The sequence below is a fragment of the Clostridium sp. Cult3 genome, from assembly GCF_021655115.1.
Classification (GTDB): domain Bacteria; phylum Bacillota; class Clostridia; order Tissierellales; family Tepidimicrobiaceae; genus PPXY01.
On sequence record NZ_PPXY01000024.1, the window covers coordinates 1 to 55,301 of the forward strand.

At 33.6% G+C, this 55,301-nt stretch carries 55 protein-coding genes and 2 tRNA genes; 52 read left to right on the forward strand and 5 right to left on the reverse strand.

Annotation, left to right across the window (positions count from 1 at the left end; genetic code table 11):
- The first annotated feature begins 64 nt into the window (after positions 1-64).
- A tRNA-Leu gene (locus C3E88_RS05935) sits at positions 65-150 on the forward strand.
- Between the two features lie 155 nt (positions 151-305).
- Here C3E88_RS05935 and C3E88_RS05940 read toward each other — a convergent pair.
- On the reverse strand, positions 306-1,589 hold the full coding sequence (locus C3E88_RS05940) for an aromatic amino acid transport family protein (RefSeq protein WP_236909251.1): 1,284 nt from the start codon (positions 1,587-1,589) through the stop codon (positions 306-308).
- A 52-nt stretch (positions 1,590-1,641) separates the two neighbouring features.
- Positions 1,642-3,099, reverse strand: coding sequence for an MFS transporter (locus C3E88_RS05945; protein WP_236909252.1), 1,458 nt, complete (start codon positions 3,097-3,099; stop codon positions 1,642-1,644).
- Between the two features lie 597 nt (positions 3,100-3,696).
- On the opposite strand from C3E88_RS05945, the gene C3E88_RS05950 reads away from it, so the two are divergent.
- From C3E88_RS05950 to C3E88_RS06150, 40 genes are all read left to right on the forward strand, one after another.
- The gene (locus C3E88_RS05950) at positions 3,697-5,478 is read left to right on the forward strand and encodes a sigma-54-dependent Fis family transcriptional regulator (protein ID WP_236909253.1); all 1,782 of its coding nucleotides are present in this window, start codon (positions 3,697-3,699) and stop codon (positions 5,476-5,478) included.
- 377 nt (positions 5,479-5,855) lie between these two features.
- On the forward strand, positions 5,856-6,632 hold the full coding sequence (locus tag C3E88_RS05955) for an SDR family NAD(P)-dependent oxidoreductase (protein ID WP_236909254.1): 777 nt from the start codon (positions 5,856-5,858) through the stop codon (positions 6,630-6,632).
- A 36-nt stretch (positions 6,633-6,668) separates the two neighbouring features.
- Positions 6,669-8,072: an aminomethyl-transferring glycine dehydrogenase subunit GcvPA gene (gcvPA, locus tag C3E88_RS05960; RefSeq protein ID WP_236909255.1), complete on the forward strand. Its 1,404-nt coding sequence runs from the start codon at positions 6,669-6,671 to the stop codon at positions 8,070-8,072.
- Positions 8,072-9,619, forward strand: a complete 1,548-nt coding sequence (gcvPB, locus tag C3E88_RS05965) for an aminomethyl-transferring glycine dehydrogenase subunit GcvPB (protein ID WP_236909256.1) — start codon at positions 8,072-8,074, stop codon at positions 9,617-9,619. Before gcvPA ends, gcvPB begins: the two co-directional genes overlap by 1 nt.
- Before the next feature lie 202 nt (positions 9,620-9,821).
- Positions 9,822-10,940: an ATP-NAD kinase family protein gene (locus C3E88_RS05970; protein WP_236909257.1), complete on the forward strand. Its 1,119-nt coding sequence runs from the start codon at positions 9,822-9,824 to the stop codon at positions 10,938-10,940.
- 115 nt (positions 10,941-11,055) lie between these two features.
- The gene (locus tag C3E88_RS05975) at positions 11,056-12,105 is read left to right on the forward strand and encodes a DNA polymerase IV (protein WP_236909258.1); all 1,050 of its coding nucleotides are present in this window, start codon (positions 11,056-11,058) and stop codon (positions 12,103-12,105) included.
- Positions 12,106-12,454: 349 nt separating this feature from the next.
- Positions 12,455-13,783, forward strand: a complete 1,329-nt coding sequence (gene rsxC / locus C3E88_RS05980) for an electron transport complex subunit RsxC (RefSeq protein WP_236909302.1) — start codon at positions 12,455-12,457, stop codon at positions 13,781-13,783.
- A 15-nt stretch (positions 13,784-13,798) separates the two neighbouring features.
- Positions 13,799-14,836, forward strand: coding sequence for an RnfABCDGE type electron transport complex subunit D (locus C3E88_RS05985; RefSeq protein WP_236909259.1), 1,038 nt, complete (start codon positions 13,799-13,801; stop codon positions 14,834-14,836).
- Positions 14,837-15,412, forward strand: coding sequence for an RnfABCDGE type electron transport complex subunit G (locus C3E88_RS05990; RefSeq protein WP_236909260.1), 576 nt, complete (start codon positions 14,837-14,839; stop codon positions 15,410-15,412).
- 22 nt (positions 15,413-15,434) lie between these two features.
- Positions 15,435-16,043, forward strand: a complete 609-nt coding sequence (gene rsxE, locus C3E88_RS05995; protein WP_236909261.1) for an electron transport complex subunit RsxE — start codon at positions 15,435-15,437, stop codon at positions 16,041-16,043.
- Positions 16,044-16,057: 14 nt separating this feature from the next.
- Positions 16,058-16,630, forward strand: coding sequence for an electron transport complex subunit RsxA (gene rsxA, locus C3E88_RS06000; RefSeq protein ID WP_236909262.1), 573 nt, complete (start codon positions 16,058-16,060; stop codon positions 16,628-16,630).
- Positions 16,631-16,641: 11 nt separating this feature from the next.
- Entirely contained in the window at positions 16,642-17,454 is an 813-nt protein-coding gene (locus C3E88_RS06005) for an RnfABCDGE type electron transport complex subunit B (RefSeq protein ID WP_236909263.1), read from the forward strand.
- 242 nt (positions 17,455-17,696) lie between these two features.
- Positions 17,697-18,077 carry a NusG domain II-containing protein gene (locus C3E88_RS06010; RefSeq protein ID WP_272878458.1) on the forward strand — a complete coding sequence of 127 codons (381 nt, stop codon included), beginning with the start codon at positions 17,697-17,699 and terminating at the stop codon, positions 18,075-18,077.
- A gap of 15 nt (positions 18,078-18,092) precedes the next feature.
- Positions 18,093-18,608, forward strand: coding sequence for a Gx transporter family protein (locus tag C3E88_RS06015; protein WP_236909264.1), 516 nt, complete (start codon positions 18,093-18,095; stop codon positions 18,606-18,608).
- A gap of 16 nt (positions 18,609-18,624) precedes the next feature.
- The gene (locus C3E88_RS06020) at positions 18,625-19,206 is read left to right on the forward strand and encodes a Maf family protein (RefSeq protein ID WP_236909265.1); all 582 of its coding nucleotides are present in this window, start codon (positions 18,625-18,627) and stop codon (positions 19,204-19,206) included.
- 19 nt (positions 19,207-19,225) lie between these two features.
- On the forward strand, positions 19,226-19,933 hold the full coding sequence (gene radC / locus C3E88_RS06025; RefSeq protein ID WP_236909266.1) for a RadC family protein: 708 nt from the start codon (positions 19,226-19,228) through the stop codon (positions 19,931-19,933).
- Positions 19,934-19,959: 26 nt separating this feature from the next.
- Positions 19,960-20,991 carry a rod shape-determining protein gene (locus C3E88_RS06030; RefSeq protein ID WP_236909267.1) on the forward strand — a complete coding sequence of 344 codons (1,032 nt, stop codon included), beginning with the start codon at positions 19,960-19,962 and terminating at the stop codon, positions 20,989-20,991.
- A gap of 11 nt (positions 20,992-21,002) precedes the next feature.
- The gene (gene mreC / locus C3E88_RS06035; protein WP_236909268.1) at positions 21,003-21,839 is read left to right on the forward strand and encodes a rod shape-determining protein MreC; all 837 of its coding nucleotides are present in this window, start codon (positions 21,003-21,005) and stop codon (positions 21,837-21,839) included.
- Between the two features lie 18 nt (positions 21,840-21,857).
- Positions 21,858-22,358: a rod shape-determining protein MreD gene (gene mreD, locus C3E88_RS06040; RefSeq protein ID WP_236909269.1), complete on the forward strand. Its 501-nt coding sequence runs from the start codon at positions 21,858-21,860 to the stop codon at positions 22,356-22,358.
- Positions 22,359-22,370: 12 nt separating this feature from the next.
- Complete coding sequence (locus C3E88_RS12315; protein ID WP_272878460.1) at positions 22,371-25,706, forward strand: penicillin-binding transpeptidase domain-containing protein; 3,336 nt, start codon at positions 22,371-22,373, stop codon at positions 25,704-25,706.
- A gap of 84 nt (positions 25,707-25,790) precedes the next feature.
- Positions 25,791-26,411 (forward strand): septum site-determining protein MinC, encoded by a 621-nt coding sequence (gene minC, locus C3E88_RS06055; RefSeq protein ID WP_236909270.1) that lies wholly within the window; start codon positions 25,791-25,793, stop codon positions 26,409-26,411.
- Positions 26,412-26,430: 19 nt separating this feature from the next.
- Entirely contained in the window at positions 26,431-27,225 is a 795-nt protein-coding gene (gene minD, locus C3E88_RS06060) for a septum site-determining protein MinD (RefSeq protein ID WP_236909271.1), read from the forward strand.
- Between the two features lie 7 nt (positions 27,226-27,232).
- Positions 27,233-27,520 carry a cell division topological specificity factor MinE gene (gene minE, locus C3E88_RS06065; protein ID WP_236909305.1) on the forward strand — a complete coding sequence of 96 codons (288 nt, stop codon included), beginning with the start codon at positions 27,233-27,235 and terminating at the stop codon, positions 27,518-27,520.
- A 127-nt stretch (positions 27,521-27,647) separates the two neighbouring features.
- Positions 27,648-28,508, forward strand: coding sequence for an FMN-binding protein (locus tag C3E88_RS06070; protein WP_236909272.1), 861 nt, complete (start codon positions 27,648-27,650; stop codon positions 28,506-28,508).
- 62 nt (positions 28,509-28,570) lie between these two features.
- Positions 28,571-29,620 carry an FAD:protein FMN transferase gene (locus C3E88_RS06075; RefSeq protein ID WP_236909273.1) on the forward strand — a complete coding sequence of 350 codons (1,050 nt, stop codon included), beginning with the start codon at positions 28,571-28,573 and terminating at the stop codon, positions 29,618-29,620.
- Positions 29,621-29,679: 59 nt separating this feature from the next.
- Positions 29,680-30,363, forward strand: a complete 684-nt coding sequence (locus C3E88_RS06080; protein ID WP_236909274.1) for a murein hydrolase activator EnvC family protein — start codon at positions 29,680-29,682, stop codon at positions 30,361-30,363.
- Between the two features lie 89 nt (positions 30,364-30,452).
- Positions 30,453-32,297: a TIGR03960 family B12-binding radical SAM protein gene (locus C3E88_RS06085; RefSeq protein WP_236909275.1), complete on the forward strand. Its 1,845-nt coding sequence runs from the start codon at positions 30,453-30,455 to the stop codon at positions 32,295-32,297.
- A complete protein-coding gene (locus C3E88_RS06090; protein ID WP_236909276.1) occupies positions 32,294-33,001 on the forward strand; it encodes a TIGR03936 family radical SAM-associated protein in 708 nt (235 codons plus the stop codon). The genes C3E88_RS06085 and C3E88_RS06090 overlap by 4 nt, the downstream gene beginning before the upstream one ends.
- A gap of 15 nt (positions 33,002-33,016) precedes the next feature.
- Entirely contained in the window at positions 33,017-34,273 is a 1,257-nt protein-coding gene (locus C3E88_RS06095; protein WP_236909277.1) for an Rne/Rng family ribonuclease, read from the forward strand.
- Between the two features lie 89 nt (positions 34,274-34,362).
- Positions 34,363-34,674, forward strand: coding sequence for a 50S ribosomal protein L21 (rplU, locus tag C3E88_RS06100; RefSeq protein WP_236909278.1), 312 nt, complete (start codon positions 34,363-34,365; stop codon positions 34,672-34,674).
- Positions 34,675-34,678: 4 nt separating this feature from the next.
- Entirely contained in the window at positions 34,679-35,026 is a 348-nt protein-coding gene (locus C3E88_RS06105) for a ribosomal-processing cysteine protease Prp (RefSeq protein ID WP_236909279.1), read from the forward strand.
- Between the two features lie 3 nt (positions 35,027-35,029).
- A complete protein-coding gene (gene rpmA / locus C3E88_RS06110) occupies positions 35,030-35,320 on the forward strand; it encodes a 50S ribosomal protein L27 (protein WP_236909280.1) in 291 nt (96 codons plus the stop codon).
- A gap of 153 nt (positions 35,321-35,473) precedes the next feature.
- Positions 35,474-36,748: a GTPase ObgE gene (gene obgE, locus C3E88_RS06115; protein ID WP_236909281.1), complete on the forward strand. Its 1,275-nt coding sequence runs from the start codon at positions 35,474-35,476 to the stop codon at positions 36,746-36,748.
- Positions 36,726-36,950: a hypothetical protein gene (locus tag C3E88_RS06120; RefSeq protein ID WP_236909282.1), complete on the forward strand. Its 225-nt coding sequence runs from the start codon at positions 36,726-36,728 to the stop codon at positions 36,948-36,950. Before obgE ends, C3E88_RS06120 begins: the two co-directional genes overlap by 23 nt.
- A gap of 19 nt (positions 36,951-36,969) precedes the next feature.
- The gene (gene yhbY, locus C3E88_RS06125; RefSeq protein ID WP_236909283.1) at positions 36,970-37,260 is read left to right on the forward strand and encodes a ribosome assembly RNA-binding protein YhbY; all 291 of its coding nucleotides are present in this window, start codon (positions 36,970-36,972) and stop codon (positions 37,258-37,260) included.
- 72 nt (positions 37,261-37,332) lie between these two features.
- A complete protein-coding gene (nadD, locus tag C3E88_RS06130; protein ID WP_236909284.1) occupies positions 37,333-37,941 on the forward strand; it encodes a nicotinate-nucleotide adenylyltransferase in 609 nt (202 codons plus the stop codon).
- Positions 37,942-37,953: 12 nt separating this feature from the next.
- On the forward strand, positions 37,954-38,526 hold the full coding sequence (gene yqeK / locus C3E88_RS06135; protein WP_236909285.1) for a bis(5'-nucleosyl)-tetraphosphatase (symmetrical) YqeK: 573 nt from the start codon (positions 37,954-37,956) through the stop codon (positions 38,524-38,526).
- Between the two features lie 6 nt (positions 38,527-38,532).
- A complete protein-coding gene (locus tag C3E88_RS06140; RefSeq protein ID WP_236909286.1) occupies positions 38,533-39,471 on the forward strand; it encodes an LCP family protein in 939 nt (312 codons plus the stop codon).
- Positions 39,472-39,508: 37 nt separating this feature from the next.
- On the forward strand, positions 39,509-39,862 hold the full coding sequence (rsfS, locus tag C3E88_RS06145; RefSeq protein ID WP_236909287.1) for a ribosome silencing factor: 354 nt from the start codon (positions 39,509-39,511) through the stop codon (positions 39,860-39,862).
- Between the two features lie 63 nt (positions 39,863-39,925).
- Complete coding sequence (locus tag C3E88_RS06150; protein WP_236909288.1) at positions 39,926-40,306, forward strand: RidA family protein; 381 nt, start codon at positions 39,926-39,928, stop codon at positions 40,304-40,306.
- A gap of 32 nt (positions 40,307-40,338) precedes the next feature.
- Here the strand turns inward: C3E88_RS06150 and C3E88_RS06155 are convergent, their stop codons facing one another.
- On the reverse strand, positions 40,339-41,610 hold the full coding sequence (locus tag C3E88_RS06155) for a D-alanyl-D-alanine carboxypeptidase family protein (RefSeq protein ID WP_236909289.1): 1,272 nt from the start codon (positions 41,608-41,610) through the stop codon (positions 40,339-40,341).
- 133 nt (positions 41,611-41,743) lie between these two features.
- On the opposite strand from C3E88_RS06155, the gene C3E88_RS06160 reads away from it, so the two are divergent.
- From C3E88_RS06160 to C3E88_RS06200, 9 genes are all read left to right on the forward strand, one after another.
- Positions 41,744-42,358 carry a helix-hairpin-helix domain-containing protein gene (locus C3E88_RS06160; protein ID WP_236909290.1) on the forward strand — a complete coding sequence of 205 codons (615 nt, stop codon included), beginning with the start codon at positions 41,744-41,746 and terminating at the stop codon, positions 42,356-42,358.
- 13 nt (positions 42,359-42,371) lie between these two features.
- A complete protein-coding gene (selD, locus tag C3E88_RS06165) occupies positions 42,372-43,403 on the forward strand; it encodes a selenide, water dikinase SelD (protein WP_236909291.1) in 1,032 nt (343 codons plus the stop codon).
- Between the two features lie 20 nt (positions 43,404-43,423).
- Entirely contained in the window at positions 43,424-44,851 is a 1,428-nt protein-coding gene (selA, locus tag C3E88_RS06170; RefSeq protein WP_236909292.1) for an L-seryl-tRNA(Sec) selenium transferase, read from the forward strand.
- Positions 44,852-46,759 carry a selenocysteine-specific translation elongation factor gene (selB, locus tag C3E88_RS06175; RefSeq protein ID WP_236909293.1) on the forward strand — a complete coding sequence of 636 codons (1,908 nt, stop codon included), beginning with the start codon at positions 44,852-44,854 and terminating at the stop codon, positions 46,757-46,759.
- 34 nt (positions 46,760-46,793) lie between these two features.
- Positions 46,794-47,504, forward strand: coding sequence for a response regulator transcription factor (locus C3E88_RS06180; protein ID WP_236909294.1), 711 nt, complete (start codon positions 46,794-46,796; stop codon positions 47,502-47,504).
- A 90-nt stretch (positions 47,505-47,594) separates the two neighbouring features.
- Positions 47,595-47,691: transfer RNA gene (locus C3E88_RS06185), tRNA-Sec, on the forward strand.
- A gap of 191 nt (positions 47,692-47,882) precedes the next feature.
- Complete coding sequence (locus C3E88_RS06190; RefSeq protein WP_236909295.1) at positions 47,883-48,092, forward strand: alpha/beta-type small acid-soluble spore protein; 210 nt, start codon at positions 47,883-47,885, stop codon at positions 48,090-48,092.
- A 128-nt stretch (positions 48,093-48,220) separates the two neighbouring features.
- On the forward strand, positions 48,221-48,601 hold the full coding sequence (locus C3E88_RS06195) for a universal stress protein (protein WP_236909296.1): 381 nt from the start codon (positions 48,221-48,223) through the stop codon (positions 48,599-48,601).
- Positions 48,602-48,725: 124 nt separating this feature from the next.
- Positions 48,726-49,781 carry an ATPase gene (locus C3E88_RS06200; RefSeq protein WP_236909297.1) on the forward strand — a complete coding sequence of 352 codons (1,056 nt, stop codon included), beginning with the start codon at positions 48,726-48,728 and terminating at the stop codon, positions 49,779-49,781.
- A gap of 78 nt (positions 49,782-49,859) precedes the next feature.
- On the opposite strand, the gene C3E88_RS06205 is transcribed toward C3E88_RS06200, so the two are convergent.
- Positions 49,860-51,056 (reverse strand): alanyl-tRNA editing protein, encoded by a 1,197-nt coding sequence (locus C3E88_RS06205; RefSeq protein WP_236909298.1) that lies wholly within the window; start codon positions 51,054-51,056, stop codon positions 49,860-49,862.
- Between the two features lie 250 nt (positions 51,057-51,306).
- Between C3E88_RS06205 and C3E88_RS06210 the strand changes: the two genes are divergently transcribed.
- Positions 51,307-53,766: a DNA internalization-related competence protein ComEC/Rec2 gene (locus tag C3E88_RS06210; RefSeq protein ID WP_236909299.1), complete on the forward strand. Its 2,460-nt coding sequence runs from the start codon at positions 51,307-51,309 to the stop codon at positions 53,764-53,766.
- A complete protein-coding gene (gene holA / locus C3E88_RS06215) occupies positions 53,756-54,823 on the forward strand; it encodes a DNA polymerase III subunit delta (protein ID WP_236909300.1) in 1,068 nt (355 codons plus the stop codon). Before C3E88_RS06210 ends, holA begins: the two co-directional genes overlap by 11 nt.
- A 40-nt stretch (positions 54,824-54,863) precedes the next feature.
- Here the strand turns inward: holA and rpsT are convergent, their stop codons facing one another.
- A complete protein-coding gene (gene rpsT, locus C3E88_RS06220) occupies positions 54,864-55,127 on the reverse strand; it encodes a 30S ribosomal protein S20 (RefSeq protein ID WP_236909301.1) in 264 nt (87 codons plus the stop codon).
- Positions 55,128-55,301 lie beyond the last annotated feature (174 nt).

A 55,301-nucleotide genomic window follows, 5' to 3' on the forward strand; every position in this document is an offset into this window, starting at 1 on the left:
TGTATTATAATATATATATGTACAATATAAAATTGTAACAGTGGTGGAATAGTAATATGTCCTAGCAGGACTGGCGGAATTGGCAGACGCACTATCTTGAGGGGGTAGCGGTCAAGGACCATACGAGTTCGAGTCTCGTGTCCTGCACCACAAAATAATAGAAATTAAAAAATCATATACGATTCGTATATGATTTTTTAATCTTATAGCCCTAGTGAATAATACTTTATACAAAAAGAACCTCCATATATTTCTTTGTATATAAGACAAAGAAACTATAGAAGGTTCTTTTGTTATTAAAAATTTTACCAGCCCTGAGGCAATATATTCATTAAGGATAGAGTTGCATATACAGCTCCTCCACAGTATAATATGATTATTATTGATTGTATAATAGGATGTGCTAAGGCTCCACTAGTCCATTCAGGTTCCTTATCGCCAAGTTTTCTTGCTTTTTTCAACATTAAAACAGGCAATATAGACATTATCGCTCCAGCATAAGCTCCTGCAAAATAAAGAGCATTTACGAAACTTCCAAATTTACTATATGCTAGTAGAAAAGGTGGAACGGCCATAATTAATATTGCAATAGTCCTATATTTTGGGTCTGATTCTGAAGGAAATTTAAGCTTGTCTATTATATTGGTAAAATAAGTTCCACCAATAGCCCAAAAAGAAGTTAACATTGAACATAGTGCAAATCCATTAGCAACAAAAGCTGCCCATTGACCTAATGCTTTTCCCCAAGAAATAGTGGCAATTTCAGAAATATTATCTGGTCCACTAAGTCCTAATGCTACTGCAGGTACTATAGCTAAAATTAAACCAGTTGTAACCATACCAGTTGTTATAGCAGCAGGTAATTTTTTAGCATTTCCTGATGCTACAAAGCCCCTTGCAAGTTCAGGAACACAATATTGTGATACATAGCAAAATATTGTCATACTAAATACCGGTATTGAGTAATATATATTATAGAAAGTAATATATTCTATATTAATGCCAGGACCTATGAAAGTTGCAACTATTAATAATCCCAACAAAACAAACATTCCTGCTAAGATATATTTTTCTGCAGTTCCGATACATTTTAAACCTACCCAAATGACCCCAACTGCAGGAATAAAAAACAGTAGACTACCTAATAAAGGTGGTATCCCAAAAAGGTCACATAAAATTTCTCCACTACCTGTGGTATAAGCAATAAGGCATCCCAATGCATTTATAGTAACTGCAATAAAAATTGCCCATGATCCAAGTTTTCCTAAATACTTTTCAGCTAATCCACTTAATTGTAGTGGCTTTTTAGTCCTAAATGTTACTTCAGCCAAATATAACATAGATATAGTAGTACAAATGCCTGCAACTACTAGACAAGTTACTAAAACAGGCCATCCAGCCTTACGAGATGCATAGGCTAAACTTAATATCCCAGCTCCAAGATTGCATCCTACAATAATGGATACTCCTTCCCAAAATGTAAGAGGTTCTGCTCTTAAGGCACCTTCATGCGTTTCTGAAGACATTTCCTTATTGGTAGTTGGTACAGTTGTAGTATTCTTTGCGTTATATTTATTTTGTATGTCCAAACTATTCACTCCTTTATAATAAAATTAGTATCTTTATCTGTTTAATTATCATTTATAAAAGTTCTTCAAATCCTTCTGTGGTATAAGGTTTTCCTGCTCTTTTTAATTCTAAGTTCTTAATTAATGCCTCATAACGTTTACTGGTAATTGGATAAGCAACAATGCTTAAAGCACATATTAGTGCTAGTATTCCTGGGTACAGTGTAAACAAGGAATCGATTGCATCCAACGCCTGTTGAGTTTGATTTAAACCTAATGCTGGATCGTAATTTGCAAAATGAAGTACAAGTCCTATGAATTGTCCTACTAGGGCTCCACCTAATTTTCCAAAGAATGAAAAGTATGCCATTAGCATTCCTTCTCTTCTTTTTCCATATTTAAATTCATCTACGTCTGTTACGTCATACAATAGTGTATAAATTAAAGTCCAATATCCTGCTGCTCCTATATTTCCTAAACAAGCATAAATAACTGTTCCTCTTAATGTAGTAATATTTATGAACTTAGCAGCTATCATAACAACTCCTGCAATAGAAAGACATCCGATAAACACACTTCGCTTATCAAACTTCACTGCGATTTTAGCTAATGCAAGAGCTATGATCATACCGGATATACCAACGCCTGCATATACTAAGGAAGCTTCAGTTTCTCCCATGCCAAGGTGATATTGGACATAGTACATAGTGGAGGTTGTCCAAACTGTATAGCACATATAGAAAACTAAATCAGCTAATAGAATAAATAAATAAGGCTTTATTTGCATAATCTCTTTTACATCTTGGATAACGGATTGTTTCTTATCTTTTTCTTTTGGATCTTCTTCAATGATGATTTCCTTACCTCTTGTGGTTCTCCAACATATTAGTGCACAAACAATAGCAATGCTAGCGATAATAACAACTGCATATTTCCAAGATTGTGCATCACTTAATCCTTGGGCGTTGAATTTACCTATTAAAAATGTAGGCAATGCACTTGCACAAAAAACTCCGATAAAATTAAAAAATTGGGCAATACCACGTAGTTCTGTACGTTCATTGTTATCTAAAGTTAAGCAGCCACCTAGAGAAAAAAATGGAATGTTATAAGCAGTATATGCAGTCCAAAATGCCATAGCTAAAAGAGTATAATAAACATTTTTTCCTACTCCCTCGAAATTTACAACAGTAAAAAGCAACATCATTGTAATACCCAATGGAAATGCAGAACCCAATATAAAAGGTCTTCGTTTTCCATATTTGCATTTAGTATTGTCTGACCAGCTACCAATAATTGGATCTGTTACTGCATCCCACAATACTGCAAGAAGAACTACAGTACCTGCATATTTAGGACTAATTCCTGCAACATCTGTTAAGAAAAACAATAAGAATCCTGCAACAAAATCGTAAGCAATTGCATCGGCAGTACCACCAAATGAATAACCTATCTTGGTACCAAAAGACAACTTCCTATACAATGAATCTTGGTCATTAGATGAAGCATTTGAATTCACTGAATCTATCATGTTTTTTCCCCCTTTGTTTTTGTATACACTAAGAATAATATTTAGTAGTGTTAGTTTATTTATAATGCAATAGTTGTACCAAGGGTCAAATAGCATTGATAATACATTGTCATAAAGGAATTAGCTTTATTTAATTTTGTATTATTTATCAAAATTAACAAGTGTTTGATTATTAAACTTTATCAAAATATTATTGAAATAGTAGAATTGGAGGGTTCATATAACATTTATCAATTATGGCAATAGATTTATCATATTTGACAAATACAATAATTAAGTAATATATAACAATTCGAGTTATTTTTAGTGATATAAATAAAAAAGATTAAACAATTTATTGTAAGTTCTATTAATAGAATGAATAATATTAATAACAAAAGCATATCGAACAGTTGAACAATTATTAGAATTGTAATATAGTAATATTAAATAAAAAAAATTAATAGTAAATGTCGAATTATAGAGAATTATTATACTATAATCAAATATTAATACTTATATTGAAGCAATTCAAGCTACTTTATTTTTATAATGCTTTCCATAGAAGTGAATGTTGCTGGGATTTAACATTTTGAATATATCAAGGAGGGGTTCTAAATGACTAAGCTATTGACAATTCAAAATACTGCTCAAGCAATTGCAGAAGCTATATCAGCAGCTATAGAGATAGAAACAGAAATTGTTGATAATAGGTTAAATATTGTAGCAGGTACCGGAAGATATTATGAAAAGATTGGTAAAATAGAAGAGGAGGGTGATATAAATTCAGGTGAAATATATGGATTGGTTTTGCGTACAGGAAAAGAATATATTATTGAGGATGCAATTAACAACCCTATTTATTTGGGTAGAGAAAATGAATTAGCAGAAGTATGCTGTCCAATTAGGATGGAAAACCAAATAATCGGTTTAATTGGGCTTGTTGCATTTACTCAAGAACAGAAAAACATGTTAATAAACAAGCAAGATAGCTTATTGAATTTTACTAGAAAAATGGCTTTTCTTCTTGCTAGTAGAGTTGCAGAAGTACAAATATCAAATGCCATGGAGACTATATTAGAATCTATTCATGACGGTATCCTTTCAGTAGATAATAATGGAATAATCATATCTTGTAATATTAGGGCTGAAAAACTAATTGGCAAATCTAAAGAAGAATTAGTTGGAAACCATTTAAAGGAGTTTTGGCCGGACAGCTCTGTAATGGATGTTATTCGCACAGGAGTAGGATATACTGACAAAGAAGAAATTTTCACTGCTTCTGATGGGAAACAACTGCATTTTATTTCCACTGTATCCCCTATTCATATTCGTAAGGAAAAAAATGGATGTGTTAGAAAAAACAAATGTAATGGTGCTGTTATTTCATTTAGAGATATTAAAGAAATAAAGAAGATGCTCTATGACATGACCGAAAAAAACCCTAGTTCTTCTATAGATGAATTCTTGGGAGAGAGTGCACAAATACATAATTTAAAAGATAGGGTACAAAAAATTGCAAATGGAAATTCTACAGTACTTATTACAGGAGAAAGTGGTACTGGTAAAACACTTTTGGCCAAATCCATCCATTTTGCTAGTTCTCGAAAAGAAGCTCCTTTTGTTACTGTAAATTGTGGAGCTATTCCAGATAATTTAATTGAGAGTGAACTTTTTGGATATGAGCCAGGTGCCTTCACAGGAGCAAAGAAAAACGGGAAGCCAGGAAAATTTGAATTAGCTGATAAAGGAACCATATTCTTAGATGAAATTGGAGATATGCCTCTCCATCTTCAAGTAAAATTATTAAATGTCTTACAGCAACATAAGTTTGAAAGAATAGGTGGAACAAGAGAAATTTCAGTTGATATAAGAGTTATTGCTGCTACAAATCTTGATCTTGAACAAATGGTGGTGAATGGCGAATTTCGTGAGGATCTGTATTTTAGATTAAATGTAATTCCTATTAACATACCACCTCTTCGAGAGCGTAAAGAAGATGTTAGAATTTTACTTGAACATTCATTAAACAAATATAACAATTTATTAAATAAGGAAATTGATGGATTTGATGATAATGCTATGGAATTGTTATTGAACTATAGCTGGCCTGGAAATGTCAGGGAACTTGAAAATGCAATAGAATATACAGTTAATATGGAAGAGGAAAATAAAATTACAGTGAATAGTTTGCCCCCGAAGCTGAAGCATGTACAAAAAAAACAAACAGGTGTATTGCCTCTTGAGATACAGTGTAGACAATTAGAGAAAAAAATTATTGTAGATTGTTTAGAGAAAACTGGTTGCAGTGTAGAAGGGAAAATAAAAGCTGCAGATTTACTGGGAATTAGCGTATCAACTCTATACAGAAAGATTCGGGAACTAAATATAGAATTATAATAAAATTATTTTTTATCAGAAATGATAAATTGTTTATCATTTCTGATAAATACTCAACAAATAGGTAAACGCTACCATGTTCTTTGCATTAACAAAAATAATAGTAAATATTAATTTACTATTTTTAAAAAAAGTAATTGGTAATATGTTTATATTTTCTTTATGAAAGCAGTATGTGTAAAATTTTATGCATATTGCTTTTTTATTTGCAATAGATTTAACAAGGCATAATTACAGTGTTTGGTAGTGTTTTAGCTATTATTATATGAAAATTCATGAGTAGGATATGCTCATTTGATTTTATTCTGGCATAAATGTTGCAACGATAATATTGTGAGTTCAAAATTAAAAAAATAAAGAAAGAAGGAGAGATAAAAATGGGAGAAATGAAAGGTAAAGTAGTTATTATAACAGGTGGATCAGGTGGAGTAGGAATAGCTACAGCTAAAAAGTTTTTAGAAAATGATGCAATTGTTTATTTGTCAGATATCAGTGAAAAAAATCTAAAAGCTGCAACAGAAGAATTAAGCAAAATGGGAACTGTAAAATATGTTGTGACAGACGTTTCAAAGGTTTCTGATATTGAAAATTTAATTGATACAGTTGCAAAAGACGCGGGAAGAATTGACGTAGTAGTTAACAGTGCAGGTGTATGGGTTGAAGGAAATACTGACGAAATGACAGAAGAAATGTGGGATAGAACAGTTGATGTAAACCTAAAAGGAACTTTCTTTATGTGTAGCCGTGCTATACCAGAATTAGAAAAAACAAAAGGTTGTATTGTAAATGTTTCCTCTGATGCAGGAGTTGGTGGAAATCCAGGAGATGCAATTTATAATGCTTCAAAAGGTGGCGTAACATTGCTTACAAAATCATTAGGATTAGAATTAGCTCCAAGACAAATTCGAGTAAATGCAGTAGCACCAGCAGATATAGAAACTCCAATGCTAGCAGGTCAAGCAAGAGATTATGGTGGAGGAGATGAAGACGGTTATTATAAAGATTTATTAAAAAAATACCCTGCAGGAAAACATGCTCGTTTCATTAAACCTGAAGAAGTTGCTGAATGTGTATACTTTTTAGCTTCTCCAAAAGTTGAACCAATTACATCACATACATTATCTATAGACTGGGGTTTAACAGCAGGATATTAATAACTTGCTTTTAAGAAAAAAGGGAGGAGATATTCAATGGATAAAACAACATTTGTTCATCCTTACATTCCAAATTCAGTCCCTGAAATCAAGAATGAAATGATGAAAGAAGTAGGCGTAGAAGACCTAGAAGAACTTTATTGTGAAATTCCAGATCAATTAAGGTTTAAAGGGAAATTGAATTTACCAGAAGCAATTCCATCAGAATATGAACTAAAAAGGCATTTAGATGAAATACTAGATAAAAACACTACTTGCAATGATTATCTAAACTTTCTTGGTTCAGGATGTTGGCAACACTATGTACCTGCAGTAGTAGATGAAATACTTGGACGTGCTGAGTTTTTAACTGCATATAGTGGAGCTGAATATTGTGACTTAGGTAAATGGCAAGCTAGGTTTGAAGCCCACAGTCTTTTAGGAGAACTGTTAAATTTTGATGTTGTATCAGAATCCACTTACAGTTGGGGAAATGCAGCAGGACTTGCTATTCGTATGGCATCAAGAATAACAGGTCGAAACGAAGTTTTAATTCCAAAGTCTATTTGTCCTGATAGATTATTAGAGATTAAAACATTGTGCCAGCCTGAAAATATGGAAAACTCTATAAAGATTAAACTAATAGAATTTGATAAGGAAAGTGGATTATTAGATTTACAGGATTTAAGGAATAATATTTCAGATAAAACAGCAGCAATATATTTTGAAAATCCTTCTTATCTTGGATTTATAGAAGAACAAGGGGAAGAAATATGTAAAATTGTAAAAGATCACGGAGTTTTATCTATAGTTGGAGTTGATCCAATTTCCTTAGGAATAATGGCTCCTCCAGCAGATTACGGAGCAGATATGGCTTGCGGAGAAATCCAGCCTTTAGGTATTCATATGAATTGTGGTGGTGGACAAGCTGGTTTTATAGCATTTAGAGATGATGATGTATACATTTCAGAATGTCCATTGCTAATCTATAGTATGGTAGAGACTGAAGAAGAAGGTCAATATGCATTTACAGAAATTCGGTCGGAAAGAACCTCTTATGCTGCAAGAGATAAAGCCAAGGATTGGGTTGGAACTGCATCAGGATTGTGGACTATAGGTGCAGGGGTATATCTTGCATTAATGGGCCCTCAAGGAATGAAAGAAACTGGAGAAACAATCATTCAAAATGCAAATTTCGCTAGAAAGCTAATCAATGAAATAGAAGGTGTAAAAGTACTTTTTAATACAACATTTAAGGAATTTGTTGTGAATTTTGATGGTACAGGAAAAACAGTAGCAGAGATAAACAAAGCGTTAGAAGATAACGGAATTTTTGGAGGTAAAGATCTAACTGAAGATTTTCCTGAGCTAGGAAACAGTGCTTTATATTGTATTACTGAAGTGCATACAAAGCAAGATGTTTATAAGCTTGTAGATGCCCTGAAGGAGGTACTGAAATAATGAAAAACGTAAAATTAAAAAGATATCACTCTGCTGCATGGGATGAACCATTAATTTTTGAAAGAGGAAATAAGGGAGAACGAGGGATTATTCCACCTCAAACAGATATAGAAATAAAGAACAAAGTGGGAACTGCTGAACAATTACTCCCAAAGAATATGCTTAGAAAAACCAGTTTAGATTTGCCTGAAATTTCTCAATATCATGTTTTACAGCACTACTTACGATTATCTCAACAAACTATGGGAATGGATCTAGGTATAGATATAGGAGAAGGAACTTGTACAATGAAGTACAGTCCTAAAATGCATGAGCAAATGGTAAAAAGAATAGCTGATATTCATCCGTTACAACCTGAAGAACATTTACAGGGGATATTTGAAGTTGTATATAAATTAGAACAATTCCTAAAGGAAATATCAGGAATGTCAAAATTCACCTTCCAGCCTGGCGGTGGAGCTCATGCAACATATACAAATGCTTGTTTAATGAGAAAATATCACGAATCTCGTGGAGAGCTTAATCAAAGAGATGAAGTAATAACAACTATTTTCTCTCATCCATGTGATGCAGCTACTCCAGCTACAGCAGGTTTTAAAGTAATTACATTAATGCCTGATGAAAATGGATATCCTGATTTAGAGGCACTTAAATCCATTGTATCAGAACGAACTGCTGGAATAATGTTCACTAATCCAGAGGATACAGGGATATTTAATCCGAGAGTAGCTGAATATGTAAAAGTTGTCCATGATGCTGGTGGGTTATGTTTTTATGACCAAGCAAATGCCAATGGAATTTTGGGAGTTGCTAGAGCCTTTGATGCAGGATTTGATGGATGCCACTTTAACCTTCATAAAACTTTCTCATCTCCTCATGGATGTGAAGGCCCCGCATCAGGAGCCTATGGTGTTAGAGAAGAGCTAGCTAAATATTTACCTGTACCAACAATTGAATTTGATGGTGAAAAATATTATCTTGATTATGACAGGAAAGATAGTATTGGTAGAGTTAGAAGTTTCTATGGAAATGTTCAATGCGTGTTAAGAGCATATGCATGGATCATGAGCCTTGGAGCAGATGGGCTTAGAATGGTTTCTGATATTTCTGTTCTTAACAATAACTATTTAGATAAATTATTATTAGAAATTGAAGGGGTAAGTAGACCATACGCTGAAGGAAAAAGAAGACTTGAACAAGCAAGATATAGCTTAGGAAAACTAAAAGAAGATACGGGCGTGGGGACAGAAGCCATTAGATATAGATTAAGTGACTATGGAGTTCAAGGTTATTGGATGAGTCATCATCCATGGATAGTTCCTGAACCATTTACTCCAGAGCCTTGTGAAACCTATTCAAAAGAAGATATTGAATACTGGGCAGCTGCAATGGCCCAAGTAGTTGGAGAAGCTTATGAAGATCCAGAATTTGTATTAAATGCTCCTTATAATCAAGTTGTTAGGAAGATGACGGATCTATCTATACTAGAAGATCCAGATAGATGGGCTCCTACTTGGAGGGCTTACAAAAGGAAATATAACAAATAATAAATATAGACTATAATTTTTGTGCTAACCTTAAAGTCATAGGTGATACCTGAAAAATGTCTTTCAGGTATCATCTAATTATAGAGTATTATTATTGTAGTTTGACATATTGAGTTTGGGTTAGGAAAGAAAGATAAAAATCTTATGAATAAGGTATAATATTAGGATTATCTCAAAAATATTTAAAAAGGGGTTGATAATAATGAAAAGACTAGGTTTAATAATAAATCCAATAGCTGGAATGGGTGGAAAAGTAGGTTTAAAAGGGAGTGACGGTATAGATACATTAAAAAGAGCTATTGAATTAGGAGCTGTACCTGAAGCATCAGAAAAAGCCTGTCACTCATTAGAAAGGTTAACATCAATTAAAGATGAAATTGAAATAATTACGTATCCCTATGATATGGGAGAAAATCAGGCTAATAAATTTGGATTTACAACAAGAGTAATAGGACAAATTACAAAAGATAAAACAACCCCACAAGATACTGAGAAAGCCGCAAAGCAAATGCTTGACTTAGGTGTAGATATGATTTTGTTTGCGGGTGGTGATGGAACTGCTCGAAATGTATATAATGCAGTAGGCAATCAGATTCCGGTATTAGGGATCCCCACTGGAGTAAAAATTCATTCTGGGGTATTTGCAACTACCCCTAGAAATGCGGGACATGTGGTTTTAGAGTACCTTACTGAAAGTCCAAAGATAGAAATAAGAGAAGCTGAGGTCATGGACATTGATGAGGAGGCGTTTAGACAAGATCGCGTTTCAGCCCGCCTTTATGGTTATATGCAAGTTCCATATGAAAGAAATCTTGTCCAAAGTGCCAAGGCGGGAAGTGCCAAAGGAGAAAATGTTTCCATGGGATCTATTGCTTCTGAAGTAATTAATAGTATGGAAAAAGACGTTTATTACTTAATTGGACCTGGAACAACAACTAGAGCAATTATGCAAGTTCTTGGCTTAAAATATACATTGTTGGGAGTAGATGTTGTTTGTAACAAGAAAATAGTGGCACTAGATGTAAATGAAACACAGTTGTTAGAGTTAATAGAAAATAGGAGATCAAAAATTGTTGTTACTGTCATTGGTGGACAAGGATATATATTTGGGAGAGGAAACCAACAATTAAGCCATAAGGTTATCAGAAAAGTTGGAAAAGAAAACATTATTGTTATTGCATATGAAAATAAATTATTACAGTTAAATGGGAAACCTTTGCTAGTAGATACAGGGAATAATGAAGTCAATAGAATGTTATCAGGATATGTAAAAGTTGTAACCGGCCAAAATAAAAAAATAGCGTATAAAGTAAGTCATTAGTATAAATTTGAATCAATTTCCTGCCAATAATCATATACGTTATGTATATGATTATTTTGAGTTTTTTAAGTTTATGGTAAAATATACTTAACAAACTTTGGTAAGGATGATACAAATGAAGGATAGACATATTATCCATGTGGATATGGATGCTTTTTATGCCCAGGTAGAGCAAAGGGATAATCCTAACCTAATTGGTAAACCGGTAATAATTGGTGGAACAAGTACCAGGGGAGTAGTATCTACTGCATCTTACGAGGCAAGAAGATATGGAATTCATTCAGCTATGCCTATAAAGACTGCAAGGAAACTATGTCCAGATGGTATATATTTACCAGTAAACATGAGAAAATACGAAGAAGTCTCCAAGGGAATCCACAGTATATTTAAAAGATATTCGAATATTTATGAACCTATTTCTATAGATGAGGCTTTTTTAGATGTAACTGGCAAGGATAGCTTAAAGGTTGCTAAAGATATAAAGAAAGATATTAGAGATGAATTTAGGTTAACAGCTTCTGTAGGTATATCCATAAATAAATTTTTAGCAAAACTAGCTTCAGAAGTAAATAAGCCTGATGGTTTGTATATTATAGAGAAAGACAAAATATTATCATTTTTAAGTCCATTACCCGTTACTAAACTTTGGGGAGTAGGGCCTAAAATGGAGAGAGAGTTAAATAAACTAGGGGTATATTATATAGGGGATGTACAGAATTATGATGTAGATGTACTAATATCCCTATTTGGAAAACGAGGGAAAGAGTTGTATGAATTTTCCTATGGGATAGATGATAGACCAGTGGAACCCCATAGTTTAAGCAAATCTATAGGAGAAGAGGAAACATTTTTAGAGGATGTTCATGATCTAGATGTATTGATTTATACTTTAAAGGATTACTCTGCTAATTTATCTAATGAACTTATGAAAAAGGGATATTTAGCTAGGACCATTTGCGTAAAAATTAAATATAGCGATTTTTCCATAGAAACGAGAAGTATGACATTAAATATTCCCACGAGAGATGAAGATATAATATTTGCAACGGCCAAGTATATACTGTTGAATAAATTTAATATAAACAATAAAGTTAGGCTTATAGGGCTTACTCTTTCAAATTTAATATACCCTGAAGACCCAATACAATTGAGCATGAATATTTGAAAAAGCTTATAGCGTTTGATATTTAACAATCTAGCGTGTAAATTACCAGATAATACAAAAATATAATAAAATATGACCAGAATATTTCCTTATGTAAATTAGTGTATAGGCTATTTCTATCCAACAATTGACCTTGGATAATGATATCGTTAAAAAAATCTCAATACGTCTATGGGGTATACATATACCCAAAAGAATGTTATAATAAACAATAAGAATACGTAATATAAGCCCCTTTGGGCTTGTTTATAATGTAGGGAGGTATTATAAAGTATAGGATTTTGAGGGCAAAAATGCCTTTATTTATTATTAACTAAAGAATAGAGAAAACGAGGTGGAAAGGATGAACTTGAAAAGTTTTACTTTTAAAGGTGGGGTTAGCGTGCCAGGCCATAAGGAACTTACAGAAAAGTTGCCATTAGAAAGAGCCAAAGATCCTACCGTTGTAACTATTCCATTACATCAACATACTGGTGCTCCATGTGAAGCGCTAGTAAAAGTAGGAGATGAAGTAAAAGTAGGCCAAAAAATTGGCCAATCAAATGCTTTTGTTTCAGCACCAGTTCATTCATCTGTATCTGGTATTGTAAAAAGTATTACGCCTATGGCTATACCTACCGGTCTTACAGTAAATTGTGTTGTTGTAGAGTCAGATGGAAAAAATGAATTACATGAATCGGTAAAAGCTCCAAATAGTTTGGAGGAATTGTCTTCTAGGCAAGTTATTGACATAATAAGAGAAGCAGGTATAACGGGTATGGGTGGAGCAGGTTTCCCAACTCATGTGAAATTATCACCGCCGTCAGGAAAGAAGATCGATACCATTATAATAAATGGTGCTGAGTGTGAACCCTATATAACTGCAGATCATAGAATTATGGTGGAGGAACCTGAAAAGGTAGTATTTGGATTAAAAGCAATTATGAAAGCTATGGAAGTAGAAAGAGGCATTATTGCTATAGAAGAGAATAAACCTGATGCAATAGAAGCTTTAAAAGCTGCTAGCAAAGAACAAGGAAGCATTAATGTAACCTCTTTGAAAGTTAAGTATCCTCAAGGAGATGAAAAAAGGTTAATAGATGCTACTCTAAATCGTCAGGTACCTTCTGGTGGACTTCCCATGGATGTAGGGGCTGTAGTTTGCAATATATCAACTACTAAGGCCATTGCAGAAGCATTAGAGGCAGGAAAACCTTTATATGAAAGGGCAGTAACCGTTACGGGAAATGGGATTAAGGAGCCTAAGAATCTAATTGTAAAAATAGGAACTAGTTTTAAGGATGTAATAGAACAATGTGGTGGATTTAATGAAGGAGCTCCAGGGAAGATAATCATGGGAGGACCTATGATGGGAATAAGTCAATTTTCAATAGATGTACCAGTTATAAAAGGATCTGGGAGTATATTGATATTGACGGAGGAAGAAGCAAAACCTGTAGAGATGTCTCCTTGCATAAAATGTGGAAAATGTATTGAGGTATGTCCAGTAAATTTACAGCCATTGTATTTGAGCAATTATTCATTAAAAGGAAGATTTGATAAAGCAGAGGAATTCCATGCTCTAGATTGTGTTGAATGTGGATCATGTTCATATATATGTCCAGCAAAAAGACCATTAGTTGAGTCTATTCGGGTAGCAAAACGAGAAATAGTTGCAAAAAGAAAAAAAGCTAACTAGATAGGAGGATAAGAAATGGATAGTAAAGTAATAAATACATCTAAAGCTGAGGAGGTAGCTTTAGAAAACAAGTTATTAGTTTCTTCATCTCCTCATATAAGATCTAATGAATCTGTACAGAGGATTATGTTAGATGTAATAATTGCACTTGTTCCTGCCATGATAGGCAGTGTATACTTCTTTGGAATAGATGCATTGAAGTTAATCTTAATCTCCGTTGCATCATCGGTTTTATTTGAGGGAATTATTCAAAAAGCCTTTAAAAAGAAGGTAACAATAAAGGATTTATCAGCAGTTATAACGGGGATATTAATTGCATTCAATTTGCCTGCAAGCGCACCTTGGTGGTTGCCAGTAATAGGCTCAGCATTTGCGATTATCATAGTAAAGCAATTTTTCGGGGGCTTAGGCTCAAACTTCATGAACCCAGCTCTAGCAGCTAGGGCAATGCTTCTGACATCTTGGCCTGCCCATATGTCAACCTTCACAGGGACAAGACCAGATGTAGTAGCATCGGCTACGCCTTTAGCTATAATGAAGTATGGTATGGCAGCTGATGGAGCTGCTTCTGCAACTGTGGAAGCTGCAACTTCTGCTTCTCAAGCGGCAGGTGCAGAACTGCCTACACTAATGGATATGTTCATCGGGAATATTCCTGGTGCCATAGGAGAAACCTCTGCACTATTGCTATTGATAGGGGCTGCATACTTAATAATAAGGCAAGTCATTGACTGGAAGATACCAGTGTTTTATATTGGGACAACCTTTATAATGTTAGTATTGTTAGGAGTTGAAACAGAGTTTCTACCTTATCATATGTTAGGTGGTGGATTAATTCTTGGAGCTTTCTATATGGCTACAGATTATGCTTCATCGCCAGTAACTCCTATGGGGAGGGTTATATTTGCAATTGGTGCAGGAATACTTACTGCCATTATCCGTGTAAAGGGTGGATATCCAGAAGGAGTATCTTATTCAATACTTCTTATGAATGTAGCAACTCCAATAATTGAAAAGTTTACAAGCCCTAAAGTATTTGGGGAGGTGAAGTAAATGAGCGAAACATTGAAATTAGGTTTAATATTATTTATTATAACGGCTGTTTCAGCTTCAGTTTTAGCAGTTTCAAACAATATTACTGCACCAAGAATAGCAGAAGCTGATAGAATAGCAGACGAGAAAGCAAAGGTGGAAATACTACCTCAGGGAGATGACTTTAAACCTTTAGATGAAGGAAAAGCAAAAGCTATAAAGGATGAAAATCCCAATGTCCTTGAAATCTTTGAAGCATATAATGGTGGCGATTTGGTAGGTTACACCATTAAAAATATCGCAAAGGGCTATGGTGGAGATATTGAGATTATGACGGGTATATCGGTAGAAGGAAAGATTACAGGAATTAAAATATTGAATCATTCGGAAACTCCTGGCCTTGGCGAAAATGCTACTAAGACATATTTCTCCGACTCCTTTAAGGATAAATCTGTTGACCAAGAGTTGGTTTCAGCTAAAAAACCTGAGGGAGACAATGAAGTTCAAGCTTTAACTAGCGCCACTATGACTACCAATGCAGTATTAGATGGAGTGAATGCTGCTCGTGAAATATATAATTCTAAACTAGCTGACTAGATAATCGATGGAGGTGTAGATAGTGAAGTTATCCAAAGTGTTTTACAATGGATTGATAAAAGAAAATCCAATATTTGTACAACTAATAGGTATGTGTTCGGTTTTAGCAGTAACGTCTTCAGCTATTAATGGCTTAGCTATGGGATTGGCAGTTACCGGAGTATTAGTTGGTTCAAATTTGGTAATATCTCTTCTTAGAAAGGTGATTCCAGATAAAATTCGTATACCAGCTTTTGTAGTGGTTATAGCAACTTTCGTTACTATTGTTGAGATGTTTATGAAGGCATATACTCAAGAACTATACAATGCTCTAGGTATATTTATTCCATTAATAGTAGTTAACTGTATCATATTAGCAAGAGCAGAGGCCTTTGCATCTAAAAATGGCGTGTTGGCTTCAGTAGTTGACGGTTTAGGTATGGGTCTTGGATACGCCCTAGCTTTATTAATACTAGGTAGCTTAAGAGAAATTATTGGTGCTGGAAGTATATTTGGGAAACAGCTATTTGGTCCTTCCTTCGAACCAGCATTGATCTTCATCATGCCCCCGGGAGCCTTTATTTTGTTAGGAATATTGATAGCTATCTTTAATAGTATAAGGAATAAAAAAGCTACTACGGAATCTAATTAAAGGGAGGGAAGGAAATGAACGTATTTACAATATTGATTAGTACCATATTTGTCAACAACTTCGTATTAGCTCGTTTTTTAGGTATATGTCCTTTTTTAGGTGTATCCAATAAAACGGAAACGGCAACGGGGATGAGCATCGCAGTAACTTTTGTAGTTACTTTATCATCTATAATAACTTATGGTATTCAAAAAGCTATTTTAGTTAAATTTGGTTTAGAATATCTTCAAACCATAGTATTTATTCTAGTCATTGCAGCGTTGGTTCAGTTTGTTGAAATGGTAATGAAAAAAACCAGCCCAACTTTATATAGTGCATTGGGAGTGTACCTTCCCTTGATTACTACCAACTGCGTGGTTCTTGGAGTAGCTATATTAAACATACAAGAAGGTTACACCCTAGTTGAAACCATATTTAACGCTATAGGGGCATCCATTGGCTTTGGTATAGCCTTAGTGTTGATATCTGGAATAAGGGAGCAACTAGAATTTATCGATGTTCCAGAAGCTTTGCAGGGTTTTCCTATTGCGTTGATAACAGCAGGTCTTATGTCCATTGCCTTTTTAGGATTTAATGGACTTGTGTAGGAGGTGGAAAGATGAGCATAATATATCCAATAACCGTATTAGGAGGATTAGGGCTATTATTTGGAGTAAGTTTATCCTTAGCTTCTAAGGCGTTTTCTATAGAAACGGATCCAAGAGTAGACGATGTTAGAAAAGCTTTACCAGGTGCTAACTGTGGTGGTTGTGGTTTTCCAGGTTGTGATGGACTAGCATCAGCTATTGTTGCAGGAGAAGCACCAATAGACGCATGTAGTGTTGGTGGTGCCCCAGTAGCAGAAGTAGTAGCTGATATTATGGGGGTAAATGCCGCAGAGAGTACTAGATATGTAGCTACAGTTCTTTGCCAAGGGGACTGTGATAAAGCTAAACAAAAATATGTATATGATGGAATTATGGATTGTAGGGCGCAGAACATACTGGCCGGTGGAAGTAAATCTTGTTCCTACGGTTGTTTAGGCTGTGGTACTTGCAAAGATGTTTGTGAATTTGATGCAATACGAATTATTGATGGAATTGCCGTCATAGATAAAGATAAATGTACATCTTGTAAAAAATGTATCGGAGTGTGTCCAAAAGGAATTATAGAATTGGTGCCATATGAACAAGAGGTAATCGTAAAATGTAAAAGCAATGAACCTGGAAAAATGGTTAGAAGCAAATGTAACATTGGATGCATCGGTTGTAGAATTTGTGTTAAGAATTGTCCTGAAGAAGCCTTTATATTTGAAAATAATTTAGCTAAAATTGACTACGACAAATGTATTAACTGTGGAATTTGTGCAGAAAAATGTCCTACTAAGGCTATTTGGTCTAGCTTAGAGCTAAAAAAGGTGGTAAATCAATAATTTAGAGCCTATATTTTTTAGGCTCTTTTATTTTTAATGTAATTAATTTATAATATATAGAGTAAGTTGACTTCACAATTATTTATGATGTTATTGAGTTTAAAACATTGTGTTTTGTGAGATATGTAGGTCAAATTCATGCTCCTATTGGAATATAATTCTAACTTGTAAATGAAAAGTATAAATGATAAACTAGTTATGATATACACAAATTTAATACCTAAAATTAAAGGGTGAACATGTTGACAAAAGGGGATAAATATCTAATAATCTTTATTATAATCATTAGTTTATTATCATTAGTATATGTAAACAAATCTGCTTTAAATTATAGACAGAAATATGTAAGTGTTCAAGTAGATGGGCAAGAGGTAAAAAAAATAATTTTCGATAAAAATATGGTTGGAAAAACTATTCCCATTGAAACGGAATTTGGCTATAATTTAATAGAAATTGGTGACGAAAAGGTAAGGGTAATAGAAGCTGATTGTCCTGATCAGTTAGATGTGAAACAAGGCTATATATCTAAAACAGGAGAAATTATTGTATGCTTACCAAACAGGTTGGTAATTGAAATTAAAGGTTTAGATGATGAAAGGGATGTAGACTATATAAGCCATTAAAGGTGGAATAAGGTTATGAAAGGTTTAAAAAAGTTAATTTTCTTATCATTATTAGTTTCTATTGGGCTGGCCTTGAGTATTATTGAATCTATGATGCCGGTACCCTTTGTAGCTCCTGGAGCAAAATTAGGGCTGTCAAATATGGTTATATTAATTACCCTAGTGCTATTTGGATTTAAAGAAGCCTTAACAGTAGGAATCCTTAAATCTATAATATTCACCTTAGCTGTAGGTAGTGTCTCAAGTCTTTTTTATAGTTTGTCCGGTTCCCTTTTAAGTTGTTTAACTATGTACGTAGTATATAAGAATTTTTCAAAGGTGTTTAGTCTCATAGGAGTTAGCATATTTGGAGCTATAGCACATAATTTCGCCCAAGTATCCGTTGCAAGCATTATGATGAACAACATAAGAATCTTCTCCTATTTACCTATACTCCTATTGACTAGCCTTTTTACAGGATATTTTGTGGGGTTAACTTCTATATTTATTACAAAGAATTTAAAAAAAACCTTTAAAACTATATTTTTCTGAACTATAAGGTGATACAATGAATACCATAGTACTTGCATCCTCTTCTCCTAGGAGAAGAGAACTTTTAAGGAAATTTAATATAGAACCTATTATAGCAAAAGCGGATATCCATGAGAGAATACATTCACATGAAACAGTGGAGCAAATTGCCATGGGATTAGCTTTTGAGAAAGCCAATCAATTAACAGATAGGTTTAGCAATGGAGAAATAATCATAGGTGCTGATACTATCGTAGCATGTGATGGACAAATCCTCGGGAAGCCAAAGGATGAGGAGGAAGCCATAGATATGCTCAAACTTTTAAGTGGCAGGCAGCATGTAGTGGTGACGGGTATTAGCATAATAAAGTTGAATACCAATATTAAGATCATAGATTATGAAAAGACCATAGTAAAATTTAGAAAACTTAGTAATGATAAGATATTAAATTATATAAAAACAAAGGAATATATTGACAAAGCTGGAGCTTATGGTATACAAGGATTAGGAGGAATATTGGTAGAAAGGATTAAAGGATGTTACTTCAACATCGTAGGTTTACCTATATATAAATTAGACATTTTATTAGAGAAGCATTTTGACATAAGCTTATTATAATAAAGTGCGGTGATATATTATGGAAAAAGATCTAAATATAAACAAAAGTTATACTATAAAGGATCTTCCTTTAAATGAAAGGCCCAGAGAAAAATTATACAAGTACGGGGTTAAATCCTTATCCAATGCGGAACTGATTGCCATAATCATTAGAACAGGCTATGGGGATGATACTGCAATTGACTTAGCTAATAGAATTCTCAGCATGGATAGAAGTGGAATAAGTTATCTATCCCATGCTACTGTGGAAGAATTGACTGGCATAAGAGGAATTGGCAATTGCAAAGCAGCTCAAATAATAGCAGCTATTGAGTTAGGAAAAAGGATATCTAGTTATGGAGGAGAAGATAAGATAAAAGTTGATTCGCCTATGGTAATTGTCCAGCTATTGATGGAGGAAATGAGATATTTAAAAAAGGAGTATTTTAAAATAGCAATTTTAGATACTAAGAATCAGATAATTAGCGTGGAGAATATTTCCGTAGGCAACTTAAACGCCTCTATAGTACACCCTCGGGAAGTATTTAATATAGCTATAAAGCGTAATGCCAATTCGGTTATCTTAGTACATAATCACCCTAGTGGTGATCCAACACCAAGCACAGAAGATATAAATATTACTCACAGACTTATAGATGCAGGAAACATAATTGGGATCAAAGTTTTAGATCATATTATTATTGGTGATAATAAGTATATAAGTTTTAAACAAAGAAATATTATCTAGTTTATAGAAAGAGAGGAGCAAATGATATGGGAATATTTAGTGCATTTACAAAGGATATGGGCATTGATCTTGGTACAGCTAATACATTAGTTTATATTAAAGGAAAAGATATAGTAATAAGGGAACCATCTGTAGTTGCAATCCAAACCAATACTAGGCAGGTATTAGCTGTTGGTGAAGAAGCGAAAAAAATGATAGGTAGAACCCCTGGCAACATCGTTGCTATTAGACCTTTAAGGGACGGGGTTATTGCCGATTTTGATATAACACAAAGTATGCTTAAGTATTTTATAAAACGAGCTACTCAGAGGCGTTCATTATTCCAACCTAGAGTTGTAGTATGTGTCCCTAGTGGTGTTACAGAAGTGGAAAAGAGAGCAGTAGAAGAAGCTGCTATACATGCTGGAGCAAGGGATGCTTATTTGATAGAAGAGCCTATGGCTGCTGCTATTGGCGCAGGCCTACCTGTACATGAAGCAACTGGTAGCCTTATAGTAGATATAGGAGGTGGCACAACAGAGGTAGCTGTTATATCTTTAGGTGGAATAGTTACTAGCAAATCCATTAGGATAGGTGGAGATGAATTAGATGAAGCAATAGTAAGCTATATTAAAAGAGAATATAGTTTAATGATTGGTGAGCGTACTGCAGAAGATATTAAAATAACCATCGGTTCTGCTAATGTAAAAACAAAAGAATCCAAGATGCACATTAGAGGTAGAGATTTAATATCGGGATTACCTAAGACCATAGAGATAACATCGAAAGAGATATATGAAGCCATGAGGGAACCAATTTACAATATCTTAGATGCTATTAAATCTACATTAGAAAAAACTCCCCCTGAATTAGCAGCAGATATTATGGAACAAGGTATAATGTTAACTGGTGGAGGAGCACTTCTTGATGGAATAGATCTGTTGATAAAAGGCGAAACGGGTATGCCAGTCCATATAGCAGAAAATCCACTGGATTGTGTTGCTATAGGTACTGGGAGAGCATTAGAAAGTATAGAGGTATTGAAAAAAACTTTATCCAATAGTAAGAGAATGGGTTAATAGGTGATACTATGTTTTTTCTAAGAAAATATAAAAACAGAATGATAGTAACTATAGTTGCTATCATTCTGATTATTATTATCGGTATAACTAGTACGGAAAGAATGTCTTTGACAAAAATAGAAAAGGTTTTTGGAAATATATTTGCCCCTGTAGAAAAATTTTTTTATAATATTGGGAAAAAAACTTCGGACTTTTTTATGTCCATTAAAAATATAGGAAATTTAAAAGAAGAAAACGAGGAATTGAAGATAAAAATTGTCGAACTGGAGGAACAAAATAGAAGCTACGAGGACTTGATTGGCAAGTCTGAATATCTAAAAAATGAAGCAGAACTTATGAAAAATACCAGATATAAATTAATATCAGCACAGATCATTGGCAAGGAGCCAGGTAATTGGTTTGATAGATTTATGATAGATAAAGGTTTAAAGGATGGCATTAAAAAAGGTGACACCGTTATTCAGGCTGTTGAAACCGATGGAAATATAGTACAAGAAGGAATAGTAGGAAGGGTAATAGAAGTTGGAGACAATTGGGCTAAGGTTATATCGATAATAGATGAAAATAGCAAAATTTCATTTAAGGTCATTAGGACACAGGATGGTGGCGTAATTTCAGGTAGTGTTGATGGTAAATTAAGCGGGTATTTATTTGATACTAAGGCTGATGTTATGAAAGGAGACAAGCTTTTTACATCTGGGCTAGGTGGTATATTTGTTAAGGATTTATATATAGGAGAAATAAAGGATGTAGTAAAAAAAGATGAGGATTTGATGAAAAACATATACATTGAGCCATCAGTAGATTTTAAAAAGCTGTATAAGGTTTTCATAATATCGGATTAGAGGATTGGGGGATTGGAATTGGACTTTTTTATTATGGCGTTAATTATTGTAGTCAACTTCATATTGCAAAGCACCATATTCTCCCATATAAGTATATTCGGAATAGTTCCAAACACAGGTCTTATTATCATAGTGGTAATAGCACTATTAAGGGGTAGAAGGACTGGTGGCATAGTAGGTTTACTTGTAGGTCTATTACAGGATATTATATTTAGCCCTGTAATAGGAGTAAATGGATTTATTTATTTTTTCGTTGGATACTTTGTGGGAATGGCTGAGGATAAGCTGTCTAAAGACAATCTGTTGATACCCTTTATTATGACGGCAGGAACTACAATAGCTTATCATTTACTTTACTATATTTTTATGTATTTTTTAGGCTACGGTCTTAATTTTTCGATATTCTTTAAAGATGTAGTAATACTAGAAACTCTATGCAACAGTTTAATATCCATATTGATTTACAAATGGTTTTCTAAGGTATTCATCGTTCCTTCAATAAGGTTTGGAAGGAGATAGAGGTGAGCTAATTTGAAATTACTAGAAAAATTAAAAAATAGATATAATATACTGATACTAACACTAACAGTGATGTTGTTAACCCTATCCTTTAGATTAGCTACCTTGACAATTGTTCAGGGAGATTACTATAGGGATATTTCAGACAATAAGAGACTTAAGGAAATATATATTACCGCCCCCAGGGGGGAGATAAGAGATAGGTATGGAAGGTTGTTGGCAGGAAATAAGCCTAGTTTTACTGTACAACTGTTAAAGGATGAGATAAAAACTAAGGATAAGAAAAATACCAACAATACGCTATTGACATTAGCTAGACTGCTAGAAGAAGATGGGGTGGATTATGTAGACGATTTTCCAATAGAATTTAACATATTTAAATTTAACAGTGAAGACGTATACGGCTCTGAAAATATGACTCCAGAGGATAAGGTTATTGATATCATAGTTGAAAATAATCTATTGCCCCAGATACTAGATACCTATTATATACATCCTACGTACGAAGAACACTTTCAATTTATAACTATAAACAAAGCAATAAATGCTCTTGAAGGAAAAGGAATAGATGTCCCGATTTTAGCAGAATTAACTGCTGAAGGCTTAAAAGTAAGTTTTGATGAAAGTAAGGACATTGATCTATGGAAAGGCCAACATAATATTAGTATTGAGGCAACACCTAAACAAGCCATAATAAGTCTTATAAATGGCGATAAGAATATTATTAGAAAGATAATAGATCACCCGATTTCAAGGGAGTTAGTATTCAATATTATAAAGGAAAAAAATTTAAATCAAGGCCTAATATTAGAGGGATATTCCCTAGCTTTTGACGAGGAATATCTGCAACAAAAAAGGGATTTAATGAAGGAGTTTGATGGTGTTACCTTTCAGACAGTTGCAAAAGATGATTTTATCAATATTGTAATGTCTACTTCTATTAATAACTTGCTAGAAAAAGTAGTAGATGAAGAGGATGAAAAAGGTGATATTACTAAGATAATACCAGGCAAATTGTTGATAGAACAAATCGAACAAAAGGGTTTGAATTCGCCTGTAACTATAGAGGTAAATGAAGAAACGAATACAGTATTATATACCCATAAGGACAAGCAACTTTCTTCTCAGGAAAATCCTCTAGATACTTTAATTGCTTTTGCTAAAAAGGAAGACTTATTAAAGGATTTTATTACAGATGATCAGATAAAGGGTATAGCCCAGGAAATAATATTAGAGAAGGGTATTAATCCTAAAATATCCATATCTAAATGGGAATATGTATCATTATTAAATAAAAAAGATTGGTTTGACAAGTATAAGCTTCCTAGGGATAAAACTGCCGAGAAGACTTTTTTCCATTTAAGAGATCACTTTGAAATAGAAAAGGATTTAAGCAAATACGAATCTAGGACCATTATGTCCCTATATGATCAATTGGATAAACAGGGGCAAAGAGCCTATCAGCCTATTAATATTGCTTATGGAATAAAGGATTCTACCGTTGCTAAGATTGAAGAAGGTTTGATGGAGATGCCTGGTATACAGGTTTCTATAGAACCGGTAAGATACTATCCCCAAGGTGAACTAGCTGCCCATCTATTAGGATACCTTGGGAAGATATCTCAACCTTCAGAAATTGAAAAGTATGTCAATGAAAATAAATACTCTCCTAATGATATTATAGGGAAAACTGGAATAGAAGAGAAATTTGAATCAGAACTCAGAGGTAAATCTGGAGTAAAAAGGGTAGAAGTAGATGTGTACGGCAATACCACCAATGTAATCGACGAGGAACAAGCTATGCCAGGTAACAATATATATTTAACAATAGACTCAAAGTTACAACAAGTAGCAGAGGATTCCTTAAAACACGCCTTAGAAGAGATTCAAAAAGGTGGTACTTTTGAAAGCAAATGGGGGAATTATAAATTCGGAATTAATAGGAAGAAAGGAAGACCCTATGTAAATGCAACTTCTGGTTCAGTAGTAGCTATAGATGTTAAAACTGGAGAATTGTTGGCATTAGCCAACTATCCCGCATATGATCCTAACCTGTTCTCTACAGGCATATCCAGCTCTGATTGGGTAAGTTTGTTTCCAGAAAATGAAGAGGATCTATTGGCTCCAAGGCCATTATACAATATTGCAATACAAACGGCAGTTCAGCCAGGTTCTACTTTTAAAATGGTCACAGCCTTAGCTGCATTGGAAAAGGGTTTTAGTCCAACAAAGACTATTAGGGACATGGGACGTGTAGACATAGGAGTTAAGACCTTTGGTTGTTGGCTTTGGAATTCTCATGGAGGTACCCACGGATATGAAAATGTATACGATGCTCTTAGAGATTCATGTAATTATTATTTCTATTCCCTAGCCTTAGGTAAAAACCAAAAAACTGGAGAATCCTTAGGTATAAGGGTAGATATTGAAGATATTGTGAATATATCCAAACAATTAGGATTAAATGATAAAACTGGAATAGAAATAGATATTCCTAATGAGGTAGCTGGAGGGGTGCCAGATCCTCAAAGAAAAATTATGATTACAAAGTCACTATTGAAAAGATATCTTAACAATAATATTAGGCTTTATATCAAAGAAGATGTGGAGTTCAAAGATGAGGAGATAGCCGAAATAATTGATGAGATATTAAGCTGGATAGAAGAGCCAGAACCATTGTCTAGAAATGAGGTAATTAGAAGATTGGATCAAATGGGTTTTTATCCAGAGAAAGTACTTCCAGGAGATAGGAGTGGATTGGCAGATAAAATTAAGTTTGACTATATTAATCAGGCAGGATGGAATATTACCGATACATTAAATATAACCATAGGCCAAGGTCAAAATGCCTACACTCCAATTCAAATGGCAAATTTTATTGCCACTATTGCAAATGGTGGATATAGACATAAGGTTACAACTATAGACAATATTAAAAATTTCGACAATTCTAAAGTGATTAAGGAAACAGAAGTAAACCCAGAAAGAATACAGCTAAACGATTACGAAAACTTAGAACATGTAAAACTAGGAATGAAAAAAGTATCTACAGAGGGAACCGCTAGAAGTTTGTTCAACGGTTTTCCTGTTACTGTAGCTTCGAAAACTGGTACAGCTCAAAAAAGTGGGATAAATCCAGCTACTGGGGATACCTATGATGATTATGCTTGGTTTGTTGCCTTTGCACCTTATGAGGATCCAGAAATAGCCGTAGCTGTAGTGTTGTTCCAAGGCGGTAGCGGTGGATATGCAGGCCCAATTGCTAGGGAAATTATAGCCGAGTATCTTGGTTTTAATAGTGTAGATAAAAAGGGAGCATTGCCCTTTGAAATTGAATTGGCAAGGTAGATACCTTCCAATTCAATTTTTCAAATAAGAAGGATTTTGAAAATATTTGGCGAATATATATAAGGGATAATGGAGGTAGCTTAAGTGAAAGAAGGTTTAGTGAATTTTAAAGGAATTAAGGAAGGAATATACATATATATTAAAGATGGAGAATTTCAAGATGTGCTAGACGAATTAGAACAGAAGTTAGAAGACAGTATTGATTTTTATAAAGATGCAAATTTTTTAGGGATAAAGGCTGAATATTTAAAGCAAAATCAAATCCTTGAATTGGTATTTTTGTTAAAATACAAATATGATATACATATAAATAAAAGTGGATTACCGCCTTATTTAGGGGAACCGGAGTATTATACAGGTATAGATGAGGGGATGACAAAGTTTATTCATTCAACTATTAGATCAGGCCAAGTCATAGAGTATGATGGCAATGTGGTAGTTATAGGAGATGTAAATCCAGGTGCTTTAATCAAAGCTAAAGGAAACATTGTTATATTGGGGATATTTAGGGGAGTAGCACATGCTGGAACAGATGGTAACAAAGACGCAATAGTCGCTGCCTATGATCTCCAACCAACTCAATTAAGAATTGCCGATATAATTGGTAGAAAGCCAGATGAAGATATAGCAACTTTAGGTATACCAGAAGTTGCAAAGGTCAAGGATGGGGAAGTCTATATAGAACCATATTTACCGAACAAATAAGAAGAGGAGGAACATAAACATGGGAAAAGCTATTGTAATAACATCAGGCAAAGGTGGAGTAGGAAAGACTACTACAACAGCTAATATAGGCACTGGTTTAGCCATATTGGGAAATAAAGTTGTAGTGGTAGATACTGATATTGGTCTTAGGAATCTCGATGTGGTAATGGGACTAGAAAATAGAATAGTATATGATATAGTAGATGTAATAGAGAAAACCTGCAGGTTAAAACAAGGACTTATAAGGGATAAAAGATATGATGGATTATTTTTATTGCCAGCGGCTCAGACAAAAGATAAAACTGCCATAAATCCAGAACAAATGTTAGAATTAGTAAATGAGCTAAAGGAAGAATTTGATTATATTATTATCGATTCCCCAGCGGGAATTGAGCAAGGTTTTCAAAATTCAGTTGCAGGCGCCGATGAAGCATATATAGTAACTACGCCAGAGATTGCTGCTGTGAGGGATGCAGATAGGGTTATTGGGTTATTAGAAGCAAAAGGGATAAATAATCCCAAGTTGATAATTAACAGGATAAGGCAAGACATGGTAAAAAGAGGAGATATGATGAATGTAGATGATATTGTGGATATCCTAGCTATAGATCTATTAGGAGTAGTTCCCGATGATGAAGCTATTGTTATTTCTACTAACAAAGGGGAACCTGTAGTAGTTGAAGATACTCCATTATCAGCAAAAGCTTTTAAAAATATTTGCAGACGGATAACAGGAGAAGAAGTTGACCTACTTAATTTAGAAGATGATGAAGGAAAATTTAGCAAGTTAATTAAACTACTATTTAGTAAGTAAAGGGGGAATAACCTTGGATTTTTTTAAAATGTTTGGTAAAAACAATCAACGTAGCAAGGATCTAGCTAAGGAAAGATTAAAACTAGTATTAGTCCATGACAGATCTGATTTGTCTCCTAAATTTTTGGAAATGATAGAAGGGGACATTATTCGAGTTATTAAAGAATATGCAGAGATAGACGAAGAAGGGTTGGATATAAAACTTACTAGAATGAGAAGAGAGACTGACAATATGCCTATGTCAGCCCTAGTAGCCAATATACCTATAATTAAAATAAAAGATAATATTGAATAGGAAAAATCATAATAACAATACAAAAAATGTTAAATATTAAACAATTCTTGTATTTATTCTAAAAATTATATATAATGTATTAGGGTTTTCACATACTTACCTAATTATAATTTTTGGAGGGATACTAATGAAAAGAAGGTTAGGAGTTATGGTCTTAATTGTGGCTTTAATTGCCGTTTTTTTCACAGGCTGTGGAAAAAATGATTCAGAGCCTACAAGTGACCAATCAAAGGATGTGGCTACTGGTGATTTACAAGATGGCAATTATCTAGTAAAGATGCCCGTAAGCGATCATGGTAATTATCCTATGGCAAAAATGGAAGTAAAGGGTGGAGAGATTGCTTCGCTTGAGTATGTTGAAATCCTTGCAACTTCAGGAGAGGAAAAAAGTGAAGGCAATTACAACTATCCAGAGGGGCTAGAGGTAATCAAAAACCTTAATGAACAGTTCAACGAAAAGAAAGATTTAGCTGAAGTAGACTTCGATGCAGTTACTGGAGCAACTCATACTAAAGAAAGTTTTAAAGATATAGTAAATGAACTATTGGCTAAGGCTTCAAAAGGGGAAGTATATGAGCCAGCTTACAAAGACGGTGAATATACTGCAAAAGCCGATGAGGGAAGCCACGGCTGGTTAGCAGAAGTAGTAGTTGTTGTAAGAGATGGACAAATCGTAGGAGTAGATTATTTCGAAGTAGCGGAAGAAGATACAGAAAGCAACAAGGTAGTATTTGATGATGATAAAAAGCCTGTTGTGGGTAGCGATGGAAAACCAGAAACTGAGCCAGTACAAGTAAAAGCTGGTGATAGAAAATCTGTTGATAATTATGCTTACTTAGATTCCTTTGACGTAGTAAAAGGAGTTCAAAAGCAAATCATCGATAACAACGGCACTGAGAATTTAGATCTAGACGGAATTACAGGAGCAACAAACACTAGAGATACTATGATTGAATTAGTAGGAAAAGCATTAGAAAGTGCTATGTAATATTAAAACCCTAACTTTATGTTAGGGTTTTTCTAAATAAACTTAGGGGGAGGAAGCTGAATATGGGCTCCAAAAGAACTGCCACACTTGTATTATTTACCATAATATCATTACTGATTACTGGTTGCACCAATAACAAATCCGAATCCCTTACTCAAACAGAATTCTTAATGGATACGGTAATAAATATAAAGATATATGACAAACAAGATAAGAAAATACTTGATATGGCTATAGATAGATTAAAAGAAATTGAAGACCGAATGAGTGGGACTATAGAGAACAGCGACGTAAGTAAAATAAACGAAAATGCAGGGATAAAACCAGTGCAGGTCCATGAGGAAGTGTACTACGTAATAGAAAAGGCAAAATATTTTGCGGAAATATCCCAAGGGGCTTATGAACCTACCATTGGTCCTTTGGTAGAATTGTGGAATATAACCGGTAGTGATGAAAAAGAAAGGGATATTCTACCTTCGAAGGAACAGATAGAAGAAAAAAAGGCTTTGGTGGATTATAATGATTTAGAGCTATTGGGAGACAACTTTGTATATTTAAAAAGAAAAGGCATGAAATTAGATTTAGGTGGTATAGTGAAGGGTTATGCTGCCGATGAAGTTAAAAGAATATTTGTAGAAAATGGAGTTGAATCAGCCATTATAGATTTGGGAGGAAATGTTTATGCTTTAGGTGAAAAACCTGATGGTGATCCTTGGAAAATAGGAATTCAGGATCCTTTTAGCGTTACCGGGAATTATATAGGGATAATAAATGTTAAGGATAAATCCATAGTCACTTCAGGGGACTACGAGAGATACTTTATGTATAAAGGAGAAAGATACCACCATATTATAGATGCTCAAACTGGTTATCCTTCAAAAAATGAGGTATCAGGCATAAGCATAATATCGGACAAATCTATTGACGGAGATGCTTTGTCTACAGCTCTGTTTGTATTAGGAATAGATGAAGGAACTAAGCTAGCAAAACAATTAGAAGACATAGACTTATTATTCATAACTAAACAAAACGAAGTATATATTCAAGAAGAATTAAGGGATAGTTTCACTTTAAAAGACGAGGAGCTAAAATTGATAATTAACTCCTATTAATAAGGAATAAAACCTACCTTTAATAAATATCATAATAGTAGATTAAGGTGGGTGAGATGATGGAAAGGAAAAGATATACTAATAGGTACAAAGGAGTTAAAGTTTTTTTAAGTAAAAGACTTCACTACAAAAGACAGATCAATAAAATATTATATGTATTGATCATATTAGTTTTCTTGTTACTTTTAAAGAGACTTAATAACAGCCTAACTTCAAATATTATTCAAATAATCGATAGAGGGATAAACCATGAGTTTAGCTTTAAAAAGGATGGTAAAAAAATATTAGACTATAGCAAGGGGCTGTTAAAACTATCGGAAAAGACTTTGGAAGTGTTGAATATTAAAAATGAATCTAAATATATGCCTCCTATTGAAGGTGCTATATATAGCCCTTTTGGTCAGGTGAAACATTTAGATGGTAGCACTACTTTTAATAACGGAATAGATATAATACCAAAGGAAGGGAAAGAACCTGTAGCTATTGAAAAGGGCTTGGTAACTAAGATAGAGGATAGAAAGACCAAGGGGTATTTTGTGACTATACAACATGAGAATATGACAACGGTGTATGGATATCTAATAAAGGTATATCTATCCGAAGGAGAAGAAATATTATCAGGAGCTAAAATAGGCACCCTTGGCACCAATAAAGACGGAAACAAATATCTACATTTTGAAATATGGTTAGATGGAGTGCCAGTAAACCCATTGGAATATGTAAAATTTAATAGAAAACTTTAAAACTGTCCTGGACAGTTTTAATTTTTCCTATTAAAACTATTTGAAAAGTGGTAATATAATATGTACAGTACAGATGAAAGGTGATATTTATGATAGATATAAAAAAATTTAACAAAGTATTAAAAAGGGTAGAAAAACCTGCTCGTTATATAGGTTTAGAAAAAAACTCTATAAAAAAGAATCTAGAGGATGTAAAGGTTAAGTTTGCCTTTGCCTTTCCAGATATATATGAGGTAGGTATGTCTCATCTAGGGCTTCATATATTATATAATCTATTAAATAATCAAGAAGATATCGCTTGTGAAAGGGTATTTGCTCCGTGGATAGATATGGAACAAGAGATAGTAGAGGAGGGGATACCCCTATTTAGCTTAGAAAATAAGGAACCTATAAAAAACTTTGACTTTGTAGGTTTTACATTACAATATGAGATGAGTTATACTAATATAATCAATATGCTACATTTGGGGGAAATTCCAATTCTATCGAAGGATAGGAGTATGGAAGATCCTTTTATTATAGCTGGTGGTCCTTGTGCGTATAATCCAGAACCTATAGCAGATATAATCGATTTTTTTGTAATTGGTGAGGGGGAAGAGGTTACTCTAGAGGTACTAAAGGCCTATAAAATCTTTAAAGAATTAAAAGGGAGTAGACAGGATTTTCTAAGGGAAGTGAGCAAAATCCAAGGGGTATATGTACCTTCCTTTTATCAAATACACTACAATGAAGATGGAACCATAAACGAAATGGTTCCTTTAGTAGAGGGGATACCAAAGATCATAAAGAAGAGAATAATTAAGGATTTAGATCAGGTATATTTTCCAGAAAAATTAATAGTTCCATATATAGAAACGGTTCATGATAGAATTCCTTTGGAAATATTTAGAGGTTGTACCCGAGGCTGTAGATTTTGTCAAGCAGGGATGATATATAGACCAGTCAGGGAGAAGAGTATCCCCAAGCTTTTAGAACTGGCTAATAAGCTGGTAAACAATACAGGGTATGAAAACATATCTCTAACCTCTTTAAGCTCCTGTGATTATTCACAGCTTCAATTATTAGTATCCAAATTAATGGATGAATATGAGGAGGATAAGGTTGGTATATCACTACCTTCATTAAGGCTAGATTCCTTTAGCTTGGATATATTAAAGGAAATAGAGAAGGTCAGAAAAACTGGGCTTACCTTTGCACCTGAGGCTGGTAGCCAAAGGCTACGAGATGTGATCAACAAAGGGGTGACGGAAGAAGATTTAACAAAGGCGGTATCCTATGCTTTCAACGAAGGTTGGTCTACCATCAAACTATACTTTATGGTAGGATTACCCACTGAAACCGACGATGATATACTAGGTATTAAGGATTTGGGATATAAGGTCAAGGACATGTTTTTTAACCAACCAAAAGATGAACGAAAGGGAAACCTAAAAATAACTCTAAGCGCCTCGTGTTTTGTGCCTAAGCCTTTCACACCTTTTCAGTGGGTAAGCCAGGATTCTATAGATGAGTTCAACCGAAAGATTTATCTATTAAAGGATAGTATCAAGGATAGAAAAATTACTTTCAATTATCATGATCCAAAGCTAAGCTATTTAGAGGCTGTGCTAGCTAGAGGCGATAGAAGGCTATGTAAAACCTTAATAAGGGCTTGGGAGAAAGGTTGTAAATTTGATGGTTGGTCAGAAAAGTTTGATTATGATATTTGGATGGAAGCCTTTTCTGAGACGGAAATTGAAGGAGATTTTTATGCGTTGAGGGAACGAAGAATAGACGAGGTATTACCTTGGGATTTTATTGATTCTGGGGTAAGTAAAAAATACTTGATTAGAGAATATGAAAGGGCAAAGTCTCAAGAATTGACTAGGGATTGTAGGTTAGGCTGTACTGGATGCGGGATTAATAAAAGCTTTTCAGGTGGTGTTTGTAATTGAATTTAAGAGTAAAGTTTACGAAAAAAAACTATTTAAAATATATATCTCATCATGATTTGATGCGTTTATTTGAAAGGGCTTTTAGGAGAGCTAACATCCCTATTAAATACTCTGAGGGGTTCAATCCTCAACCCAGGCTTTCCATAGCAAATCCTCTGGCTTTAGGTATTGCTAGCGGTGGAGAGTATATGGATATAGAACTACAGGAGAAAATACCAGAAGAAATGTTTATAGAAAGTATAAATGGGGAACTCCCAGAGGATATTAGAGTTATAGAGGTAAAATACATTGAAGAAATAAAATCTTTATCATCTCTTATCAGTTGGAGCTACTATGAAATAGACTTTGAAGCTAATAACTTAGAAAATAATAAAGAACTAGAAAAGCTCATTAGCAAATGGTTAGAGGAAGAAGAGATTTTTATTAAAAAAATAAGACATAAGGGCAGAAGAACCATTGAAAGAAATCGAAATATAAAGGATTTGATAGGGAATGTGGTAGTTAAATCCAACGCATACCCTAGCCAAGAGCCTGTAGTCATAAACTGTTTACTGAAGGCAGGGGATAGAGGTAATTTAAATCCTAGGGATTTCATTTTAGCTGTGGATAAATATCTATATCTTGGTATAGATTGGGATACTGTAAATATTTATCGATTAGCTCTATTTATTGAAAAGGATGGGAAAATAGAATCTCCCATCTAATATAGGAGAGATGTTATGAACTATATATTTATAGACTCGAAAGAGGATATGGAGAGGGTTGGAATTGTAGAGGATGGCAGATTAGTAGAATACTATACCGATAAAAAGAAAAATACAAGGTGTGTTGGTAATATATATAGAGGAAGAGTAGTAAATGTATTACCAGGAATGGAAGCAGCTTTTGTAGATATAGGAGAAGATAAAAATGCATATCTATACGTAAAGGATGCACTACCTAAGGATATGATATATAGAAACAATTCGGTTGGTATTCATGATATTGTAAAAAAAGGTGAGGAAATTATAGTACAGGTATTGAAAGAAGCTAGTATAAATAAGGGGTCTAAAGTAACCACCCATATTACTTTGCCTGGTAGGTACATGGTATTAACCCCCTATTCCCCTAAGATAAATATATCTAGGAAAATTAGCCAGGAAGACGAAATCAAAAGATTGTATGAAATAAGCAAGAACATTCCTAAAGATGGTATTGGTTTTATTATTAGGACTAAGGCATTAGGCGTAGAAGGAGATGTTTTGTTGGAAGAATACAATGAACTTGTCAACATATACAATAAGCTGGAAAGAGAAAGAAAGTTTTTGCCTTGTCCAAAATTATTATATAAAGAGATGGATCTAAGCTATAAGATAGTAAGAGATGCATTCAATGATAAAATTCACAAGATTATATCAAATGATAAAAATAAATATGATAATCTATTGGATCTAAAGGATATTATTTCTCCAGGATTGGATAAAAAACTGTTTTATGAGGCTGGATTTACGATAGATAGTCAAGAAAATATAAAAAGGGACATTAATTTAGCCTTGGAAAGAATGGTACCTTTGAAAAGTGGGGGCCATATCGTAATAGATGAAACAGAGGCTTTAACCGCTATAGATGTAAATACAGGTAAATATATTGGGAGCAAAAATCTGGAGGATACGGTGGTTAAGACCAATCTAGAAGCTGCAGTGGAAATATCTAGGCAGATAAGATTAAGGGATATTGGAGGAATCATCATAATTGATTTTATAGACATGAGGAATAAACAAGATATAGATCTGGTAATGTCTCAACTAGAAAAGAGTTTAAGCTTAGATAGAAATAAAACGAATATAGTTGGGATGACCAAATTAGGATTAGTGGAGATGACCAGACAAAAGGTGAGAAATAGCCTTGGCTCAAAATTTTTAGAAAAATGTCCCTACTGTCATGGCAAAGGTAAAATTTTAGAAGGGACTATTGACAAACTGAAGCCAATCTGTTAAAATTTTTGTTTGTAGGTAGCCGCTCAGTGTGGGTTCAAAGCTTAGTCACCTAACACTGGCGAGACTGGTTAGAGGAGGTGCAAATAACAATGTATGCTGTAATAGAAACAGGTGGAAAACAATATAAAGTTCAAGAAGGGGACACAATTTTTGTTGAAAAGATCGATTCACAAGAAGGTGACAAAATAGATTTTTCAAAAGTGCTTCTCGTTTCAAAAGAAGATGGACTTGTAGTTGGGAAACCTTTTGTTGAGGGAGCAAATGTAGAAGGAACTGTATTGAAACAAGGAAAGGCTAAGAAGATCGTTGTATTTAAGTATAAACCTAAGAAAAATTACAAGAGAAAGCAAGGTCATCGTCAGCCTTATACAAAAGTTAAGATTGAAAAAATAGTAGGTTAATCAAATGATAAAGGTAATAATATACGAAACCAATAACAATCATATTGGTAGATATACTATATCTGGGCATTCAGGTTATGACATAAAAGGCCAAGATATAATATGTGCAGCTGTTTCAGTACTAGGGCAGAATACATTAAATTCACTAGTAGAAGTATGTGGCATTAAGGAAGATGAAATTGATTATTTTATCGATGAGGAAAAAGGATTTTTAGATGCTAGGGTGCCTAGGGATTTAGATGAGGGGACTAGGATGAAAGCTGAAACAGTTCTTAGAACTTTAGAATTAGGAATAAAATCTATTATGGAAAGTTATCCCGGATATATTACTCTCAAATATGGGGAGGTGTAGAAGATGATAAAACTAAATTTACAATTATTTGCTACCAAAAAAGGAGTAGGTAGCTCTAGAAACGGTAGAGATAGTAGGGCTAAGAGATTAGGCGTAAAAAGAGGCGACGGTCAATACGTTTTAGCTGGGAATATCCTTGTTAGGCAAAGGGGGACTAAGATTCACCCTGGGAATAACGTAGGTAAAGGTGGCGATGATACACTATTTGCTAAAGTAGATGGTGTGGTTAAATTTGAGAGAAAAGGCAGAGACAAAAAGCAAGTAAGTGTATATCCTGCTGAAGAATTAGCATAGACTTTAAAGCTTACCCACAGGGTAGGCTTTTTTATTTTCTAGAAAAGTATAAAATTTCCCAGTAGGAATAAAATAATTAATATTATTGACACTAATTGATAACTTGATATAATTAAATTACTGACAATAGAAAGGGAAATAGAGGATGATAATATGTTTATAGATGTAGCTAAAATCAATTTAAAAGCTGGAAATGGTGGCGATGGGGCAGTAGCGTTTAGAAGGGAAAAATATGAACCATCAGGGGGACCTTTTGGTGGAGACGGCGGAGATGGAGGTAGCATAATACTAGAAGCAGATGAAGGTATAAGAACCCTAATGGATTTTAGGTATAAACGTTCCTACAAAGGAGAAAATGGAGAAAACGGTAAGTCTAAAAAACAATTTGGCAAAAAAGGACAAGACGTAGTTTTAAAAGTGCCTGTAGGGACTTTGGTAAAGGATGCAAACACAGATAAAGTAATAGTAGATATGAGGGAGCATGGGCAACTGTATACTATTGTCCAGGGCGGTAGAGGGGGTAGAGGAAATGCTAAATTTGCCACTGCTACTAGGCAAGCTCCTAGATTTGCTGAACCAGGTACAAAGGGAGAAGAAATAACTGTTATATTGGAACTAAAACTATTGGCCGATATAGGCCTTGTTGGTTTTCCAAATGTAGGCAAATCTACCATACTGTCAATATTATCAGCAGCTAAACCTAAAATCGACAATTATCACTTTACTACATTAAAGCCTAATTTAGGAGTAGTGCGGGTAGATGATGAAAAATCCTTTGTAATAGCAGATATTCCAGGGTTAATAGAAGGTGCTCATGAAGGGGCAGGTTTAGGTCATGACTTTTTGAGGCATATTGAAAGGACCAGGGTATTGGTTCATGTACTAGATGCATCTGGCATAGAAGGTCGAAATCCAATTGATGATTTTTATAGGATAAATGAAGAATTGATTAAATACAATCCTAAGCTTTCTGATAAGCCACAAATAATTGCAGCAAATAAAATGGATTTGCCCGGGGCTGATGAATGGCTGGAAAAAATAAAAATCGAATTTGAACCGCTAGGATATAAGGTTTATCCAATTTCTGCTGCAACCATGGAAGGAGTTAACAAGTTAAAATTTGTCATGTGGGATGTTCTATCCAGTATAAAACCAGAATATGAAACCTTTGATGAGGAAATAGAAATCACTTTAGAAGAACCAGAAGAGGAAACTGTAATAGTGAAAAAGGAAAATGGAAAATATATTGTTGAAGGCAGCTTTGTTGATAGGCTTATCCGTTCTACAAACTTTGAAGATTTGGATTCATTGAGATACTTTCAAAATTCTATGAGACAGAAGGGGGTAGTAGAAGAGCTTAAAAGATTGGGTGTTCAGGAAAATGATTCAGTATTTATTTGTGGATATGAATTTGAATTCTTTGATTAATGGAGGGTTTGAAGGTAAAATGGACTGTTTTGATTGTGGCAATTGCAAGGAAAATCAACCAACCTATTATTGCCTAGCTAAAAATGAAGTAGTAATCAATAAGGCTTATAAGCCTAAAGAGAAAGCTAGAATTGGTTGGAAAAAAGGCAATAGGGATTATGAAGTTCATAGAAGACAATCTAGAAAGGAAATAGAAGTTTAAAGCAGAAGGAGTGTATTAATTGTTAACGGGAAAACAAAGAAGTTATTTAAAAGGCTTAGCTAATACCATGGATCCTATATTTCAAGTAGGGAAAAGTGGTATTACGGACAATTTTATTAAGCAGGTAGATGAGGCCTTAGAAGCTAGAGAATTAATAAAAATAAAGGTATTAAATAATAGCCTTTTAGAGTCTAAAGAGGTAGCTTTAGAATTAGCTGAAAAAACAAAAGCAGAATTCGTTCAAAGCATTGGGAGCAAACTTGTTTTATACAGAGAATCTGAGGAAAACAAAAAAATTCAATTACCTTAATAATAGTTTAAACTTCAGAAGTTTTTGTTTCTGAAGTTTATTTATTAAGGTAGGATAGATGGAGGAGATATATTGAATAGGAAAAAAGTAGGGATTATTGGAGGTACCTTTGATCCTATCCACTATGGTCACTTAATATTGGCTGAATACTCTAGGACAGCCTTTGGTCTTAATAAAGTACTATTTATACCTGCTGGAAATCCCCCTCACAAAAATGAGGAGAATATATCATCTATAGACTGTAGATACCATATGACTTTGCTAGCAACTAACGCAAATCCGTATTTTATCGTTTCTTCCATAGAAATGAATAGAGAGGGAACCACCTATACAATTGATACCATAAAACAATTGAAAAAGGAAAATGATAATGTAGATTATTATTTCATATTGGGAGAAGACTCCCTACAGGAAATCCATACCTGGAAGGATTATGATAAACTGCTAAGTATTTGCAAGTTTATCGTAGCCCGACGACCCTATACAAATAAGAAGGTTCTAACGGATAAGGTGGGAGAACTAAATAGCTTATACGGAGAATCCATATACATACTAGATACTCCATTGATAGAGATTTCATCTACTCAAATCAGGCATCGGATAAATATGGGACTATCCATTAAGTATTTGGTTCCAGAGGCAGTAGAACAATACATATATAAATATAAGATGTATGTTTAATAGGAGGTTTTTATGATAGAAAAATGGATGCATGAGAAATTAAAGGAAGATATAGGAGAAGCAAGATATAGACACTCTGTAGGTGTAATGAATACTAGCATTGAGTTAGCAAAAAGATATGGATATCCAGTAGAGGAAGCTGCATTGGCAGGTTTTTTACATGATTGTGGAAAGATTCAGGGTGAAATAAACTTGTTGAAAACCGCTGATGACTTTGATATAATTTTAGATAATGTTATGCGAAACAACATACAACTGATTCATGGTCCCCTAGGAGAGCAGATAGCTATTGAAGAATATCACATAACCAATAGGAATATCCTAGATGCTATTCGCTACCACACAACTGGACGTGAAAACATGACCTTGTTGGAAAAGATAGTATATATGGCAGACATAATAGAGCCTGGCAGAAGTTTCGATGGAGTAGATAAGATTAGACAATTAGCTTATGAGGATCTAGACCATGGTTTATTATATGCCCTAGACAGGACGATTATATTTGTGGTACAAAGAGGACTTTTAGTTCACTTAGATACAATTAAGGCAAGAAATCAGTTAATAATTCTAAAGGGTTTGGAGTGAGTATAGGTGAAAAAGACATTTTTCAAAACTTTCTTTATTTCTTTTATTGCATTTTCTTTGGTTTGGAGTGGTTTTATTTACAATACTGTTATTAAAGCTCAAGGTGAAGACGATGAAGAGGTATATAAGGAGAATTTTATAGATAGACTAATGGATGGAAAGGAAGATATTACTTTTCTAGTAATGGGGGTAGACTCAAAGGATGCAAAAAATGCCTCTAATACTAGAACTGATACTATGATGCTCTGTAAAGCAAATAAATCTACCGGCGAAATATCCATACTTTCAATACCAAGGGATACCAAAGCTCGTATTCGCGGTAGAAGGAATGACGAAAAGATAAACCATGCTCATGCCTATGGCGGACCAGAATTGTCGGTAAAGACTGTAAAGGATTTACTAGGGGTAGATTTGGAATATTATGTGAGAGTAGATTACAAAATAGTTAAGGAATATGTGAATTTAATAGATGGAGTAGAAGTGTATGTTCCTATGGATATGAAATATAGTGATCCTGTGGCAGATCCTCCCCTATACATCGATTTAAAACAGGGACAACAGGTTTTATATGGGGACGAAGCTCTTCAATTCTTAAGATTTAGGAAAGGTTATGCAGATCAAGATCTAGGAAGAATAAAGGCACAACAACAATTTGTGGCAGCTGCCATAGAAAAGACCTTAAGGCCAGCTAATATTGTAAATATACCTCAGATGATAAAAACCTACTATGACTATGTAGATACAAATATTCCCTTTGACGTTGTAATGAAATTTGCTATGAAGGCTAAAAATTTTAGTTCTGATAAGGTTAATATGGCTACATTACCGGGAGATGGAGAGTATATTGGAGGAGTATCCTATTTTATTCTAAATGAAGAAGAAAGCTCCAAATTAGTCAATGCTATGTTTACCGAACATAGAACTGTTGAAAATATAGATGATTAAAGTAGCAGATTAAATTAAATTATCAGGAGGTAATTAAGTGAAGGATATTGATGGAAGAATATCTATTATCGCAAAAGCTTGTTATGATAAAAAAGCATTTGATATAAAGATATTAAATTTACGAAACCTAACACCTATAGCCGATTATTTTGTCATTGCCAGTGGAAACTCTACAACTCAAGTAGCTGCTATAGCTGATGAAGTTGAAGAAAAGATGGAAAAGGCAGGATACCGTCTATTGGGTAAGGAGGGATATCAAACTGGCAGGTGGGTGTTAATGGATTTTGGGGATATTGTAGTGCATGTATTTCATAAAGAAGATAGGGACTTTTACAATCTTGAAAAATTGTGGGCAGATAGCGAGGAAGTGGTATTGGATAGTATACCATAAATATTTTTTTACAAGATTGAATATTTATATAAATATTTTAGAAATTATAAAGGAGGACATAAGATGAGTATTAGTTCAATAGCAACTAACAAAGCACCATCGGCTGTAGGCCCTTATTCTCAAGGGATTAAAGCCAATAGTCTAATATTTACATCAGGACAACTTCCAATAGTCCCAGAGACTGGGGAGTTGCTTAAAAATGATATTAAAAAAGAAACTAGACAGTGTTTAGAAAATGTAAACTCAATATTAAAGGAAGCAGGCGCTACATTAGAGAATGTAGTTAAGGTAAATATATACATAGTAAATATGGATGATTTTTCGTCTATAAATGAGGTATATGAAGAATACTTTAACGAACATAAACCAGCTCGTTCCTGTGTGGAAGTGTCAAGATTACCTAAGGATGGAAACATAGAAATAGAGGCTATAGCGATATTATAATATGATAAAACCTTGCCTTCAAAGGCAAGGTTTTATCGTAGTGGATTTTGAACTCGATATAATGAACCTCTCCGCTTTTTTCTTTGTCTCTGCTTTTTAAAAGATATAATCCTACCTACAACTAATATTCCAATTAATAAAACATACCATTTGCTGAGAACTTTATTAGCTAGGGTTACAGTTGGCGTTTTTTCAACATTTAAAGTAGAGATTATATCAACATCTCCTAGCAACTGACCATCAAGATAATACTCTACCTTACCCAGTACTTGCCCTTCTTCTATTGGTGCTTGGATTGTGCCATTAATAAAAACCTTTTTTTCTAGCCTGTCCATACTTCCTTTAAGAATAGAAGCAGATAAATTTTCCTTTAGAATCCCTGCTACCATCGAATTTGTACCATCTACCACTTCAATATTATCGACAAATTGATCTTTAAAAGCAATATTGGCTTTTTCATAATTATTAAACCCGTAATTTAATAATTTATGAATATCAGTATAAACTTCCCTGCCATTAGCCTTTAAAACCACTGCAATAAGCCTTTGGTTTCCCCTTTCTGCTGAAGCCACTAAACAATTTTGAGCTGCTACAGTATATCCAGTTTTTATTCCAGTGATGCCTTCATACTTAATGGGTACAATTTTTCCATCTACATCAATTTTTATCGTACTATATAGAAGTCTATTGGCAGATTTTAAGTACCTTTCTTCAGCCTTTTTATTCGTTGCAGGAATAATATAAGTGTAGTTTTTGACTATCTGCTTGAAGGTATCATTTTCCATGGCGTATTTAGCCATAAGGCTCAAATCATAGGCAGTTGTTAGGTGATTTTCAGCAGTTAAACCGTTGGGATTTTCAAAGTTTGTGTTTAAAGCACCTACTTCCTTAGCTTTAACATTCATCAATTTAACAAACTCATCAATATTACCAGAAATATGTTTTGCTAAGGCCAAGGCCGCATCATTAGCAGATTCGATCAAGAGAGCATATAACATATCTTCAAATTTTACTTGCTCTTCAGGCTCCAAGGCTATATGGCTACCATCTGTAAGGTGTATTACTTCTTCATCTACGGTAACATAGTCTTCCATGTTTCCATTCTCTATAGCTAGTATACCAGTCATAATTTTCGTAGTGCTAGCAGGTTGCAATTTCATATGAGGGTTTTTTGCATATAGTACTTGCCCCGTATCCATATCTATGAGTATAGCCCCTTCTCCAGAAAGGTTTAATTCCTCAGCATAGGATATATTATATGTAGATAATAACAAAAGTAAGAGAAAACAAAAAAATTTTTTCAAACAACCCCCTCCTTTTCCTATATAATTAAGTATATCAGAAATAGAAGTTTTTTTTAATATGATTTTTATAAAAAGAGGAAATTTGCAAATGAAGTCGAATATTAGTAGGAGTATTAAATTGAGGGGTGAACATATGGATTATTTTACAAAAAAAGAACGAACAGTTATAATACTATTGATAATGGTTATAGTTTTATTATCAATTATTAGCTTTTTTAACAAAAACTATTCAACAGTTACAAAAGATGAACTTGGAGATGAAGTTGACCCTGAGGACTTACTTATTGAATTAGAGGAGCCAGAAAATGAAACAGAAGATGGAATTATAATGGTACATATTAGTGGCCAAGTATACAATCCAGGATTAGTCGAGTTGCCTTCTAACTCTAGGGTAATCGATGCAGTAAATTTAGCTGGAGGATTGAAAAAAGACGCAGACTTGGATAAAATAAACTTAGCTAAAAAATTAGCAGACGAAGAAAAAATATATATACCTAAAATAGGTGAAGAAGAAACAACTATGGAAAATTATACAAATATGGAGTCTAGTAGTGGTGATAAGATTAATATCAACACATGTACTAAAGAAGAACTTACATCTCTACCAGGTATAGGCGAAGTATTAGCTGGAAGGATATTGGAATATCGAGAACAGAATCCATTTAATACAATCGACGATATAAAAAATGTATCTGGTATAGGGGAAAAGAAATTCGAGAGCATAAAGGAATTGATAAGGACAAGATGAAGGAGTGAATAGAATGGATATAAGATTAACCCAATTAACAAAAACCTCTGGCTGAGCTGCTAAAATCGGTCCCGATGTATTGGCACAAGTTTTGTGCCATTTACCAAAGAGCTTTGATGAAAATTTAATCGTAGGATTAGATACATCTGATGATGCAGCTGTATATAAAATAGATGAAAACTTAGCGTTAATTCAAACTTTGGACTTTTTTACACCAGTAGTAGATGATCCCTATGTATTTGGACAGATAGCTGCTGCTAACTCCCTAAGCGATGTATATGCCATGGGAGGAGAACCCAGATTAGCTATGAATATAGTATGTTTTCCCAATTGCTTGGAGCCAGATGTATTGGTAGAGATATTGAAAGGTGGACATGATAAAGTAGCAGAGGCAGGTGCAATTTTAGTAGGGGGGCATACGGTAGAAGATGACGAACCAAAATATGGATTATCAGTAGCGGGATTTGTACACCCTGATAAAGTGTTAACCAATAGCAATGCAAAACCAGGGGATGTACTGGTTATTACGAAGCCTTTAGGTTTAGGCATCATAAACACTGCAATAAAAGGAGGTATTGCTGATAAGACCTCTTACGATGAGGCTGTTAAAGTCATGTCTACATTAAATAAATTTGGCAAGGAAGCATTAGATAAGGTAAAGGTAAATAGCGTGACGGATATTACTGGTTTTGGACTTCTTGGGCATGCTTTAGAGATGGCGGAAGGCAGTGAAGTTACTATCAAGATTCACCATGAAAATATTCCTCTAATAGCCAATACATTGGAATATGCACAAATGGGTTTAGTACCTGCTGGTGCCTATGCTAATAGGGGACATATTGGAGATAAGGTAAAGTTTGCAAATCAAATTTCTGAAGATATGGAGGATGCACTATTCGATCCTCAAACATCAGGTGGACTACTAATATCTCTTCCTAAGGAAGAAGCAGATCGATTACTTGGTGGTCTAGTCAACAATCCAACCTCCTATGGAATAATTGGAGAAGTGGTGGAAAAAGAGGATCATTATTTAATTGTCGAATAAATTGTGAGGAGAGGAACTGTATGAGTGAAAGTAAAAATCTATTTACACTAATTCCAAAAGTAGATGAATTACTAGAATATGATAGTATAAATCAACTATTAGATATTATGCCAAGAAAATTGGTGATAGATTCAATAAGGGAAGAAATAGATCTTATTAGGAAGGATATTAAAAACAAAAGACTAGATGAAAAAGGAATAAATGAGAGAAATAAGATTTTATCAAAACTGATAATTAAAAGAGCTAATAAGAAAAACTCTTATAAGTTGAAAAGGGTAATAAATGGTACTGGAGTAGTAATCCATACTAATATTGGCCGTTCTCTAATTCATGAGGAAATTATGGATAATGTAGCTGAAATTGCAACTAACTATTCAAATCTAGAATACGATTTAGAGGAAGGTATTAGAGGTTCTAGATATAGTCATTTAGAGGACATAGTTGTTGAAATAACCGGTGGAGAAGCTGCTATGGTGGTAAACAACAATGCTGCTGCAGTATTGTTAGTATTAAGTACTCTAGCTAAAGACAGAGAGGTCATAGTATCTAGAGGGGAACTAATAGAAATTGGCGGCTCCTTTAGGATTCCCGATGTAATGGAGCAAAGTGGTGCCAATTTGGTATCCGTAGGAACTACAAACAAAACCCATCTTTGGGACTATGAGAATGCTATCAATGAAGAAACAGCTGTGTTGCTAAAAGTACACACTAGCAATTACAGAATATTAGGTTTTACCTCCTCTATATCATCGGAAGAATTGTATACTTTAAAACAAAAATATGATATTCCATTGGTAGAAGATTTAGGTAGTGGAGTATTAATCGACCTATCAAAATATGGCTTAGAATATGAGCCCACAGTACAGGATTCCATTAAGAATGGGGTAGATGTAGTAACCTTTAGTGGCGATAAGCTATTAGGCGGGCCTCAAGCTGGAATTATAGTTGGAAAAAGAGAATACATTGAGGCTATGAAAAGGAACCCATTGACCAGAGCTTTTAGGATAGACAAATTTACTATATCAGCTTTAGAAGCTACTCTTAGACTTTATTTAGATGAAAAAAATGCAGTAGAAAAAATACCTACACTACAGATGTTGACCATAGATATAGAAAAATTGGAAAATAAAGCAAATATACTATATAATCTACTTATGGAGTCTATTGATTATGAAGACTTAATAATAAACATAGTAGATGATTATTCAGAAGTAGGGGGAGGTTCTTTACCGCTGGAGAGAATTCCAACTAAGTGTATAAGTCTAAAGTTAAATAAATCAAGCCTATCTGAGTTTGAAAAGCATTTGAGAGAATATGAGATTCCTATAATTACTAGAGTATATAAAGATACCATATTTATCGATCTAAGAACAGTAAAAGAAAAAGAGTTCCATATAGTAGTAGATGGCATATCCTATGCTTTAAAGGAACTAGAAGGAGTGCATTAGATGAAACATGTCATAATTGGAACAGCAGGTCATATTGACCATGGAAAGACGACCTTAATAAGAGCTTTGACTGGCAGGAATACTGATAGACTAAAAGAAGAGCAAAAGAGAGGCATATCCATAGAGTTAGGATTTACTTATTTTGATCTACCTAGTGGGAAAAGAGCAGGCATTATAGATGTGCCTGGTCATGAAAAATTTATAAAGAATATGCTTGCAGGGGTAATGGGTATAGATATAGTATTACTAGTGGTAGCAGCTGATGAAGGAGTAATGCCCCAAACTAGTGAACATTTAGCCATATTAAATCTACTTGGTATAGAAAAAGGGTTCGTAGTAATCACCAAATCGGATTTAGTTGACGAAGAATGGTTAGAATTGGTTAAGGAAGATGTAACTGATGAGATAAGGGGTACCTTTTTAGAGGGTGCTCCTATTATACCTGTATCTTCCACTAAAGGTACGGGCATTGAAGAGGTAATCGAATTGATTGATGAGCTAACGTTGAAGTTGGAGGATAGGGAAGTAGATGACATGCCTAGATTGCCAGTAGATAGGGTGTTTTCGATTTCTGGTTTTGGTACTATAGTGACTGGTACTTTACTTTCAGGGAAACTCAATACTGGAGATGAGATACAGGTTTTCCCAGGAAATAAGATTGGCAGAATTCGGTCCTTACAAGTTCACGATGAGGATACCTCTACAGCTTATGCCGGCCAGAGAGTCGCTATTAATATTGCAGGTCTTAAAAAGGATGAGATAGACAGGGGGGATGTGGTAGCCCCTGTAGATTCTATGAGAGAAACATTGATGTTAGATGTAAAGGTAAAATTGATTAAAGGTATAGAACGATCAATAGAAAACAGGACACGTCTCCGTATATATATAGGAGCAAAAGAAGCCCTATGTCGCATTATTCTACTGGATAAGGATGTTTTAAACCCAGGAGAGGAAGCTTACGCACAACTAAGATTAGAAGAGGAAATAGTTGCAAAAAGAGGAGATAGGTTCATCATTAGATTTTATTCCCCTATGTTTACTATAGGAGGAGGCCAGGTATTGGAACCAAATCCTAGTAAGAAGAAGCGATTTGATGAAGAAGCCATAGAAGAGCTTCGGATAAAAGAGGAAGGAGAGTCCATTGATATTATTGAAAAGATAATATTGGATAAAAGCCAATCCTTCCCTACTGTGAAGGAAATCTCTACCTTTACTGCCATGCTAGAGGAAAAGGTTATGGAAGATGTAGAAAAGTTGGTCCAGGATAGGAAAGTAATAGTGTTTAATCTGACTAAAGACTTTCACTTAATTCATGTAAAATATTTTAACCGATTGAAAGATGATATATTAGGGGAGCTAAAATCCTTCCATAAAAAATATCCCCTTAGGCGTGGCATGTCCAAAGAGGAAATACGAAGTAAGTATTTAAAAAATGCTAAAGCAAAGGTAGGAGACCGGCTTATAGACCTACTAATAGAAGAAGGTTATGTAGAGCAGCATATGGAGAGTGTTTCCATAAGGGGCTTTGAAATTAAATATAATGAGGTACAATTAACTATAAAAGAAGAATTGATTGAGAACTATATACAGAATAAATTTTCACCACCTAAAAAAGATGAATTATACAGTATAACAAAGGGAGAAAAAGGTGAAATAGATCAGGTTTTAAACTCTCTTATTAGTAATGGAGATATAATTAGATTAGATGAGGAAATATATCTGCATAAATCAACCTATGAAGAAGCTTTAAAAATACTAAAAGCATATATAGATGAAAATGATTCTATTACTGTTGCTGAGTATAGAGACGTATTAGGCACCAATAGAAAAGTTGCTTTAAGGCTCCTAGAGCATTTTGATCAATTAAAGATAACCAAAAGAGATGGGGATAAAAGAACTCTTTTTTGAGATATAGGGCATTCCCTTGTTTTGGAGTGATATTATGGAAACAAGAATAATCGTTATAAATAGAGACAGATCTTTTGTAAAGGGTTTAAAATATAGCTTAGAACAAGATGATTATCAGGTGGAGGCTGCTTTCTCCATAAAAGAAGCTATAGAAAAGGTCAAAAAAAGGGATTATGAATTGGTAATCCTAGATATATTATTGCCTGATGGTAATGGACTAAGTTTATGTCAAACTATCAGGAAACATTCCCATGTACCAATAATAGTATTAACAGAAAAGAAAGAGGATATATCCAAAATATTGGCATTAGAATACGGTGCTGATGACTATGTAACCAAACCATTTAACATTTTGGAATTAAAAGCAAGGATTAAGGCAATACTTAGAAGGGTAAATATGATAACCCCTCAAATTGATAATCAAATCGTTAAAATAGATGATTTTGTCATCAACCCATTAGGTAGGAAACTAACTTTAAATGGAGAAAGCATAAATTTAACGGGCAAGGAATTTGACCTATTTTATATATTAATATCCAATCCAGGAAAGGTATTCACTAGGGAGGAGCTATTGGAGACTGTCTGGGGATATGAATATTTTGGTGACTTGAGGACGGTAGATGTTCATATTAGGAGGCTTAGGGAAAAAATAGAAAAGGATTCGGGTAATACTCAGTATATCCATACCAAATGGGGTGTAGGTTATTATTTTAGAAACAAGAGGGAAAGGGCAACTTCGGATTAGGGAAATATTTGTTGAGTGTATTCGACAGGAAAGGAAATACTTCTTGATATTTGTATAAAAATACTGTATAATAACATTTGTTGTTAACAAGGGAGTAGATGGGTGCTGGTGTGCCCTCTGGTCTTCAAAACCAGCGCGAGGGGTTAGGAGCCTCTTGGGTGAGTTCGATTCTCACATCCTCCCGCCATAGAGAATTAGCCACCTTGGTGGCTTTTTTTGTTTTTGAAAACATAAATTTTAAATAAATAATTTGCAAACTATTGAGTTTGTTATGCAAATTGTCTCCTAAAATTGCCTTGTATTTAAATATATAATATTAGATAAAATAAATAGGAACAAATATATTTAAAAGATAACTATATTATACGAGGTGATTATATGACAAAAGGACCACTGGATCCTAATGCCATTGAGGCATTAAATGAAATGAAATTGGAAATTGCTAAAGAATTAGGTATATCTGAAGATTTTATGAATAATAACAATGTAAATCCAGCTACTAATATATTTACCGCTGGACCTGTAGGGGGTCTTATGACAAGAAGATTGGTAGAGATGGGAGAAAAACAGCTAATAGATGAGGAATAGGATAGGGTTGCCTATCCTATTCTATTGACTACAATAATTGAGGATTGTCAAAAAGTTAAAGCATAATGCTTTTTTAATTTTTCATGATATAATATAGTAGGTGTCACTCTTTAAAAGGGGGATTTCATATGAATAAAACTAATATAATGGTATGCGTGACTCAGCAAAAAACTTGTGAAAGGCTTATTTTGAACGGTTATAAACTAGCGGAAGCTACAAAAGGTAAATTATATGTAATACATGTAGTAAATGAAAAAGAGAAGTTTTTAGACAATGTAGATGATGGAGAAGCTCTAGAATACCTGTTTGGAGTATCGAAAAAGGTGGGAGCTGATCTAACTGTACTTAGATCAAAGGATATAACAAAAGCTATGATCGATTTTGCAAAGGATAATCAAATTACTCATATTGTCATGGGCACCCCACCAAATGTTGGAAATGCCAAAAGCCCTGACCTTGGACTAAAATTGCAGAATGCATTACCTAATGTAGAATTCATAAAATTATAAATTTTAAACTTATTCATTTTTCTCTATGAAAAAGAACTCATCTAGGAGTTCTTTTTCATCTCTATGCACATAATAATCCTAAAGGAATAAATTATATTATATAGTCTTTTAAGGAGGTTTTCACATGGCGAAAATTAGGCGAATGTTCCCAGGTGGAAATACAGCTGAAGGTTTTTATTCTTTTCATGACAATATAATAGATTCAAATAGAAATATGTTATATGTATTAAAAGGTATGCCAGGTGGAGGCAAATCTTCTTTAATGAAGTATATAGGAGAAAGGATGACAAAGGAAGGTTATGATATAGAATATCATCATTGCCCATCAGATCCTGAATCCATTGATGGTATAGTGATTGTCCCACTAAATATAGCTATAGTAGATGGTACCTTCCCTCATGTAATAGATCCTACTTATCCAGGCTTAATAGATAAACTAGTGGATTTAGGAAAGTTTATAGATGAAGAAGTGCTAATAGAATATAAAGATGAAATCATGAAAGCTAAAGCCAATAATAAATCTGCCTATAGAAAAGCCTTTACTTATTTTAGAGCTGCAAAAACTGTTTATGAAGAGATAGTAGAGCATAACAAAGCCGCTGTAGATTTTAAGCATCTAAATAAACTGACTAAAAGATTAATGGATGATATTTTTTCTAAAGACACAGATAAAGATATTACATCTTTCTATAAAAGGCATTTATTTTCTAGCGCTAATACACCAGATGGATTTGTGGACTATACTCCTACAATACTAGAACATATTTCAAACATCTATTATATTGAAGGAGAAATTGGTACGGGTAAGTCTACACTCATGAATAGAATTATAGAGGAAGCTACGATTAGAGATTACTATATGGAAATATACCATAATTCTACTATTCCAGACAAGATCGAATCCATATTTATTCCAGATTTAGAAGTTCTTATAACTTCAAATAGACATGGAGTAGAATTCTCCCATAAGAAGATAGACTTAAATCAGTATTTTGATGAAAGTGTAAAAGACGAAGAAGATTATCGAATATATAATCTATTGATTGAAAATGCCATCAAAAAACTTTCATCAGCTAGAAAGAATCATGATATACTAGAAAAATGTTACAGGCCAGCTATAGACTACGATGGAGTAGATATGGTTACAGAAGAGATATTAGAGGAAATATTAGCTCATTAAAACGAGATTCTTCACTATCGCTTAGAATGACAAACGAAATATCATTTTGAGAAATAGCTGAAGAATCTCCATTTTTTATTATATAGTATTTAATATTTTTTCATAGAATTTTTCAAGAACTAAATCCAATTCATCTTTAGTACAAGCTCCTTGAACCGTCTGGGAACTACCCCCACCTTTAATATTAATCTCTTTTGCTATTTCCTTATGGATAATCTTCATATTGATATTCAAATTGGTACTACGACTAACAATAAAGTTGGATTGTTTTTTGTTATGGACTCCAAATATAAGGATATAGTTTTCTAAAGAATTTAGATAAGATACCATACTGTTTATCTCCCTAAACTCCATATCATCATATTTATAGCATATGAAGTTTACCCCCTTTATCAAACGAGCTTTTTTAAGCAGTTCTTGAGCCTTATATTCATATAGTTCCTCTCTAAGAATTCTATTTTCTTTTTTTAGGGATTCTTTTTGGGAGTATAGATTGATCACTCTATCGTAAACATCCTTATCCTTAGTAGATAGTAGGTTGCCAATCTCCCTAATATATCTATTTTTCCAGGTATAATCCAATAATGCCCTATTACCACATACGAACTCAACTCGAATATTCCCTTTATAATTTTCTACTTTTCTTATCTTTATCAACCCTATTTCTCCAGTATTTCTCAGATGGGTTCCACAACAAGGAGAAAAATCAATGCCATCTATTTCTACAATGCGTATATTAGAATTGACTATTGGATCTTTCCTCACCGGAATTTTGTCCATATCCCCTTTTTCAATAATATATGATTTTATTTGAAAATTGGAAAAGATTATTTTGTTAACAAACTCCTCTACTTTATCTATTTCTACTTCACTAATGCTTGGAATATCAACATCAATGTATACATATTCTTTGCCTATATAAAAGCCTACCGTTTCTCCATTGTACAATTTATAAAAAGCAGAAGATAGTAGATGTTGACCAGAGTGCTGTTGCATATAATCAAATCTATTTTCCCAGTCTATAGACAGTTGAGCCTTATCACTATGTACATTATCTTTTACAACATGGATTATGTCGTGACCTTCTTCATAAGTATCCAGCACTTCAACACCATTAATAGTACCCTTGTCCCCTGGTTGGCCTCCAGCTAAATTAGGATAAAAAATGGTCTTATTAGTCTTAATATAATATTTATTATTTACATACTTTTTATCAACTATTCTGGCATCAATTTGCCGTAGATATGGGTTTTCCAAATATACTTTTTCTGTCATATTATACCACCTATTCCTTTCTACTATTAATACTATTTTATCATCTTTAAAAGAAAGTCAACAACATTTATTTTTGATTGCTAAAATTTGTGTTATAATCGATTTATGGAAATAGTATTAAAATTGAAAGTATAGAAGGGAATTAGACATGGATAAGCAATCACTAGGTAGCATGTTTGTGTTATTAGGCATGATATTGGTAATATGGTCTTTAAACCGGATTAATGGAAATAAATAGAGGAGTAACAGTATGAAAAGACCCTTTGTATATTTTACTGCTTCTTTGCTATTAGGAATTGTTTTTTCCTATTATTTAGAAGTAAGTACCCTATTCATCTTAATTCTATTGACATTGTCTCTGTTGTATAGTGTATTTAGAATAAAAGTAAATACATCTTTGAGGTTTAGTTTACTTCTATCTTTCTTCTTAATGGGGATCCTATTGACTAATTTTAAAGCTGGTAGCAGCCAACTATTAGGGTATAAGGATACCTTAGTAGAAGTAACTGCTATCGTGAAGGATGTTAAAAGTATAACAGAGGAGGAAAGTAGGTATATCGTTATGGCTACAAACATTAGCCATAATGGAATAGATAAGGATGTATCTGAAAAAGTCCAAATGAAGGTCCTTGGAGAAAGAAGGCTATCCCTTGGAGATGAAGTGCTATTTAGAGCAAAATTGAAGGAACCAATATCCAACACTAATCCTAGACTATATAATCCAAAACTGAATTTACTAACGGAAAGTATTCATGTTACTGCTACAATCAAAGACTATTCTATTGTCCATGTGGTAAAGGGGAAGCTAAACCCAATTGATAAAGTTAAAGTAAAATTTATAGAGAAAACAGAAAAAGCATTTGACGAATACTTAACAGATAGAAATAGCTCCTTGATGAAATCTGTCATCTTGGGAAAGAGCTCTTATTTAGATCAGAGTGATATAGAAAGGTTTAGACAGTTGGGGTTGGCTCACATATTAGCTGTTTCAGGATTACATGTAGGTTTGATTAGTGGCATATTGGTAGGATTGTTTGCTTATATGGGAATAGGCAGAAGGATAAATATAAGTACCACCATAATACTTATATGGCTATATGCCTATATAATAGGAAATCCACCATCAGTAATAAGGGCTAACATAATGTTTACATTACTATTGATATCTAGGATAGAAGGGGAAGCCTATGATCCCATAAATACGCTATTTTTTGCAGCTTTTATAATGTTAATCATAAATCCTTTTTGGGCTTTTAATATTGGATTTCAATTATCTTTTATTGCTACTTTTTCCATACTATATTTAACACCTAAGTTTAGATGGATATTTTACCCGAGCAATAGTCAGTGGATTAAATCTTTAACAGCAATTTTAGCTGTACAGATAGGATTATTACCTGTACAAGCCTATTACTTTAATAGGATATCTATTATAGGTATAATAGCTAATTTATTAATAGTACCTTTGTTTTCTATATGTTTAATCTTAGGTTTCTTTCTGTTACCTTCTTCCTACTTGATAAGGCCTATAGCCTATTCTATTGGGGTAATCATTAATTATCTTTTGAATATTCAATTTTATACTATGGATATTTTTAGTCACTTGCCATATATTGTTCTAAAGGTACCTTCCCCATCTATTATGGGCATACTATGTTATTATCTTGTACTGTTTATAGCTATAGGTACTATAAAAGTCGAAAATTTAAATAAGGGACTACATAAGACCATAATATTTTATCTTCTACTGGTAATATCCATAAATTCCATACACATATACTTAGACCAAAGTATAGATATTAAATTTATAGACGTAGGACAAGGAGATAGCATATTGATATCAACCCAAAATGGAGACTATCTAATAGATACAGGAGGAAATTTATATGGAAGTTTTGATATAGGCCAGAACATCCTTTTGCCATATTTAGAAAAAGAGGGTATATTTAGATTAAATGGAGTATTTATCACTCATTACGATGCAGATCACTGCAAAAGCTTGCCCCTTTTATTGGACAATATGAAGATAGACAAAATATACATAGGTTATGAAAGATGGGATAATAAATTATATGAAGAGATTAACAATAAAGCTAAGGGAAAAGGTGTTCCAATAATACTGCTAAAAAGAGGGGATAAATTAAAACTAGACAAAAATACTCATGTGGTGGTAAAGGGTCCTCATGAGGAGATACTAAAAAGTCCTAGGATTAGTGATAATGATCTATCCTTAGTTTTGTTGATGAATTATTGTGATAAAAGTATTTTATTTACAGGGGATATAGAGGCTAAGGGAGAAGGTTCGTTAGTAGATAATATAGATTCTAAGGCATATTTTCTGAAAGTACCTCACCATGGAAGCAAAACTTCTTCATCTATTGAGTTTTTAGATAAAGTTGATCCTCACATAGCCTTTATATCTGTTGGTAGAAATAATGGATTTGGTCACCCTCACGAAGAGGTAATTAAGGGATATAGAAATAGGTATATTCAAATATTCAGAACTGATGAATCAGGTCTTATAACTTTAAATCTTAACGGGGGAAAATATCAAATCTATCCTTTCCTAAGAGATAAATTGAGTATAATATATATAGTCAAGGATTTTAACCTGTGGATATGTTCTATAATACTATACTTTATAATTTCATATATACTGATTAAGAGCTATACAATACTTGAAAAGGAGATGGAAACCGTTGAACTATAAGGAATTAATTAAAAAGGCTAAGGCAAAGGATTTAAAGTCAGTTTATCTACTCTATGGAGAGGAGCCCTATTTAATCGATTACACATTGAATACTCTTAAAAAAATATATATAGATGAAGCCTTTGAGCCCTTAAACTATATGGTATTATGTGGTAAGAATGCGGATTTTGAAACCATATTAAATGCGTGCGAAACCTTACCTTTTATGTCGGATAAAAAGATAATAATCATAGAGGATCACCCTCTATTTAAAACAAAAAAGGAATCTAATTCTGAGATAGCAGGGTTAGATACTGATGATTATAAAGATAAATTGATAAACTATCTAGATAGTCTTGAAGAACATCTATGCCTATTTTTTGTTGAAAAAAATAGTAGCATTAGGAAGTCGAATCCATTATATAAGAAAATTGCAAAAGTAGGAGATGTTATTGAATTCAAAAAATTGAGGGGACAGGATTTAAACCATTGGGTAGAAGATAGCTTTAAAAAATACAAGAAGAAAATATCTAGATCCGATATAAATTATTTTATTGCCCATTCCTCCTATTTTGATTCCAATCAGGAAAAGACTTTATACGATTTGGAGAATGAGATAATTAAAATTTCTAATTATTTATCGGAAGATAAACACGTAAATAAAGTTACCTTGGACTTACTCATGGCAAAACCGTTGGAGATGAATGTATTCAATCTTTTAAATAGCATAAGTCAAAAAGACGGAGAAAGAGCTATGATATTATTTAATGAAATGTATATGTCGAATCAACCAGTTCTATTTATATTACATATGATTATAAGACAGCTTAGAAATATGCTCAATTATAAGGTATTGAAGACTAAGGGTTACACTGAAGGGGATATATATGAAAAGATTAAACTATCCAAATATGAGTATCAAAAGGTATCTAATCAAAGCAATAATTTTACTATTTCTCAGTTGGAGAAAGCCTTATTCCATTGTCTAGAAACGGATAAAAAGATTAAATTAGGTCTTCTAGAGGATGATAGATTGGCATTGGAAATATTGATAACTAATTTATGCTTTAAAATATAATTATTAAACAAAAAAACTTCGGTATTGCCGAAGTTTTATACTATACAGCTGTATTTAATTTCTTTGTTAAATGACTGATCTTTCTTGAAGCAGCATTTTTATGAATTATATTTTTGTGAGTTGCTTTCTTCAATTTTTTATCTATAATTTTAAGTAATTCCCTAGCTTCTTCAACATTTCCATTTTCTATAGCCGTATCAAATTTTCTAATATATGTTTTTATTTCTGATTTTCTACTTTTATTTATGGCTGTTCTCTTTTCAGTGGTACGAATTCTTTTCTTTGCAGATTTAATATTTGCCAACCCTCTCACCTCCCTAATGTTAACAACAGATATTTTACCATGAAGATGAATAAATTGCAAGGATTATTAAAATTATTATGTAGTTATTCTATGATAATGTCATATTAAATTTATTCTGATAAAATGTCAGTATGAGAAAGGAAATATATAATATGACTCAAAAAGAAATAAATA

Excerpts from the sequence above, each read along its gene's own strand:
- C3E88_RS05945 (WP_236909252.1), bottom strand. The coding sequence starts at position 3,099 with ATGATAGATTCAGTGAATTCAAATGCTTCATCTAATGACCAAGATTCA.
- C3E88_RS05950 (WP_236909253.1), top strand. The coding sequence starts at position 3,697 with ATGACTAAGCTATTGACAATTCAAAATACTGCTCAAGCAATTGCAGAA.
- C3E88_RS05955 (WP_236909254.1), top strand. The coding sequence starts at position 5,856 with ATGGGAGAAATGAAAGGTAAAGTAGTTATTATAACAGGTGGATCAGGT.
- gcvPA (WP_236909255.1), top strand. The coding sequence starts at position 6,669 with ATGGATAAAACAACATTTGTTCATCCTTACATTCCAAATTCAGTCCCT.
- gcvPB (WP_236909256.1), top strand. The coding sequence starts at position 8,072 with ATGAAAAACGTAAAATTAAAAAGATATCACTCTGCTGCATGGGATGAA.
- C3E88_RS05970 (WP_236909257.1), top strand. The coding sequence starts at position 9,822 with ATGAAAAGACTAGGTTTAATAATAAATCCAATAGCTGGAATGGGTGGA.
- C3E88_RS05975 (WP_236909258.1), top strand. The coding sequence starts at position 11,056 with ATGAAGGATAGACATATTATCCATGTGGATATGGATGCTTTTTATGCC.
- C3E88_RS05985 (WP_236909259.1), top strand. The coding sequence starts at position 13,799 with ATGGATAGTAAAGTAATAAATACATCTAAAGCTGAGGAGGTAGCTTTA.
- C3E88_RS05990 (WP_236909260.1), top strand. The coding sequence starts at position 14,837 with ATGAGCGAAACATTGAAATTAGGTTTAATATTATTTATTATAACGGCT.
- rsxA (WP_236909262.1), top strand. The coding sequence starts at position 16,058 with ATGAACGTATTTACAATATTGATTAGTACCATATTTGTCAACAACTTC.
- C3E88_RS06005 (WP_236909263.1), top strand. The coding sequence starts at position 16,642 with ATGAGCATAATATATCCAATAACCGTATTAGGAGGATTAGGGCTATTA.
- C3E88_RS06015 (WP_236909264.1), top strand. The coding sequence starts at position 18,093 with ATGAAAGGTTTAAAAAAGTTAATTTTCTTATCATTATTAGTTTCTATT.
- C3E88_RS06020 (WP_236909265.1), top strand. The coding sequence starts at position 18,625 with ATGAATACCATAGTACTTGCATCCTCTTCTCCTAGGAGAAGAGAACTT.
- radC (WP_236909266.1), top strand. The coding sequence starts at position 19,226 with ATGGAAAAAGATCTAAATATAAACAAAAGTTATACTATAAAGGATCTT.
- C3E88_RS06030 (WP_236909267.1), top strand. The coding sequence starts at position 19,960 with ATGGGAATATTTAGTGCATTTACAAAGGATATGGGCATTGATCTTGGT.
- mreC (WP_236909268.1), top strand. The coding sequence starts at position 21,003 with ATGTTTTTTCTAAGAAAATATAAAAACAGAATGATAGTAACTATAGTT.
- minD (WP_236909271.1), top strand. The coding sequence starts at position 26,431 with ATGGGAAAAGCTATTGTAATAACATCAGGCAAAGGTGGAGTAGGAAAG.
- C3E88_RS06070 (WP_236909272.1), top strand. The coding sequence starts at position 27,648 with ATGAAAAGAAGGTTAGGAGTTATGGTCTTAATTGTGGCTTTAATTGCC.
- C3E88_RS06075 (WP_236909273.1), top strand. The coding sequence starts at position 28,571 with ATGGGCTCCAAAAGAACTGCCACACTTGTATTATTTACCATAATATCA.
- C3E88_RS06080 (WP_236909274.1), top strand. The coding sequence starts at position 29,680 with ATGGAAAGGAAAAGATATACTAATAGGTACAAAGGAGTTAAAGTTTTT.
- C3E88_RS06085 (WP_236909275.1), top strand. The coding sequence starts at position 30,453 with ATGATAGATATAAAAAAATTTAACAAAGTATTAAAAAGGGTAGAAAAA.
- C3E88_RS06095 (WP_236909277.1), top strand. The coding sequence starts at position 33,017 with ATGAACTATATATTTATAGACTCGAAAGAGGATATGGAGAGGGTTGGA.
- rplU (WP_236909278.1), top strand. The coding sequence starts at position 34,363 with ATGTATGCTGTAATAGAAACAGGTGGAAAACAATATAAAGTTCAAGAA.
- C3E88_RS06105 (WP_236909279.1), top strand. The coding sequence starts at position 34,679 with ATGATAAAGGTAATAATATACGAAACCAATAACAATCATATTGGTAGA.
- rpmA (WP_236909280.1), top strand. The coding sequence starts at position 35,030 with ATGATAAAACTAAATTTACAATTATTTGCTACCAAAAAAGGAGTAGGT.
- obgE (WP_236909281.1), top strand. The coding sequence starts at position 35,474 with ATGTTTATAGATGTAGCTAAAATCAATTTAAAAGCTGGAAATGGTGGC.
- C3E88_RS06120 (WP_236909282.1), top strand. The coding sequence starts at position 36,726 with ATGAATTTGAATTCTTTGATTAATGGAGGGTTTGAAGGTAAAATGGAC.
- yqeK (WP_236909285.1), top strand. The coding sequence starts at position 37,954 with ATGATAGAAAAATGGATGCATGAGAAATTAAAGGAAGATATAGGAGAA.
- C3E88_RS06150 (WP_236909288.1), top strand. The coding sequence starts at position 39,926 with ATGAGTATTAGTTCAATAGCAACTAACAAAGCACCATCGGCTGTAGGC.
- C3E88_RS06160 (WP_236909290.1), top strand. The coding sequence starts at position 41,744 with ATGGATTATTTTACAAAAAAAGAACGAACAGTTATAATACTATTGATA.
- selA (WP_236909292.1), top strand. The coding sequence starts at position 43,424 with ATGAGTGAAAGTAAAAATCTATTTACACTAATTCCAAAAGTAGATGAA.
- selB (WP_236909293.1), top strand. The coding sequence starts at position 44,852 with ATGAAACATGTCATAATTGGAACAGCAGGTCATATTGACCATGGAAAG.
- C3E88_RS06180 (WP_236909294.1), top strand. The coding sequence starts at position 46,794 with ATGGAAACAAGAATAATCGTTATAAATAGAGACAGATCTTTTGTAAAG.
- C3E88_RS06190 (WP_236909295.1), top strand. The coding sequence starts at position 47,883 with ATGACAAAAGGACCACTGGATCCTAATGCCATTGAGGCATTAAATGAA.
- C3E88_RS06195 (WP_236909296.1), top strand. The coding sequence starts at position 48,221 with ATGAATAAAACTAATATAATGGTATGCGTGACTCAGCAAAAAACTTGT.
- C3E88_RS06200 (WP_236909297.1), top strand. The coding sequence starts at position 48,726 with ATGGCGAAAATTAGGCGAATGTTCCCAGGTGGAAATACAGCTGAAGGT.
- C3E88_RS06205 (WP_236909298.1), bottom strand. The coding sequence starts at position 51,056 with ATGACAGAAAAAGTATATTTGGAAAACCCATATCTACGGCAAATTGAT.
- C3E88_RS06210 (WP_236909299.1), top strand. The coding sequence starts at position 51,307 with ATGAAAAGACCCTTTGTATATTTTACTGCTTCTTTGCTATTAGGAATT.